The 57671-nt window shown below is 33.1% G+C and carries 51 protein-coding genes (2 of these 51 running past the window's edge); 7 read left to right on the plus strand and 44 right to left on the minus strand.

Annotated elements, in window-relative coordinates; translation table 11 throughout:
* The 8 genes from pepF to opp3b all read right to left on the minus strand — a co-directional run.
* Positions 1-1800: the 5' portion of an oligoendopeptidase F gene (gene pepF / locus BR44_RS03965; protein ID WP_034550769.1), read on the minus strand. 27 nt of this gene lie to the left of the window's left edge; 1800 of the gene's 1827 nt are visible here — the first part of the coding sequence; the start codon lies at positions 1798-1800; its stop codon lies beyond the left edge, outside the window.
* 56 nt (positions 1801-1856) lie between these two features.
* Positions 1857-3023, minus strand: coding sequence for a competence protein CoiA (locus BR44_RS03970; protein WP_034550770.1), 1167 nt, complete (start codon positions 3021-3023; stop codon positions 1857-1859).
* A gap of 122 nt (positions 3024-3145) precedes the next feature.
* Positions 3146-3820 carry an adaptor protein MecA gene (locus BR44_RS03975; protein WP_034550771.1) on the minus strand — a complete coding sequence of 225 codons (675 nt, stop codon included), beginning with the start codon at positions 3818-3820 and terminating at the stop codon, positions 3146-3148.
* A 208-nt stretch (positions 3821-4028) separates the two neighbouring features.
* Complete coding sequence (gene spxA, locus BR44_RS03980; protein ID WP_034550772.1) at positions 4029-4427, minus strand: transcriptional regulator SpxA; 399 nt, start codon at positions 4425-4427, stop codon at positions 4029-4031.
* A 347-nt stretch (positions 4428-4774) separates the two neighbouring features.
* On the minus strand, positions 4775-5716 hold the full coding sequence (locus BR44_RS03985) for an ABC transporter ATP-binding protein (protein WP_034550774.1): 942 nt from the start codon (positions 5714-5716) through the stop codon (positions 4775-4777).
* Between the two features lie 2 nt (positions 5717-5718).
* Positions 5719-6813: an ABC transporter ATP-binding protein gene (locus BR44_RS03990; RefSeq protein WP_034550776.1), complete on the minus strand. Its 1095-nt coding sequence runs from the start codon at positions 6811-6813 to the stop codon at positions 5719-5721.
* A 14-nt stretch (positions 6814-6827) separates the two neighbouring features.
* On the minus strand, positions 6828-7874 hold the full coding sequence (gene opp3C, locus BR44_RS03995) for an oligopeptide ABC transporter permease (protein WP_034550778.1): 1047 nt from the start codon (positions 7872-7874) through the stop codon (positions 6828-6830).
* Positions 7875-8822, minus strand: a complete 948-nt coding sequence (gene opp3b / locus BR44_RS04000; protein WP_034550779.1) for an oligopeptide ABC transporter permease — start codon at positions 8820-8822, stop codon at positions 7875-7877. It abuts the gene before it with no gap.
* Between the two features lie 255 nt (positions 8823-9077).
* On the opposite strand from opp3b, the gene BR44_RS04005 reads away from it, so the two are divergent.
* Entirely contained in the window at positions 9078-9440 is a 363-nt protein-coding gene (locus BR44_RS04005; RefSeq protein WP_034550780.1) for a DUF3899 domain-containing protein, read from the plus strand.
* 75 nt (positions 9441-9515) lie between these two features.
* Here BR44_RS04005 and lplA read toward each other — a convergent pair whose 3' ends face one another.
* From lplA to pepA, 22 genes are all read right to left on the minus strand, one after another.
* On the minus strand, positions 9516-10535 hold the full coding sequence (gene lplA, locus BR44_RS04010; RefSeq protein ID WP_034550781.1) for a lipoate--protein ligase: 1020 nt from the start codon (positions 10533-10535) through the stop codon (positions 9516-9518).
* 58 nt (positions 10536-10593) lie between these two features.
* Complete coding sequence (locus BR44_RS04015; protein ID WP_034550783.1) at positions 10594-11340, minus strand: MBL fold metallo-hydrolase; 747 nt, start codon at positions 11338-11340, stop codon at positions 10594-10596.
* Between the two features lie 128 nt (positions 11341-11468).
* On the minus strand, positions 11469-12872 hold the full coding sequence (hemG, locus tag BR44_RS04020; protein ID WP_034550784.1) for a protoporphyrinogen oxidase: 1404 nt from the start codon (positions 12870-12872) through the stop codon (positions 11469-11471).
* A 93-nt stretch (positions 12873-12965) separates the two neighbouring features.
* Complete coding sequence (locus BR44_RS04025) at positions 12966-14048, minus strand: M42 family metallopeptidase (protein ID WP_034550785.1); 1083 nt, start codon at positions 14046-14048, stop codon at positions 12966-12968.
* 157 nt (positions 14049-14205) lie between these two features.
* A complete protein-coding gene (locus tag BR44_RS04030; RefSeq protein ID WP_034550786.1) occupies positions 14206-15858 on the minus strand; it encodes a peptide ABC transporter substrate-binding protein in 1653 nt (550 codons plus the stop codon).
* Positions 15859-16046: 188 nt separating this feature from the next.
* Positions 16047-17726, minus strand: a complete 1680-nt coding sequence (locus tag BR44_RS04035; RefSeq protein ID WP_034550787.1) for a peptide ABC transporter substrate-binding protein — start codon at positions 17724-17726, stop codon at positions 16047-16049.
* Between the two features lie 318 nt (positions 17727-18044).
* Positions 18045-18407 carry a 50S ribosomal protein L20 gene (rplT, locus tag BR44_RS04040; RefSeq protein WP_034550788.1) on the minus strand — a complete coding sequence of 121 codons (363 nt, stop codon included), beginning with the start codon at positions 18405-18407 and terminating at the stop codon, positions 18045-18047.
* Positions 18408-18499: 92 nt separating this feature from the next.
* Positions 18500-18697: a 50S ribosomal protein L35 gene (gene rpmI / locus BR44_RS04045; protein WP_034550789.1), complete on the minus strand. Its 198-nt coding sequence runs from the start codon at positions 18695-18697 to the stop codon at positions 18500-18502.
* Positions 18698-18721: 24 nt separating this feature from the next.
* Positions 18722-19243, minus strand: coding sequence for a translation initiation factor IF-3 (gene infC, locus BR44_RS04050; protein ID WP_034550790.1), 522 nt, complete (start codon positions 19241-19243; stop codon positions 18722-18724).
* Positions 19244-19456: 213 nt separating this feature from the next.
* Entirely contained in the window at positions 19457-21394 is a 1938-nt protein-coding gene (gene thrS / locus BR44_RS04055) for a threonine--tRNA ligase (RefSeq protein ID WP_034550791.1), read from the minus strand.
* A 419-nt stretch (positions 21395-21813) separates the two neighbouring features.
* Positions 21814-22740, minus strand: coding sequence for a primosomal protein DnaI (gene dnaI, locus BR44_RS04060; protein ID WP_034550792.1), 927 nt, complete (start codon positions 22738-22740; stop codon positions 21814-21816).
* Positions 22741-22743: 3 nt separating this feature from the next.
* Positions 22744-24186: a replication initiation and membrane attachment family protein gene (locus BR44_RS04065; protein ID WP_034550793.1), complete on the minus strand. Its 1443-nt coding sequence runs from the start codon at positions 24184-24186 to the stop codon at positions 22744-22746.
* Positions 24187-24211: 25 nt separating this feature from the next.
* Complete coding sequence (nrdR, locus tag BR44_RS04070; RefSeq protein WP_034550795.1) at positions 24212-24691, minus strand: transcriptional regulator NrdR; 480 nt, start codon at positions 24689-24691, stop codon at positions 24212-24214.
* Positions 24692-24881: 190 nt separating this feature from the next.
* A complete protein-coding gene (gene coaE, locus BR44_RS04075; protein WP_034550796.1) occupies positions 24882-25475 on the minus strand; it encodes a dephospho-CoA kinase in 594 nt (197 codons plus the stop codon).
* A 16-nt stretch (positions 25476-25491) separates the two neighbouring features.
* A complete protein-coding gene (gene mutM / locus BR44_RS04080) occupies positions 25492-26346 on the minus strand; it encodes a DNA-formamidopyrimidine glycosylase (protein ID WP_034550797.1) in 855 nt (284 codons plus the stop codon).
* Positions 26347-26379: 33 nt separating this feature from the next.
* Positions 26380-29040: a DNA polymerase I gene (gene polA / locus BR44_RS04085; protein ID WP_034550799.1), complete on the minus strand. Its 2661-nt coding sequence runs from the start codon at positions 29038-29040 to the stop codon at positions 26380-26382.
* Between the two features lie 211 nt (positions 29041-29251).
* The gene (gene murC / locus BR44_RS04090) at positions 29252-30580 is read right to left on the minus strand and encodes a UDP-N-acetylmuramate--L-alanine ligase (RefSeq protein ID WP_034550800.1); all 1329 of its coding nucleotides are present in this window, start codon (positions 30578-30580) and stop codon (positions 29252-29254) included.
* A gap of 342 nt (positions 30581-30922) precedes the next feature.
* A complete protein-coding gene (locus tag BR44_RS04095) occupies positions 30923-33835 on the minus strand; it encodes a DNA translocase FtsK (RefSeq protein WP_034550801.1) in 2913 nt (970 codons plus the stop codon).
* Between the two features lie 169 nt (positions 33836-34004).
* On the minus strand, positions 34005-34613 hold the full coding sequence (gene ytpR / locus BR44_RS04100) for a YtpR family tRNA-binding protein (RefSeq protein WP_034552892.1): 609 nt from the start codon (positions 34611-34613) through the stop codon (positions 34005-34007).
* Positions 34613-35089 carry a universal stress protein gene (locus tag BR44_RS04105; protein ID WP_034550802.1) on the minus strand — a complete coding sequence of 159 codons (477 nt, stop codon included), beginning with the start codon at positions 35087-35089 and terminating at the stop codon, positions 34613-34615. The genes ytpR and BR44_RS04105 overlap by 1 nt, the downstream gene beginning before the upstream one ends.
* Positions 35090-35126: 37 nt before the next feature.
* Positions 35127-35444 carry a thioredoxin family protein gene (locus BR44_RS04110; protein WP_034550803.1) on the minus strand — a complete coding sequence of 106 codons (318 nt, stop codon included), beginning with the start codon at positions 35442-35444 and terminating at the stop codon, positions 35127-35129.
* A gap of 23 nt (positions 35445-35467) precedes the next feature.
* On the minus strand, positions 35468-36547 hold the full coding sequence (gene pepA, locus BR44_RS04115) for a glutamyl aminopeptidase (RefSeq protein ID WP_034550804.1): 1080 nt from the start codon (positions 36545-36547) through the stop codon (positions 35468-35470).
* A gap of 182 nt (positions 36548-36729) precedes the next feature.
* On the opposite strand from pepA, the gene BR44_RS04120 reads away from it, so the two are divergent.
* Positions 36730-37068, plus strand: a complete 339-nt coding sequence (locus BR44_RS04120) for a PepSY domain-containing protein (protein WP_034550805.1) — start codon at positions 36730-36732, stop codon at positions 37066-37068.
* Positions 37069-37125: 57 nt separating this feature from the next.
* On the opposite strand, the gene trmB is transcribed toward BR44_RS04120, so the two are convergent.
* From trmB to dat, 4 genes are all read right to left on the minus strand, one after another.
* Positions 37126-37773: a tRNA (guanosine(46)-N7)-methyltransferase TrmB gene (trmB, locus tag BR44_RS04125; RefSeq protein WP_034550806.1), complete on the minus strand. Its 648-nt coding sequence runs from the start codon at positions 37771-37773 to the stop codon at positions 37126-37128.
* Positions 37774-37855: 82 nt separating this feature from the next.
* Complete coding sequence (locus BR44_RS04130) at positions 37856-38653, minus strand: phosphotransferase family protein (protein WP_034550807.1); 798 nt, start codon at positions 38651-38653, stop codon at positions 37856-37858.
* 280 nt (positions 38654-38933) lie between these two features.
* Positions 38934-40355 carry an MDR family MFS transporter gene (locus tag BR44_RS04135; protein ID WP_051912499.1) on the minus strand — a complete coding sequence of 474 codons (1422 nt, stop codon included), beginning with the start codon at positions 40353-40355 and terminating at the stop codon, positions 38934-38936.
* Positions 40356-40442: 87 nt separating this feature from the next.
* Positions 40443-41303 (minus strand): D-amino-acid transaminase, encoded by an 861-nt coding sequence (dat, locus tag BR44_RS04140; RefSeq protein WP_034550808.1) that lies wholly within the window; start codon positions 41301-41303, stop codon positions 40443-40445.
* A gap of 190 nt (positions 41304-41493) precedes the next feature.
* Between dat and BR44_RS04145 the strand changes: the two genes are divergently transcribed.
* Positions 41494-42453 (plus strand): IS30 family transposase, encoded by a 960-nt coding sequence (locus BR44_RS04145; protein WP_034546336.1) that lies wholly within the window; start codon positions 41494-41496, stop codon positions 42451-42453.
* A gap of 34 nt (positions 42454-42487) precedes the next feature.
* Here the strand turns inward: BR44_RS04145 and BR44_RS04150 are convergent, their stop codons facing one another.
* Both BR44_RS04150 and BR44_RS04155 read right to left on the minus strand, forming a co-directional pair.
* The gene (locus BR44_RS04150; RefSeq protein ID WP_051912501.1) at positions 42488-43708 is read right to left on the minus strand and encodes an ABC transporter permease; all 1221 of its coding nucleotides are present in this window, start codon (positions 43706-43708) and stop codon (positions 42488-42490) included.
* Positions 43705-44445 (minus strand): ABC transporter ATP-binding protein, encoded by a 741-nt coding sequence (locus BR44_RS04155; RefSeq protein WP_034550809.1) that lies wholly within the window; start codon positions 44443-44445, stop codon positions 43705-43707. Before BR44_RS04155 ends, BR44_RS04150 begins: the two co-directional genes overlap by 4 nt.
* A gap of 195 nt (positions 44446-44640) precedes the next feature.
* Here BR44_RS04155 and BR44_RS04160 point away from each other — a divergent pair, with 195 nt between their 5' ends.
* The 3 genes from BR44_RS04160 (at position 44641) to BR44_RS04170 (ending at position 46591) form a co-directional block, all read left to right on the plus strand.
* Complete coding sequence (locus tag BR44_RS04160) at positions 44641-45069, plus strand: HIT family protein (protein WP_034550810.1); 429 nt, start codon at positions 44641-44643, stop codon at positions 45067-45069.
* 2 nt (positions 45070-45071) lie between these two features.
* Entirely contained in the window at positions 45072-45425 is a 354-nt protein-coding gene (locus tag BR44_RS04165; protein ID WP_034550811.1) for a YtxH domain-containing protein, read from the plus strand.
* Positions 45426-45667: 242 nt separating this feature from the next.
* Positions 45668-46591, plus strand: coding sequence for a peptidylprolyl isomerase (locus BR44_RS04170; RefSeq protein WP_034550812.1), 924 nt, complete (start codon positions 45668-45670; stop codon positions 46589-46591).
* A 187-nt stretch (positions 46592-46778) separates the two neighbouring features.
* Here BR44_RS04170 and BR44_RS04175 read toward each other — a convergent pair whose 3' ends face one another.
* From BR44_RS04175 to BR44_RS04195, 6 genes are all read right to left on the minus strand, one after another.
* Complete coding sequence (locus BR44_RS04175) at positions 46779-47750, minus strand: 3'-5' exoribonuclease YhaM family protein (protein WP_034550814.1); 972 nt, start codon at positions 47748-47750, stop codon at positions 46779-46781.
* 32 nt (positions 47751-47782) lie between these two features.
* Positions 47783-50641, minus strand: coding sequence for an ATP-binding protein (locus BR44_RS04180; RefSeq protein WP_034552900.1), 2859 nt, complete (start codon positions 50639-50641; stop codon positions 47783-47785).
* The gene (locus tag BR44_RS11810; RefSeq protein WP_245592916.1) at positions 50631-51386 is read right to left on the minus strand and encodes a metallophosphoesterase family protein; all 756 of its coding nucleotides are present in this window, start codon (positions 51384-51386) and stop codon (positions 50631-50633) included. The genes BR44_RS04180 and BR44_RS11810 overlap by 11 nt, the downstream gene beginning before the upstream one ends.
* Complete coding sequence (locus BR44_RS11815) at positions 51359-51871, minus strand: metallophosphoesterase family protein (protein ID WP_245592917.1); 513 nt, start codon at positions 51869-51871, stop codon at positions 51359-51361. The genes BR44_RS11810 and BR44_RS11815 overlap by 28 nt, the downstream gene beginning before the upstream one ends.
* Before the next feature lie 121 nt (positions 51872-51992).
* On the minus strand, positions 51993-52334 hold the full coding sequence (locus BR44_RS04190) for a YlbF family regulator (RefSeq protein ID WP_034550815.1): 342 nt from the start codon (positions 52332-52334) through the stop codon (positions 51993-51995).
* A 98-nt stretch (positions 52335-52432) separates the two neighbouring features.
* A complete protein-coding gene (locus BR44_RS04195) occupies positions 52433-54553 on the minus strand; it encodes a PBP1A family penicillin-binding protein (protein ID WP_034550816.1) in 2121 nt (706 codons plus the stop codon).
* A gap of 523 nt (positions 54554-55076) precedes the next feature.
* Here BR44_RS04195 and BR44_RS04200 point away from each other — a divergent pair.
* Complete coding sequence (locus tag BR44_RS04200; RefSeq protein WP_281173147.1) at positions 55077-56408, plus strand: hemolysin family protein; 1332 nt, start codon at positions 55077-55079, stop codon at positions 56406-56408.
* A gap of 140 nt (positions 56409-56548) precedes the next feature.
* Here the strand turns inward: BR44_RS04200 and BR44_RS04205 are convergent, their stop codons facing one another.
* A complete protein-coding gene (locus tag BR44_RS04205; RefSeq protein WP_034550817.1) occupies positions 56549-57508 on the minus strand; it encodes a DHH family phosphoesterase in 960 nt (319 codons plus the stop codon).
* 16 nt (positions 57509-57524) lie between these two features.
* Positions 57525-57671: the 3' portion of a DRTGG domain-containing protein gene (locus BR44_RS04210; RefSeq protein WP_034550818.1), read on the minus strand. It continues 1185 nt past the right edge of the window; only the last 147 of its 1332 coding nucleotides appear in the window; its start codon lies off the right edge, out of view; the stop codon is at positions 57525-57527.

The raw sequence follows: 57671 nt of genomic DNA on the forward strand, positions 1-57671 counted from the left end.
AATAACTTCTAATTCATCTAGTCTTAATTTGAATACCTCCATAGCTTCTTTGATATAAGTTTTTTTAGTCATATCTACCCCAGCTTTTTTCATCACATCGATTGGATAATCACTGCTTCCAGACTTCAAATAAGTTAAATAATTTTCTAAAGATTTACCTGAATCATCTTTTAAAATTTTACCAGCAAGTGCAGTGGCTGCTGAAAATCCTGTAGAATACTGATAGACATAATAATTATAATAAAAATGAGGTATTCTAGACCATTCATAAACGATTTCTAGATCTTCTGAAACAGATGGTCCATAATAGCGGTCGTTCAATTTTTTATAGGCCTGATTTAAAAAGTCTGCAGTTAAGGGTGTACCTTTTGCTGATTCTTCATGTATAAAATGCTCAAATTCAGCAAACTGTGTTTGCCTGAAGATGGTTCCTTTAAAACCATCTAAATAATGGTTTAAAATGTACGCACGTACCTCAGGTTTTGTTTGAGTTCTCAACAAGTATTCCGTTAAAAGATTTTCATTCGTTGTCGAAGCTATTTCTGCTAGAAATATAGAATAATCACCATAAACGTACGGTTGATTTTTTCGTGTGAAATAACTATGAACACTATGACCTAGTTCATGAACTAATGTGTAGAGATGATTTAATGAATCATGCCAATTTAATAAAATATAAGGATTTGTATCATAAGCACCAGATGAATAAGCTCCACTTCTTTTTCCTTCGTTTTCTATTACATCAATCCAACGATCATTAAAAGCTTTTTCTAACACAGACTGATACTCTTTACCTAATGGCTTTAAGGCTTCTAAAACTGTTTCTTTTGCCTCGTCATAAGTAAATTTAATACTAGCTTCTCCCATAATAGGTGTATACATATCATACATGTGTAATTCGCTAACCGAAAGAAGCCTTTTTCTTAATGTTACATAACGATGGAGTAAATCAAGGTTATCATCAACTACCGTTAACAACGTATCATATACGGCTTCGGGTATGTGTCCAACAGACAGTGCTGCTTCACGTGCCGAGCGATAATGATGGACAGATGCATTATAATTATGATACTTAACATGAGAGGATAATGTACTTGCAAACGTATTATTTAGTCCTTGATAAACGTTATATAATGCTTTGAAACCTGCCTCTCTTAATGAACGATCTGTACTTTCCATTACTTGGCCATATACACCATGAGATAGTTGAATCGTATTTCCGTTCTTATCATTTATAACTGGAAACTGAAGATCGGCATTATTTAAAACATTAAACGTCCGACTTGAAGCTCCAAATATTTCTCCCGCTCCAGCTAACAAAGATTCTGCCTCGGCTGTCAAAACATGTTTTCTAGTAGCTGTCAACTGATCAATAAAATGTTGATACATAGCTAAATCATTATTTTCTTTTAAAAATTCTGTTAGCTTTTCTTCTGGAATTTCTATTACTTCTGGTTCAAACCAAGATATAGACTCATTAATTTTTGTAGCTAGTGTAGATGCTTGGTCATACATTGCTTGGTATATGGTATTTGTTGTATCTTGATCATTTTTTAAATGAGCATACACATAAATAGTTTCCAATTGATTAGAAACATCTAAGATATATTGGATACTATTTAAAAAAAGCTCAGAACTTTTACTCAACTTCCCTTTAAAATCTGAAATACCGACTATTTTATTTTCTAATTCTTGATAAGATATAAAAAAATCTTCATCTGATTTAAAAATAACCTTTAAATTCCAACTCAACATTTCAGGTACTTCTTCACGTTTTGGTATTTTTTTAAATTCACTCATAGTATTGTCCTCCCTCAATTTAAATCCTTTTTAATCTTACCACATTATTCAATTAATTAAAGAGAGTCCTTTTGGAAAGCTGCTAATTTTTCTTGTTCATTTTTATAACAATATGGCTTTTTTATCAAAACCCATTGGTTAGATTTATTTTTCTCTAAGATAGCTGATTCTATTAAGAGTTGAACGTAGAAATAAATAGGCTTTTTCTGTACTTCTAATGAAATCAAAGGCATCGGATGAAAGACTAGTGATTTATTTTTTATCATTTCATCTATTTGATTATCCAGTTCATTTAAAGTAATTACCGAATTAATTTTATTTGCAGTTAACCATTTAAGTAAGATATATTTCCAAAAATGAGGCAGTGTTTTAATCGTTATTTGTCCTGGCACCTTGAAATAGACTTCTTTCGGAATAGAAATTAAAGAATCACCATTTTGATAAATATATTTTTGAAAAGACACAATTTCAGGAGTTTGATACATTCGCCCTTGATTGAGAAAAAGATGACTTTGTATTAAATCTTTTGGCTGATAAAGATATTTTGTTTTTTTTGAATTTCTTTTAATTTTATCTATCATCATTAAAACCTCACTTAATTTAAAGTAATCTAAATTTATTAAGTAGCTATCATATACTATTCTTTGGGTTATATTTTTTTGTTGAATATTTGAATATAGATATATATTTTTTTTTGAGACATCTAAGAAAAACAGACTAGATGTTAGTTGGTTATCACTATATATAAAAAGACGTTGAAAAGCGGTTATCTTATCAGTAAGCTTAAATTGAGAACCAAGTATCCAAAAAACATCATAACCATTTTTTTTATACCCAGCTGTTCTCTTTTCCATTCTTTTTAGAGGCATTGAACTACATTGAAATTCGATAGCTATTATTCTTGTTTGATTTACCCAAACAAGTATATCGGGTCGCTGATTTAAATTCGGTAGATAGGCTTCTAATTCGCATCTAAGCCCTTGTTTTATAAACCAATCATACAATATTTGCTTTCCTTGTAAGTGTTCTTTTGTTTCACCTTCTGAAAATAACCTGCAGTTAGTTTGATTGAAATGTGAAAAATGAGCTACCTTTAATACACCTTTTTTTAAAAATACACATTCTTTACAATCAGGGCAATAATAAAGATTTCTTCCTCTTATTTCTTCATTCACTTTATTAGCATGGATAGTCTGGTTTTTACCATTTAAAGCTATTAACATGTAGTCACTTCCATTCATACGGTTTTACATAGTATCCGCAAAAAATGCTACATTTATAAACAAAAAACAAAAAAAGCAATTTCCAGAAATTTAAATTTCTGGAAATTGCTTTTTTATAGGTTTTATTTAAAATAAAAACGACTTAATTCTAAAGCATTATTTTCCATTATCGCTTTACCGTGCTCTGCTAAAATCCCTTGAGTAATAGGGGTTCTCTGCGCAAACTCTAGAGCTACTGTGATTTGATCTTCTACACTTCGTTCAGTCGTCTCTTCTGTAAAGAAGATTAAATAAAGAAAATAACTATTTTTATACCAATAAAGTTTGGAAGTAGCATTGTCTAAATATAATTGTTTAGATAATGAGACCATATCTTCAAATTCATTAAATCTCAAAACCACTTCTTGAGTTTGTCTACTTGAATCATTTAGATATTCTTGATCAATATCTTGATCTTGATCATCATCATCATCTATTAATTGGTTTTTTATAAGTTGAGAAAATTCATTTGCTTCAAAATTACCGGATGCTGAAGAAAAATCAATATCTTCATTTAACGGACCACCCTTACTGATAAATAACTCTAATCCATTTCCATTTGGTAAAACTTGAAATGTAATAGCATCAGATTCCTGGAACTTTTCGTCTACATCCACTTCTTCTAAAATACTGTAAAAGAAATCTTCAATCTGTTTATGATTCCCTAAAAGATCTAAAAAGGTTATCCCTCTTTCTTCTAAATCAGTACTTTCAATAAGCACACGGATTGTATTCTCATTTATATGTTCCATCTCCATAGTCCTACACCTCGCTTCTTAACTCCCTACTCACCTTGGTGATAATAAAGAATATTCATACTAACTATTTTAAAGCAAATATATAAAATGTAAAGATAAATGTATTGAAAATAGTAATCTAATAGCAAAGTTTTGAAAAAATTTACAAAAAAAGAGATTGTCATAAAATAAATTTTAAGTGACAAACTCTCTTTGATTAAATTAATTTTTAGTAACCCACGATTCTTTGAGCTCGTAACAATTCGATTGCACGTACTTCTCTTGGCAAGAAACGACGAATTTCATCTTCATTATATCCTACTTGCAATCTCTTTTCATCTACCATAATCGGACGACGCAACAATCCAGGATTTTCTTGAATCAGAGCAAAAAGTTCTTGAAGTGGTAATTCTTCCAAATCAATATTTAACTCTTGAAAAGCCTTCGATCTTGTAGAAATAATCTCTTCAGTTCCATCTTCTGTCATTCGTAAAATAGATTTAATCTCAGGAATATCCAACGGCTCTGAAAAAATATTTCGTTCTTTGTAAGTAATGTTGTTTTCTTCTAGCCAAGCACGAGCCTTTCGACATGAAGTACAACTTGGTGATGTATAAATTGTAACCATATGTTATTCTCCCCTTTTTATTCGGATTGATCTAGTCAATAAATAGTAACTATTAATGGCACCTTTAACTTGCTAGCTTACTCTATTTATTATATATCATATTCCAAGAAATTACTACACTTTTCGTCATTTTTCCGTCACTTTTAAAAAATAAATAGACCTTTAAACTTGATTTTTTTTGTTTATTCGCATTAATAACCAAAAAAACGTTATATGATTAGCACTTACTATTTAAATGCAGATATTTATAATCATTATAATAAGATATTTTATAAAATGTAATAATAAAAAAATACACCTTAAAATGAGACTTTCGTCTTCAAATTAACATGTATTTTGATATTTTTTCATTTCGTGTAATTCGCCTTTTTTTCTTGTAGTGCAGGAATATCTGATTCGCGACAGTAAACGAAATGACCAGGAGTTATTTCTCTTAAAGCTTCTGGTTCGCTATTTACTTCTCTACGAATATAGGGTGTACGAATACGGTTACGTTCATATTCTGGATCGGGTAACGGAACAGCAGAAAGTAGACTTTCAGTATAAGGATGCAAAGGTTTATTATATACCTCATCAGCAGCCGCTAATTCAAGTAATTTCCCACTATTCATTACACCTATACGATCACTAATGTATTTTACCATTGATAAATCATGAGCGATGAATAAAAAAGTTAAATCTTTTGTTTTTTGTAACTCCATTAATAAATTCACTACTTGTGCTTGAATAGAGACGTCTAGTGCCGAAATAGGTTCATCTGCAATAATAAATTTAGGCTTAACTGCTAATGCTCTTGCAATCCCAATTCTTTGACGTTGGCCGCCTGAAAATTCGTGCGGATAACGTGATGCATGATCCGGATTCAACCCAACCGTTTTAAGCAATTCATCAACTTGTTGATTGCGATCTTCTTTTGATGAAGCCAAACCATGTATATCGATACCTTCAGCAATAATATCACGAATTTTCATTTTAGGATTTAAAGAGGCATAGGGATCTTGAAAGATCATCTGCATATCTCTTCTAAATTTCAACATATCTTTTTTGCCTTTTATGCTATGGACTTTCGTACCTTCAAAATCAATCTCTCCATCAGTTGGATTGTACAGTCTAATAATAGAACGTCCTGTTGTTGATTTTCCAGAACCAGATTCACCAACTAAACCAAAAGTTTCTCCTTTGAAAATATTGAAAGTTATGTCATCTACAGCACGCACTTCATTTTTTGTGCCTTCATTGAAGTATTGTTTTAAATTTTTAACTTCTAAAATCTTCTCTTTTTGCTCCATTTTTAAACGCCTCCCTTTACTTCATTTTCAGAATCAAAAATGGAGGTTTCGTTCTTGCTATAATGATTAGCAAATTTTTCTTCATAAACTGCTTGTCTTGCTCTAATTTCAGCAGGTGGATTGGCCTTTGGAGAATCAGGATGCAATAACCACGTAGCTGCATAATGGGTATCAGATACTTTAAATAAAGGCGGTTCAAGTTCAGTATCAATCTTCATGGCAAATTCATTCCGAGGAGCAAATGCATCTCCTACTGGCGGATCCAATAAATCTGGTGGTGTTCCTGGAATAGCATACAGCGCCTCTTTAACTTCTAGTGTTGGCATAGAACTAATTAATCCCCATGTATAAGGATGCTGTGGATTGTAAAAAATCTCATCAACTGTTCCTATCTCTACAATTTTTCCTGCGTACATCACGGCTACTCGATCAGCAACACTTGCAACTACTCCTAAATCGTGAGTAATAAAAATAATTGAAGTCGATATTTTCTTTTGTAGCTCTCTCATTAAATCAAGAATTTGAGCTTGAATGGTAACATCCAAAGCCGTTGTCGGTTCATCTGCAATTAATATTTCCGGATTACAAGCTAAAGCTATTGCGATAACGATTCTTTGGCGTTGTCCCCCTGAAAATTGATGTGGATATTGTTTCATACGCTTTTCAGCTTCTGGCAACCCTACTAAGTTTAATAATTCAAGAGCTCTTTTAAAAGAGTCTTGCTTACTTAATTTTTGATGAAGACGAATCGGTTCCGATACTTGTTTCCCAATTGTCATTGTAGGATTAAGTGACGTCATTGGATCTTGAAAAATCATAGCGATATCTTTACCACGAATTTGTTGCATCTCTTTTTCAGACTTTTTGATTAAATCTTCACCATTAAAAAGAATTGATCCATCTTCGACATTCGCATTCTGAGAAAGTAAACGCATAATACTACGAGTCGTAACTGATTTCCCAGATCCTGACTCACCTACGATTGCCAATGTTTCACCTTTTTTTAAGTTAAAACTGACACCACGGATAGCTTTTACTTTACCAGCGTAGGTGTCGAATGTGATATTTAAATTTTTGATTTCCAATACATTAGTCATTCGTTTTCACCTCGCTAATCTTTCATTTTTGGATCAAATGCATCTCGTAAACCATCAGCTAACAAGTTAAATGAAATCATCAAGATACAAATAACTGCTGCTGGATACCACATTAAATGAGGCAAGAAGCGGAAAGTTTTATATCCATCGTTAATTAACGTTCCAAGTGATGCTGTAGGCGCCGGGATACCTATACCGATGAAACTTAAGAAAGCTTCAAAGAAAATGGCAGCCGGAATCGAAAACATCGTTTGAATGATGATGATACCTGATAGATTTGGTATTAAGTGTTTAAATGCAATTTTGATGGGTGATTCACCCAAGGTTTGAGCTGCTAAAATATATTCTTGATTTTTCAATTTTAATGTTTGAGCTCTAACGACACGTGCCATTGAAATCCAACCGGTAATGGCTAGTGCGATGATGATTGATTGAATACCTGGATTTAAAATAAGCAACATTAGAATAACAACAACTAAATTTGGTACACCTGATAATATTTCTAATAAACGTTGCATTCCGTTGTCAACTCTTCCACCAACCCAGCCAGAAACTAGACCGTAGACGACGCCTATCGTTAAATCAAATAATGCTGCTACAAAAGCAATTAATAAAGAAACGCGAGTCCCATGTAAAATACGAGAAAGTAAATCTCGTCCTAAACCATCTGTTCCTAGATAATAATTCACGTCTTCAGCTACATTTTTTTGTTCATACTTGTCAACTCTCGTGTCTCCAACAACTTGTGTACCATTTAATCCATTAATATTGATACCTGGAATTCTAGGTGGCAAGTTTGCGTGCGAAACTACTTGAATATCAGGATTATGAGGCGAAACTATTGGTGCTGAAACACTTAAAAGGATAAAGATAATTAATACGAACAAGCTAATAACCGCAGCTTTATTCTTTTTTAGTCGTCTCCAAGAATCTTCTAAGAAGCTCAATGACGGTGCTGTTATTTTTTCATTGTCTCCTTTATCTGAGCTACCAGCTGGATTAAACATTTCAGGAGACAGTTTAGTTGTTTCATCAACAACTGTTTGTTTTGATTTATTCATTTAATTGTCTCCTCCTTCAGTTGCAACACGAATACGCGGATCGATTACACCGTATAAAACATCGACTACTAAAATAATACCCACTAACATTGCTGAGTATAAAATGGTTACACCCATAATTGTTGGATAATCATTTGTCAAAATTGATTTTACGAATTGCTCGCCAATTCCTGGTATTGCAAAAATGTTTTCTACTACCATTGACCCAGTCATTAAAGCAACTGCCATGGGGCCTAAAATTGTTACTAAAGGTATTAATGCATTACGAACACCGTGCTTGAACGCTACTGTCCAACGACTTAGTCCCTTAGCACGTGCTAATTCAACGTAGTCACTGCCCAGTACTTCTACCATCTCAGTACGAATAAAACGAGCTGAATCAGCAAGTGGCGAAATAGCTAGGGCAAGGGTTGGCAATACTGATGATTGGAATCCATCGTTCCAAAGAGCAATAGGGAACCACTTCAGGTAAACACCAAAAATTAACTGTAGCAATACCGCTATAACAAAGTTAGGTATTGATCGACCAAGTATTGCCGTAAAGGTCGCTGTAGTGTCTATCCATGTATTTTGGTTCATGGCCGCTATAACACCTAGAATAATTCCTAGGGTGGTTCCTAACACAACAGCTTGAATTCCTAGCTGTAAGGAGGGTCCTACTCTGGTTGATAATAATTCAGTTACAGGAGTATTATTAAATTGGAAAGAGGTCCCTAAATCTCCTTGTAACAAACCTGTCATATAGACTAAGTATTGAATCGGAAGTGGCTCGTTTAATCCATACTTTTCGTTCATGATGAAAATTTGTTCTTCTGATAGCTTGTCCTGGTTACTATATGGAGTTCCCGGTAAAAGCTTCATTAAGAAGAACGTGATCGATGCAATTAAGAATAATGTCAACAACATATATAAGAAACGTTTACCAAGATATTTAGCATAATTTTTCATCGATTTAAGCACCTCCAGTAATTCATTTTTTTTATTCAAAAAGAGAATATACTATATAGAATAGCGTGTTACAGGGATAAATGCAAAAGTTTTTTTAAAAAAATTATATTTTAAAAAAACAAGATTAAAAAGAAATGGCGGAATCACTGGTTTTCTAGCCATTTTATCATTAAATTTTTACTTTAATTTTATTATTGTATTTTATTTGAATATACTGTAAATTGAAACTTATCACTCACTACTAGGAGGTCTAAAATGAAAATCAAATTTACTGTTATTAAATTGACTAGTATTATTTTCATCTTATGTTTAGTTTTAGAATTAATTATTTACCGAAATATTAGTTTTTTGCAGACCACAAATATTACTTTTGTCGCTGCTAGTCTTTTTTTAATCATTAGTCTTTTTTGGGCGGTATTATATTCAGGTGCATTTGATTTCTTTCATTATAGTATGAAAAAAGTAACAGCAAAAATGCGTCGAGAAGAAAACTCAGAAGAACTTGAGGATATTCCATTATCTAAGTCTGTCGGGCAAGGATATAAATTCCCTTTAAAAATTGGAATATCCCTACTATTCATTAGCTTAATAGCTTTGCTTTTTTACTACTTTACTTAAAAATTATTAAACTGTTCAAAAAAAGTTAGGAATAGACGCACCCTCAGTGGAGGTATTCCTAACTTCTTTATGTGCTTAATAAATCAAGTTGATCAATTCTTCTTTAGTAATATTCCCAAAATATTTTTGAATATCAATTTCACTAAATATTTCTTCGATAGCATCCTGTTCATATTTTATGTTTTTTAGTTTTTCTTCAACGTCTGAAATTTCACCTAATCCAAAAAAGTCTCCGTATATTCGTACATTTTGTATTCTGCCTTTTTCAACATTCAATTGAAATTCAACTGATCCGATAGGAAAACGGTAACGGCGAATTAATTCAAACTTAGGAGACTTCCCATAATTCCAATCCCAATTTCTAAAATAGTCATTAGAAATTTTTTCAATTTCTTTCCAGTCTTGCTCCGTTAGTTTATATTCTTTGATATCTTTTTTAGAATCAACATCAAAGATATTTATTAACAATTTATCACGAAATTCTTTGGTTGTCATATATTGATACTCTTCAGACAAATAAGGCCGGATATTTGTTACACGGCTTCTGATTGATTTTATTCCTTTAGATTCAATTTTGTCTTTCCTAACCTTCAACGCTCCTACAACTGCTTCTATATCACTATCAAACATTAATGTGCCATGAGCAGTCATACGCCCATTTGTCGAATACATAGCATTCCCGGAAAATTTTTGACCATCAATTACTAAGTCATTCCGTCCGATTAAAGCCGCTCCCTCGACCCCCATTTTGTGTAAGGATTGTATCACTGGTTCCGTAAATTTCCCGAAATCTCTAAAGGAATTCCCATCATCTTTTTTGATAAAACAAAATGAAAGATTTCCAAAATCATGATAAACTGCTCCTCCACCTGATAAACGTCTTACAACGTGAATATTATTTTTTTCAACATATTCCATATTTATTTCTTCAATAGTATTTTGATTACGTCCTATTATAATAGACGGTTCATTAATATAAAAAAGTAAAACGGGTTCCTCTAACAAAACATTTTTTAATAAGAATGTTTCTATTGCTAAATTAATCCTTGGATCAGTAATTTCTTTTCCATTACGCTCATTTGCTACATAATACATCTTTTGTTCCTCTTTTCTTTAGTACGCAATTCATCCGTACTTATATTTTACATATCCCTTAGATGTGTATAATCAAATCTTTTTTGGCTAAAATAACTTCAGTCTTAGGGGACTCATTAATTGCTTGTGCTTTCAGCAAATCTAAATCTGCTTCTTGAGGCAAATGGGTTAAAATTAGTTTTGGAATTTTTGCTTCTTTTGCAATTCTAGCCACTTCGATTGAAGTCATATGAACACGATGATTTTCCATTCCTTTAAAAAAGTTAGTATCTGCTAATAAAACATCCGCATCTTGGCTAAATGGGATAAACTGTGGTAAATATCCTGAATCAGCAGTAAAGACCAATACTCTTCCAGTATTTATTTCTTTAACTCTTATAGCATAACAAGGAACTGGATGTAAGGTCTTCATAAACGTAATCTCGAAAGGTCCAACAGTTAGTACATCATCTTTTGAGTATCCTACTCCTTTTGTTATCCGGTCCATTGTTAGCCGACTAAAGTTCTCTATATCCTCTTGATGACCATAGATAGGTAGAACTGATGCTCTTCTTTCGTTATTATCTAATCTTTTTAATTGTCTCGTATATTGTAAAACTCCTACATCTGCAATGTGATCCGCATGATAATGTGTCAAAAGCAAAGCATCCAGTTCTAAAGGATCAAGATGTTTTTCAAGTGCAATTAACGAAGCACTACCAGCATCAACCAATAGATGATAGTCGCCTGACTCTAATAAATAAGAACTTGTTCCTTCATTTCTTGTAGGATAGCCACCCCAGTAACCTAAAATAGTTAATTTCATCATTACATTCTCCTTTTCCAACTTATTTTATTACCTTACAACACTCTGAACTTATTTAAAATAAAAAAGCCTTTTAAACGTAAAAAAGACTTTTTATTTCAGGTTATTTCATTATTAAATCTACTATCTTATAAACAATTTTGTTTTTTTGCATACTCAATAATTTGAGTTCCGACATCATTAGCTTGTTGAATACAGTGGTTAATACTAAATCCGGCTAAACCTTGACCTGCAATATAGACTCCTGGGTATTCATCAGACAAAATCTTTTTAGCGTGTTGAATATCTTCTTCTTGAGTGATTGTAAATTGAGGAATAGCATTAGCCCATCGTTTGATAATTCTAAACAAAGGCTTTTCAGTAATTCCTAATATAATACCTAAATCCTTTAAAATAGACTGTTCAATTTCTTTATTGCTCAAAGATACTAAGGCATCTTCTCCATCGCGACCAAAATTGACTCCGATTAAAACTTCCTCATTTCTTTTTAAAGTTGGCCATTTTTTGTCTAAGAAAACAACTGATGTAACAAAAGAATCACTTCTTCTTGGTGTTACAATTCCGAAGCCTGCTGGCATATTTTTAATGGCTTCTTTTGAAAATGCAAAAATAATGTAACCTACTGATGCTGTTTCTATTTTACTAAAAATTTTATATATTTCGGGATGATCAATCAATTTAAAATATTCGGTTATCGGAGTTGCTATACAAATTGCACTCACTCTAACTTGCTCTGTATGATTTATATCTAAGATATACATATCTTCATCATTCTTTTTAATTTCAAAAACTTTTTTTCTATACTGAATATGAGGTTTCAATATTTTTTCCAGAGCATTAGTTAATACAGATAATCCATTTTTGAAAGTCATATAGTTACCAGAACCATCTAATAGTTCTGGATGAGCAGCTAAACCTTTTTGTAAACTGCCATACTTCATTTCAATTTCATAGATTAATTCTTTTGACGCTTTAATCCCAATTTTGTCTAAATCACTAGCGTAAATTTTGGTGAAGAACGGTTCTACAATATGTTCAACCATCTCATCTCCTAGAAGCCGTTTTAAGTAAGCACTAGTTTCTATATCTTTTTCTAACTTTTTAAAGGTATTAAAGTAACTTTTATACGTTACTATTTTCCCGCATATACTTAATAAATTCCCTTTCCATATATCTTTTCTTCTAACCGGAATGCCATTATAGGTTGGATAATTTAGTTGATATAAGCGATTATAGAAAAAGACATCTGGTTTGTTTCCTTCACTGTAGATTAGTTGATCATCTAATCCCAATTCTTTAATCAATTCTAAAGCTTCTGGATATCTTGTATCAATGGATTCAGCTCCAAGATCGATGGAACGCGTTTTCGTTTTCATGGTGTAGATTTTTCCGCCTACTTTTAAAGATCCTTCCAATATGATTAATTCAAAAGGTAAATTTTCTTTTTCAATTATTTTTTTAACACGGTACGCTGTAGTCAGACCAGTAATACCCCCACCAATAATAGCAATTCTTTTTTTTGCCCTTTTCATATTTCTTCTTCCCCTTTAAACAGTCGAACTAATCATTGAACGTTTTCGTTAGATAATCGAGGGCATACCATCATTAATGAATCTTTAATTGCCTTATCCAAATTTTATTTTTTCAATAGTTTTACTGTCCAATCTTTTTATAACCTCTGTCATCAAAGTAACTGTATTTAAATAATCATCTTCATGTATAACAGATGTGTGTGAATGGAGATACCTTGTAGCCACTGTGATTGCCAATGAAGGTATTCCATTTCTCGTCACATGTTGACTTCCTGCATCTGTTCCACCACTTGCAATTACCGTATATTGAAACGGTATATTCAACTCTTCTGCTACCCCTACGACAAAATCACGCAATCCTTTATGAGCGACCATGGAAGCATCATAAATAATAATCTGAGGACCCTTTCCTAACTTAGAATCTGCTTCTTTATCAGTCATCCCCGGCGTATCTCCAGCAGTACCAGTATCTAGTGCAAATGCAATATCAGGATCGACTAAGTACGTTGAAGTTTTTGCTCCACGTAGCCCCACTTCTTCTTGCACGTTCCCAACAGCAAATGCCTCATTTGGATGTCCTTCACGTGCAATATTTTCCAACACTTTTAGAGTTACTGCAGTACCAATGCGATTGTCCCAGGCTTTTGCTAATAAAAATTTAGATTGATTCAATCGTTTAAATTCAATATACGGAGTTACCATATCTCCTGGTTTCACACCCCAAGATAATGCTTCTTCTTTATTTGTTGCACCTATGTCAATAAACATGTCTTTAATATCATATGCTTTATTTCTTACTTCTGTCGTCAATACATGAGGTGGCTTACATCCAATAACTCCATGTAACGTTTTTTCTTTTGAAGTCGTTATCTGAACTTGTTGAGCTAACATCACTTGAGACCACCATCCACCAAGTGTTTGAAATTTTATAAACCCTTCTTCAGTAATCGCTGTAACCATAAAACCGACTTCGTCTAAATGGCTTGCAAACAATACTTTAGGACCAGTTTCATCCCCAATATGTTTGGCAATGACGCTTCCTAACCCGTCATACGATATTGAAGAAGTTGATTTTTCAGCATATTTGACAAATACCTCTCGTACTTCTTTTTCGTTTCCAGGTACACCTCTAGCATCTGTTAACTCTTGTAACATTATTAGTTCTTTATCGTTCATATAAAATGACCTCCAGTATATAATAGTTATATATACTATATCATTTTAAATCATAAAAGAGGAACCCTTTTTCATACAATGAACTTAAAAAAGCAAGAAGAAAGTTTTACCACTCTTCTTGCTTCTTTATTCATTTATTTTATCTTAAAACAAACTATTATTCTGCGATTGAAGCCCATTTAAATGAATACTCAGGCCCTACTAAGTGTGTCCCTACATCTTTAACGTATGGTTTTCTCAATATTGCATTATAACGTTGGTAGATTGGTCCGATAGCCGCTTCTTCTAATAATATTTTTTCAGCACTAAGCATATCAGCCCATCTTTTTTCTGGATCATCAAGATCTGTGGTTCCGATTTTTTCAATTAATGCATCATATTCTGGGATAGAAATACTAGCTTTGTTATTTGAGTTTCCTGTTTTGAATAATTCAAGGAAGTTAATTGGATCAGCATAGTCTGCTCCCCATCCTGCCATTTGAATATCATAATCTTGACGCTGATTTACATCGAGTCGAACATTAAACGGAACTGAACGAATGTTTATTTTTAAACCAGGAAGATTTTGCATTAATTGACCTTGCATGAATTCTGAAGATTTTTTTGCATTCTCAGAATCATCTGAAAGTAATTCTAATTCTACTGAATCCATTCCTAATTCTGCAAGGCCTTTTTTCATATAATCTTGTGCTGCTTTGATATCATAGCTTAATAAATCCCCATTTTCTTCACGGTAGTCTTCGTCTGTTGAAGGATTTTTAGCTAGCCCTTCTGGAACTAATCCGTTAGCAGGTAACGATCCATTTTGTAGAACTGTATTAGCATAAGATTCTTTGTCAAATCCTATTGAGATAGCTTTACGAATGTTTTCATTCGCTAAAGCTGTTGGCTCTCCATTGCGCTCTTGGTTGTATTTAAAATAGAAAACAGAAGATGTTGGAACAGACTCCAAATCAGGATCTCCTTTTTTTGTTTGTACATATTCACCAGATAATTTAATTGTATCTACTTCACCTGCATCGTATAAATTAATAGCAGTAGAGGTTTCTTTTACAACATCCACATTAATTCCTTCTAATTCAACAGTATCTGCATCCCAATAATCAGCATTTTTTTCGTAAGACCAGCTTAAGCCAGTACCATCCCAGTCTGTTAAAACGAATGGTCCATTATAAATTGCATTATCGCTATCTGATGCATATTTATTTCCTTTATCTGTTACGTACGTTTCATTTTGAGGTAAGAACATGGATAATGATAGCAAGTCTTTAAAATAAGGTACTTTAGATTCTAATTGTATTTCCAATGTTTTTTCATCAATTGCTTTTACTCCTAGTTCTTCTGGTTCCATTTCTCCTTTATTAACTTCAGAAGCGTTTTTAACGATTCCTCCCATCATATAAGCAGACTGAGACCCAGTACTTGGATTAACTAATCGACGCCATGAAAAAACAAAGTCATTAGCAGTAACAGGATCTCCGTTAGACCATTGTGCGTCTTCTCTTATTTTAAAAGTATACGTTAAACCGTCTTCACTAATAGTAGGCTCTTCGGAAGCCATAGCAAGTTCAGGTTTGTTATCTAAATTCAATCGATACAATCCTTCCATTACATTGTTCATAACTGTAGAACCCACTGTATCGGTGTTTAAAACTGAATCCATTGTTGGTATTTCAGCTGTTTCAACTAAATTCAATTCTTTAGTTGTTTTTCCATCGTCAGAACTTGAATTATTTGATCCACAAGCAACTAAAACAGTTGTAGATAATAATGTAATACCCAATAAACTTAATAATTTCATATTTTTCATATTTGTTTCCCCCTGATTCATCGATTGTTTCATACTTACTTTTTACATAAGAATAATACACTTGATTCTATCATCATGAGGAAAATGGCGCAAATCATCATCATGTATTTTTAATGAATATATTAGTGTTTTCACATAAAAAAAAGAAGCAAGTAAACCTGCTTCTTTTTTATCTATACATTTACTTATTATTTTCCGTCTACATAAGCCCATTTGTATGAGTATTCTGCTCCAACTAAGTGAGCAGCGATATCTTTTACGTATGGTTTTTCTAAAACAGAGTTATAACGTTGATAAATTGGTGCGATCCCAGCTGTATCCATCAGAATTTTTTCAGCATCTAACATGCCAACCCAACGCTCTTCTAAATTTTCTACTTCGCTTAGAGAACTCTTAATTAAAGCATCGTATTCATCATTAGCATAACTCGATTTATTGTTCCCATTATCTGAAGCAAATAATTCTAAGAAATTAATTGGGTCCGCGTAGTCTGCACCCCATCCAGACATTTGGATATCATAATCTTGTTTTGAATCTGCTTCTAAACGAACCTTGAAAGGTACATTACGTAATGTAATTTCTAAATTAGGTAAATTTTGAGTTAATTGACCTTGCATATATTCTAGAGATTTTTTAGCATTTTCTCCATCATCTCCAAGAATTTCTAACGTAATGCTATCTTTACCAATTTCTTCTAAACCTTTTTCAAAGTATTTTTGCGCTTCTTCTACATTAAATTCTAATAAGTCTCCATTTTGATCACGGAAATCTTCACCGGTATCTGGATCAACCGCTAGTCCTTGAGGAACTAAACCATTAGCTGGTAAAGAACCATTTTGTAAAACAGTTTTAGCATAAGCCTCTTTATCAAAAGCCATTGCAAGTCCTTTACGGATATTTTCGTTAGCTAAATCCGTTTCTTCACCATTTCTTTCTTGATTAAATTTGAAATAGAAAACAGATGATGTTGGTTCAACCAGTAAATCTTCATTATCTTTTTGAGTCTGTACGTATTCTCCTGTCAACTTCATCCGGTCAATCCCGCCAGTATCATATAAATTCAAAGCTGTTGAAGTTTCTTTTACTACGTCAAAATTGATTGTATCTAATTTAACGCTTTCTGCATCCCAGTAGTCTTCATTCTTTTGATAGACCCAGCTCAAGCCTGTTCCGTCCCATTCTGTTAAAGTAAATGGACCGTTATAGATTAAATTATCACTATTTGACGCAAAATCATCACCTAACTCTTCAACATAAGCTTGATTTTGTGGGTAATACATTGGTAATGTCAACAAGTCCTTAAAGTAAGGAACAGCACGAACTAATTTAACTTCAAGTGTTTTTTCATCTATCGCTTTAGCTCCAAGCTCACTTGGTTCTTTTTCTCCATTGATAATTTCAGTTGCATTTTCAACAACATCTTGGATCATATAATTATAAGCAGCGGCAACCGTTGGGTCAGATAATCTTTGCCATGCATAGACAAAATCACCTGCAGTAACTGGGTCGCCATTTGACCAATTTGCATCTTCTCTAATTTTAAATGTATATGTTAAATTATCTTCACTAACTTCTGGTTCTGCTTCAAGCATTCCTAAAACAAGCTTACCATCTAGTCCTTGACGATAAAGTCCTTCAAAAACGTTATTCATCACATTCCCGCCGACTACGTCTGTATTTAAGACAGAATCCATTGTTGGAATTTCGCCACTTTCTATCAAATTAAGTACTTGTTCGCTATCCATACCATTATTATTTGACTTTGAAGAAGAAGTATCTTCACTATCCGTTCCGCCGCCGCAAGCTGCCAACAACAAGGCAGAAGTTGCAGTAATACCAAGCAAACTCAACATTTTATTTCTTTTCATATTGTTTTCCCCCTGTTTTTATATTATAAAAATTTCTTTATGAGATAAATATTAGTTTACTCAAATAATTCTATCATCTTATTATCATTTAAGCAACACGTTTATTCATTATTTATTACATTTGTTTTTGAAAAAATATTTGAATTCTACTATTTCGAAGAATAATCAATAATAGTACTTCAATCTTCTTGAGATGTGGGACCTCTTACCTCCTCCATGGTGAATGAGGGTGATTCATTTAACAGTTGCATTTTTTTCTGGTCTACTTTAACAAAAAGAGGTTAGGACAATTTATTGTCCTAACCTCTTACTTATCATTTATTTATTTTCTAGAGCTGTTTTTGCTTGTTCAGTTAGTGCTGTAAAAACTGCTGCATCTGTAACAGCAATATCCGCTAACATTTTACGGTTGATATCAATTTCAGCTAACTTAAGACCGTGCATGAATGTGCTATAGCTCATGTTATTTAGACGAGCTGCTGCATTAATACGAGCAATCCATAATTTACGGAAATCACGTTTCTTTTGACGGCGATCTCTATATGCATATTGATAAGACTTCATTACTGCTTGCTTAGATACTTTAAATAAAGTATGTTTTGAACCATAATAACCTTTTGCTAATTTTAATATTCTTTTGTGACGTTTACGAGTAACCGTCCCACCTTTAACACGTGGCATATTAATTTCCTCCTCGAAGATGTTTCCTTTTTAGAAAACTCTTATACATAATTGTCTTTATTATTTTATTGTTCTTAAAAACTATTCAATAATTACCAGTTAGCTAATTGTTGACGAATACGTTTCATATCGCTTGATGAAACCATAGTTGCTTTACGTAATTTACGTTTTTGTTTTTGAGATTTATTTGCGAACATATGGCTTGTTTTTGCGTGATGACGTTTTAATCCACCATTACCTGTTCTTTTGAATCGTTTAGCTGATCCACGGTGTGTTTTTTGTTTTGGCATTATTTTTTCCTCCTTAAAATACTCTTACTTTTCAGTTTTTGGTGCTAAAATCAAGAACATACTACGTCCGTCCATTTTAGCAGCTGATTCAATACTAGCAATGTCAGCTGTTTCTAACGCTAATCGATCTAAAACTTTTTTACCAATCTCTTTATGAGTTATGGCACGACCTTTAAAGCGAATAGATGCCTTAACTTTGTCTCCTTTTTCAAGGAACTTACGCGCATTGCGTAATTTCGTATTAAAGTCATTTAAATCAATTGTTGGACTTAAACGTACTTCTTTAAGACTGACTATTTTTTGGTTTTTACGGGCTTCACGTTCTTTTTTCTGTTGTTCAAAACGGAACTTACCATAATCCATAATACGTGCTACGGGTGGTTTTGCTGTTGGAGCTACTAGAACTAAGTCTAAGTTTTCTGCTTCTGCAATTGACAATGCTTCACTCTTGGTTTTAAGTCCAAGTTGGTCACCATTACTACCTATAACGCGCAATTCACGTGCACGAATGCCGTCATTTACCATCATATCTTTTGCTATGGTCATACACCTCCATTAGATTTGAGAGAAAGAACAGCAGAAAAATAGGCGAATTCACAATGAACTCGCCTATAAATAATTTCCAACTTACGCCATGCGTAAGCTATCATCGTTTATATCTAGCCCAGAGACTTTTAGTCAACTCAGGCGAGAAGCGAGGGCTCCTGCTTTATTTTCTCAACTTTCTAATTATATCACGAATTTTTTTTTTGTAAACCATTAACGACTAAAATTTTTAATTTCTATTTTTGTTTTTTCTAAATACTCTTCTAAATCAATTACTTGAGTTGTTTTTTCACCATATTTACGAACGGCTACTGTTGAGTTCGTTACCTCATCATCCCCTACAACTAATTGATAAGGAATTTTTTGTGTCTGCGAAGCGCGAATTTTGTAACCCATTTTTTCATTCCGATCATCGACCTCGACACGCATACCTAATAAATTCATTTTATTTTTTATATCATAAGCATAATCAGAGTGAAGTTCTAAATTAACTGGAATAATCGTTGCTTGTACAGGAGCTAGCCATGTGGGAAATGCTCCTTTATATTCTTCTATTAAATAAGCTACAAAACGTTCCATTGTTGAAACAATCCCGCGATGAATAACAACAGGACGATGTGTGTTCTCGCCATCTTCTCCAACATAAGTTAAATCAAATCTTTCAGGCAACAAGAAGTCTAACTGGATAGTAGACAGTGTTTCTTCAACCCCAATAGCTGTCTTAACTAATACATCTAGTTTTGGACCATAAAAAGCTGCTTCTCCCTCAGCTTCAAAATAATCTAGTTGTTTTTCATCCATTGCATCTTTAATCATTTTTTGAGCTTTTTCCCACATTGCATCATCATCAAAATATTTATCTGTATTTTCAGGATCCCTATAACTTAAACGGAAACGGTAATCCGTAATATTAAAATCTTCGTACACAGCTAACATTAATTCAATCGTACGCAAGAATTCTTCTTGAATTTGATCAGGGCGTACAAACGTGTGCCCGTCATTTAAAGTCATCTCGCGCACGCGTTGTAAACCTGAAAGTGCGCCACTTTTTTCATAACGGTGCATTTGTCCTAATTCAGCAATTCTAATTGGCAACTCACGGTAACTATGAATGTCGTTCTTATAAACCATCATATGATGTGGACAGTTCATTGGACGCAATACCAACATCTCGCCATCACCCATATCCATTGGTGGGAACATATCATCATGGTAGTGATCCCAATGACCAGAAGTTTTATACAAGTTTACATCAGCTAAAACTGGTGTATAAACATGTTGATACCCTAAACTAATTTCACGATCTGTAATGTAGCGTTCAACTACTCGTCGAATCGTTGCACCTTTTGGAAGCCAAAAAGGCAATCCAGAACCTACTTCAGGTGAAATCATAAATAAATCTAATTCTTTACCTAATTTACGGTGATCGCGTAATTTCGCTTCCTCACGCATTTGTAAAAATTCTTTTAAAGCTTTTTTATCAAAAAAAGCTGTCCCATAAATACGTTGCATCATTTTATTATCTGAATTACCTCTCCAGTAAGCTCCAGCAAGGGATAACAGTTTGAAAACTTGAATTCTACCTGTAGTTGGAACGTGGACGCCACGACATAAATCAACAAAGTCACCTTGACTATACACGGTAATTTTTTCGTCTTCAGGTAAGGCTGTAATCAATTCCACTTTATAAGAATCATCTTTAAAAACATCCAATGCTTCTGCGCGAGTTAATTCTTTGCGAACAATTGGGTTATTTTCTTTAACAATTGCCATCATTTCTGCTTCAATTTTTGGTAAATCATCTTCTGTAATTGGTGTTTGAGTATCTGAATCATAATAAAAACCTGTATCGATTGCTGGTCCTACACCAAATTTAATATCAGGATACAATCTTCTCAAAGCATTTGCCATTAAATGAGCGCTTGAGTGACGGATTATCTGTAAAGCATCTTCATGGTCTGGCGTAATGATTTCTAATGTGCCGTTTTCTTCTAATGGTCGACTGTAATCCACAAGTTTGCCATTAAATTTTCCTGCTAACCCTTTTTTCGCTAATCCTTTACTGATGCTTTCAGCCACATCTTTTGTTGAAACACCTTCTGGCATTACCTTTTCTGCACCATCAGGCAAAATAATTTTAATATCTGACATAATCATATTCCTCCATTTCATTCATTTATATTAAAAATAGTGTTTTTTTTAGATAATAAAAACAAAAAAGTCCCTTTTATGTTAATTACTTAACATAAAAGGGACGACAAAGTCGTGGTTCCACCCAAGTTTAGAATCCTAATTTGGTATAAATACTCGTTTATCCCATAGAATTCACTCTTAGCTGATAACATTAGCTAAATGACCTCTGCTATTAAAAACTAGTTCACAGCGGTACTCAAAAGGGGTAAAAATAAGGACTATTCAGGAAACTTTCAGCCATGTTTTCCTTCTCTTGTGGAATGTTTTCTTATTTCATTGTCTTTTTCAAAGATTTAATCTATTGCTATAATTAAACCAGATTTCACACATTAAATCAAGTTAATATTTGGTTTCTCTTGTAACTAGAATAAAAAAATTCAAGATAGTCTACGGTTTTTCCCAGTCATTTCTAATTCTTTAGACAAATATCTTATTCGTTCCATGATACGTTGTGCTTTTAACGGCTCATCTTCCCCTCTTTGAGTCACTCTTAGGTGCTCTTCTCCTAAGTGTTTCATATCAAGATTTGAAGAAAAAAATGTTGGGAGTTGTTCTTGCATTCGGTATTGTAGAATAACTCCTAAGACATCATCACGTATCCAGCTAGACATTGAATCTGCCCCAACGTCATCTAACATTAGAATCGGAGCTTTTTTTACAACTTCCAGTTTTTCACCAGTAGTGTTCTGTCCAATAGCTTGTTTCATTTCAACTGCAAAAGAAGGGAAATGCATCAAGGTTGTCGGGTACCCTTTTTCTGCCAGTTCATGAGCAATTGCTCCTAACAAAAAAGATTTTCCAACACCAAATGCTCCATATAAGTAGAGTCCCTGATGGAAGCCTTTAGGATTTTCTAAATAATCCCCAATGAAGTCATAGGCAGCATTAATTGCTTTTGCACGCATGTCCGTTATATGAAATTGTTCAAATGTTGCTGTTCTAACATCTTTAGGCATATCCATTGAATGAATACGGCTCTTAATCGCTTGTTCTTTTTGCTTAGCGATTAGTTCAGCTGTAGGAATATATGAAACATCTATAAAATGATAGTTCATAATCAGTTGCGGTTTATACCCTGGAGCCATCATTCCTATTTTTTCTTGATATTTTTTCTTTTCATTAACGAACTCATACAGCTTTGCATAACTCTTCATTATCGATTCTTGAGTTAGTACTTCTTCATTTTGTTTAATAAAATACTGAACATCTGAGTCATTTAAAACTTCTTGAATAAGTTTTTCATATTGTTCAGACAGATTTCGATCCTTCAACATCTTTGTCAGACTTTTACCCATATCTTCCATATATTAGTCACCTTCTTTTCCAAAGCTTTGAATTTTTTTCAATCTATCCATAAAAGCTTGTTTTTCAGTTTCACTCATTGGTTTTTCAGTCTTCGCTACACTACCATCTTTAGCCCATTCTGGTAGTGTTTCTGTTCTTATTTTATTGTTTTTTCCGTAATTGGATGATGCAGTATTTGAATACTGTTTTTTTTGTGATTGTTGTTTTTTTTCAGCATTATCCTGATACATCGTTTTTACTTTTTGAAGAGCCATTTCAGGAGATACAACCTTATTTTGAGCCCAATCATTTGAAATTTTATACGCTAAGGCTTTTTCAAAAATCGGATTATCTCTAATTACCAATATATAATGAATCAATATATTAATAACCGCTGATGGTAGATTAGCTTTACTAAGTATTTCTTGTAAAGTCCACTCTTCATTTTTTGTTACGTAACCGCCCTTTTGTTCTTTTATAGAAGTCATAAAATCATAGGGACTAATTTCTTCACTTGCCTCAATTAAATTTATTTCGTTATCTGTTAAACCTTGTTGTCGTAGATAGCCTTTGCGATTTTTGTTTTGATTTTGATTAGCCTGTATATCTTTTTCAACTACATCTTCTAGCTTGACCTTTTCTTGCTTATCATCATGGTAATGACGATAGACGATACTTTTAAATTTACGCTCATCAATATTACCTGTATCAATATCACTAGCTTCTAAAATATACTGTTGCATATCCAATTCATTAATACCATACATTGTGTGCAAAACTAGCATGGTAGATTCCAACTCTTTTGTAATAGCTGATCGATTAACATAGTGCTTGTTAAGCCCTGTATAAAAAAATTTAAAATCAAATGTTTGAGCGTCAACGGTTGGACCTTTAGCCGGATTTTCCCCTATCAATTCTACAGATTCTTTTAACAATTTTTCCTCTTGCTTTAATAAATTAGCATCAAAATGGTAAACGTCTAAAAATGATTTTGTAATTTCTTCGTATTTTTCTTTGTCAAATGAAGAAATTATAAAACGACTTCTTAAGACTTTAAACTTACGTTCACCAACAGTTTCGAAAAGAAGGAGACTTAATAAGTCATCTCTAAAGAAGGTTGCACTCGATTGAGGTGCAAGCAACTCATAGATGTATACTTTGTCTGATTGTGAACTCTTGAGGTAACTTTTTAATAGTCCAATCGCTTCTAGTTTAATTCTTGCTTGATATAATTCAGGAATTCCAATATTTAATAATGTTAATAATTCAGAGTGTAGAATACCGTTACTCCAATATGTTTCCTCTCCAACTTCTGTCCATAATGTCATATAAAGACTATATGCATTAGAGCCAATTAAAGGTTGGTATAAAAATGTAAGAACTTTTTGGTCTATATCCGAAAGTTGGGCATTTTGTCGGACCATGAATCCATCTTTTGGACTCATATTTTTCCATGGATAGTTCAAATGCCTTCACACCTTTCTAATTCTTTTAATGCTCGCCAGATTTTTTCTTAGATTTCTTTTTTTCAAGTTCTTGTAACTCAGTTAAAAAGACACTCATGTCTTTAAATTGGCGATAAACACTTGCAAAGCGAATGTAAGCTACATCATCAATTTCAACTAATTTTTCCATAATATACTCGCCAATTATGGCTGAAGAAATTTCATTCTCTCCCAAACTCCTAACTTTATTTTCTACTTCATCTACTATTTTTTCTACTTGTTCTATTGCGACCGGACGCTTTTCACACGAACGAATAATACCTCGTAATATTTTTCCACGGTTAAATTCTTCTCTTGTTCCATTTTTTTTGATAACGAGTAATGGCGCTTGTTCTACTCTTTCGAAAGTCGTAAACCGGAAACTACACGCTTCACATTCTCTTCTTCTACGAATAGCCCGCCCATCATCTGCAGGACGACTATCGACAACTCTGGAACCATTATTTTGACAGTGAGGACATTGCACTATTCATCATCCTTTTTTATAATTTTCTTTAAAAAATTATTATTCGATTTATTATAGTTTTATTATAACACAGCTCGTAAAGAGGTTAAATACAAGAAACATGTAGTGTTTCTTTCATAATCTATTCGCAGAAAATAAAAAGAATGAACAAGTTACGCTGTCCACTCTTTCTTTTCTTATACTTGTTCGATTAGGTTAATTTTTTTAACCAATAGCGAACTTGTTTTTGCGTTTCATTTTTTGTACCATTATTATCTATGACTACGTCTGCTCTTTTAATTTTAATCTTCATGGGCAGTTGCGTAGAGATTCTCATTTCAGCTGCCTTTTCAGTTAGCTTATCACGTTCCATTAATCGTTTTAACTGTACTTCTTTTGTCGTTGCAACTACCATTACTAAGTCAACTACTGATAAATAATCTTTTTCATATAATAATGGAATATCTAAAACAATCAACGGTAGATTTAGTTTAAGGTAATCAGCAATTTGTTCAGTAATCCATCTGCGTATATATTCTTCCAAAATAGAGTTCAATTCACTTAATTGTGCTTTGTCATTAAACACAATATCACCTAATCTTTTTCTATCCAAAGTACCATCCGACTTAAGAATCTTATCCCCAAAGTATGTCACAATATTTTTCAGCCCATCAGTTCCTGGCTCAACTATTATTCTTGAACCAATGTCTGCATCTATAATAGGAATACCCAGTTCTTTAAAATAATTGCTTACTGTGGATTTCCCTGTCGCTATCCCTCCTGTTAAACCTAGAATAACAGTCATAAAAGACTCCCTTTCTTTAAGATCGAGGCAAACTATTCTTTTTAGTTAGCTTTTGGCAGTTTACACAAATGTGAGTGCCTCTTTGAGCTACTTTTATTTTTTGTATCGGAGCACCACAATTTACACAGGGTTCACTTGTTTTGCCGTAAACATACAATTCCACTTGAAAATTCCCTGCTTCCCCCAGAGCATTTTTGTAGGTCCTAATAGTCGTTCCACCCGCTAGTACTGCTTTTCTAAGAACATCAATGATTGCTTGATGCAGTTGTTCTACTTCTTTAGATTTCAATGAATTAGCCGGTCTAAGAGGATGGATTTTAGCTTTAAATAAAGCCTCATCTACATAGATATTCCCTAACCCAGCAACAATTTTTTGTTCTAATAAAAGAGGTTTTATTGCTCTACTTTTTTGTTTCAATGTTTTATTGAAAACAGTTAAATTGAATGTTTCAGGAATCGGTTCAGGTCCAATTGTTTTCAAACCTGTTACGTTAAATTCTTCACCTTTTGGGACTAAAGTCATCCTCCCAAATTTACGAACATCTAAATAGCGCAAATCACGACCATCTGACAAATGAAACACGACATGAGTGTGTTTTTTTAGTGGTTCATTTGTATTAGAGACTTCATATTTACCTTCCATTCTCAAATGAGAAACCATGTTCCAATGGTCAAAATTAAATATTAAATATTTTCCTCTTCTATCAATATTTAATAGACGATTGCCTATTAATTGAGAAGAAAATTCTTCACTATGAATGTCTCCAGAAATAATTCGTTCCCAGTAAATGTCTACTCCTGTAACTGTGCTTCCTTGAACAAGCTTCAATAAACCTTGTCTAACTGTTTCTACTTCTGGTAACTCTGGCAATCTCTTCAACCTCTTCTTTCTAATGTATATTTCTTATTTTGATTCATACCAACTATCTCCGCTACTGCTATCTACTTTTAAAGGCACATTTAAAGCAACGGCATTTTCCATTACCTCAGCAACTAATTTTTCAAGAAAAGGAATCTCAGATTCTGGCGCTTCAAAAATTAGTTCATCATGAACTTGTAGCAACATGGTTGCCTTTAGCCCTTCAGTTCTTAGACGTTTTTCCATTTCAATCATAGCTACTTTAATAATATCAGCAGCACTTCCTTGAATAGGTGTATTCATAGCCGTTCTTTCTGCAAACGAGCGTAAATTGAAATTGCGCGAATTTATATCGGGCAAGTAACGTCTTCTATGAAATAATGTTTCAACATATCCTTTTTCTTTAGCTTCACGAACGATGTCTTCCATATAAATTTTTACACCTGGATACTTAATAAAGTAAGTATCAATAAATGTTTGAGCTTCTTTACGGCTAATATCCAAGTTTTTTGATAATCCATAATCGCTAATTCCATAAACTATTCCGAAGTTAACGGCTTTGGCTCGTCGACGCATTTCTGGTGTTACATCTTCTTGTTTTTCAATGCCAAATACTCTCATTGCTGTACTGGCATGGATATCTTGTCCTTCAATGAAAGCTTCTTTTAAATGATCATCATCTGAAATATGTGCTAATACACGCAATTCTATTTGTGAGTAATCGGAAGCAAATATCTTCCAACCTTCATGACTAGGTACAAAAGCTTGTCTTACCTTGCGTCCTTCTTCTAATCTAACAGGAATATTTTGTAGATTAGGATCTATAGAACTTAAACGTCCAGTTTGGGCAATAGTCTGCATATATCGAGTATGAATTTTTCCGTTCTTGCCGTGAATAACTTTCAACAATCCTTCTATATAAGTAGATTGTAATTTCGCAATTTGTCTATATTCTAAAATATCCTCAACGATTGGAGCCTGATCTCTTAATTGTTCTAATACATCCACAGCTGTTGAGTAACCGGTTTTTGTTTTTTTAATTACTGGGTAGCCCATTTTTTCAAATAAAACAACTCCCAGTTGTTTAGGTGAATTCAAATTAAACGTTTCTCCAGCTAGCTTATAAACGCGATTTTCAATTCCAGATAATCTTTGTGCAAATTCTACTTTCATTTTTCTTAAGCGCTGTGCATCAACTTTTATTCCACTTATTTCCATTTTTGCTAAAACCATTGCTAAAGGTAATTCCATATCATAAAAAAGCTCTGTTTGATTATTTTGTGCTAAATGTTGTTCAAGTTGGTCACTTAATAAGATAATCGCTCTCAGCTTACGAGCAATATGCTCTTGCATAACAGATTGATCTTCCGGGATATGAATTTTAGCACCTTTCCCATAAATTGCTTCATCTGGTGAGACATTAAAATAATCATGTTCTATAGCGACTTCTGATAAATCCTTACTATTATCTTTAGTGTTTAAAATGTAAGAAGCTAAAAGTATATCAAATTGAATGTTTTTTAATTCTATCCCATATCGTTCTAGAGCAACATAAGTTCGCTTTGCATCAAAAACTTGTTTGGATAAAGCGGAGTTTTGTGCCCAATCCTGAAAATAGTTTGATTTTAAAACTACTTCAGGATTTCCGACGTAAATATGGTTTTTATCCCCCCAACCAACACTTATAATTTCTGAAGTATGGTAGTTATCTGTTAACATTTCGAGGTAAAGCCCCATTTTATCCGTAAATAAATCAGGAGTAATCTCTGTTACTAATTCGTAAGAGACTTCTTCCCTTTTTTCTTCATTCGCAGCATCGTATTCTGTTGTATCTAATTTACTTAGATGTGTTTTAAAATCCATCTCTTTATAAAACTGAATTAACCTTTCTATATTTGGTCCATCATATGCTAAATCATTGACATCAATTGTTATCGGAGTATCAAGCATAATTGTTGCTAGACGTTTACTTAAAAAAGCCGTTTCTTTTTCATTAATCAAGTTTTCTTTCATTTTACTCTTTTTTAATTGAGCGATATTTTCATATATCCCTTCAACAGAATGGTATTCTTTTAAAAGCTTCAAAGCCGTTTTTTCTCCAATTTTAGTTACACCTGGAATATTATCTGAAGCATCTCCAGCAAGTCCTTTCAAATCAATGATTTGTTTTGGTTTAATCCCCATTTCATTTACAATTGATTCGATTGTATATTCTTTAAGTTCGCTAACTCCTTTTACAGTGATGTCGACTCTCACATTTCCCTTGGCCAACTGTGTCAAATCTCGATCTCCAGAAATAATCACCACATCAAAAATAGCAGGATCAACTTTATCAGATAGCGTGCCAATAATGTCATCTGCTTCATAATTACTTAATTCATAATGCTTGATACCAAATCCTTCTAGGAGCTCTCTTAAATAAGGCATTTGCTCCGTAAATTCATTCGGTGTTTTAGAACGTCCGCCTTTATATTCTTCGAAAAATTGATTCCGGAAAGTTGTTTTTCCAGCGTCAAAAGCAACTAAAACGTGTGATGGCTTTTCTTTTGTTAAAACACTCTCAATCATACTATGAAAGCCATACAATGCATTTGTATGAAGTCCATTTTTATTTTTAAATCGCTCTAATTGTTGATGCAATGCAAAAAATGCCCGAAAAGCAACGCTGTTTCCATCAATCAACAATAATTTGTTTTTTTGAGTCATAAAAAAGCTCCTTCTTGTCTGCCCTATAAGATTGATGATTTAACTTTTTAACTATCATTAGTTAATCCAACTATCTTTTTCTATATTATTTTAACAAATAATATATGAGATAGCTAATATCTAAAAGTCATTCTTTCTTTTAAAATAAGAATTTTTATTTCTTAATGCTAAAAACGATACCTATTCAAAAAAAATGAATAGGTATCGTTTTTTATTTACTCAATGCTGAATGACTTAATATTGTTTCATAAGCAATTTCAAATTTCTGAACATCTCCAGCACCCATAAAGATAGCTACTCCATCATGGTGTTTTAATAATGGAGACATATTTTCTTCTTTTAATATGACAGCGCCCTTATCAATTTTTTCAGCTAAGTCTTCAATTGTAACATCCCCACGTTGCTCACGAGCAGAACCAAAAATGTCACAAAGATAAATGGTATCTGCTAAGTTCAAAGAAGTAGCAAACTCACTTAGCATAGCCACTGTACGAGTAAATGTATGCGGCTGAAAAATGGCAATAATTTCTTTAGTTGGGTATTTTTGACGGGCAGCATCAACTGTTGCTCGTATTTCTGATGGATGATGGGCATAGTCATCAATAATAATCATATCTTCCACTACTTTTTCAGTAAAACGGCGTTTAACTCCTGCAAATGTTGTGAAATTATCCATTACTTTTTCTTTATCTAATTTTTCATAGTAAGTGATAGCAATCACGGCTAATGCATTTAGAATATTGTGTTTTCCGAAGATAGGAATAACATAGTGACCATAAAACTCATTTTTAATGTATACATCAAAAGCAGAACCTGTGATTGAGCGACTTAAGTTTTTAGCTTGGAAGTCATTATTATCACCAAATCCATAATAAACAATTGGCACTTCGGTCTTAAGTTTCACTAATTGCTCATCATCACCACACGCGATAATAGCTTTTTTAACTAATTTAGACATCTCTTCAAAGGCACTGACGACATCGTCTAGACTAGTAAAGTAATCAGGATGATCATAGTCAATATTTGTAATAATAGCATAGTCAGGATGGTACGCTAAAAAATGTCGTCTATACTCACAAGCTTCGAGTACAAAGTAATCTGCATCTGGGACTCCATGTCCAGTCCCATCACCAATCAAATAGCTGGTATCAGCAATTGTGCTCATTACATGAGCCAACAATCCCGTGGTGCTTGTTTTCCCATGAGAACCCGTAACCGTAATACTTGTGTACAGCTTTAAGAATTCACCAAGGAAGTCATGGTAACGTATGATTGGTAAATTCATTTTTTTAGCCGCAACGATTTCTTTATGTGTATCCGAAAATGCATTACCTGCAATAATTGTTAAACCTTCATGAATATTTTTCTCATCAAAAGTTAAAATTGGAATTTCTGCGTCTTCAATATTTTTTTGCGTAAAAAAATATTTATCTACATCAGAACCTTGAACTTTAAAACCCTTATCATGAAGGATCAATGCTAGTGCACTCATACCAGAACCTTTAATTCCAACAAAATGATAGACTGTTTCATTATTCATTTTTATAAATCCTCCATTATTTCTATTACATTTTTTATTTGTCTTTAAATCTACTAACTAAACTTAATATTCATGATTTTTATAGATAATTTAGTTCTCAAAAATAATTGTTTTTCAAAAAATAATAAAGAACGAGTACAGTATACCATGGTTTTTTTTTTTCGACCACAAATAATCTTTTTCAACTTTTCTTTTAATTATATAACGTTAATAATAATTAGTCATAAAAAAGAAGGCTGAGATTCATCCTCTCCAAAAAATGTTTATTTTTGAGAGATTGTATAATCTATGCCTTCTTTTTATTTATTAGGGTATTTAGAATCCTACTGAATAAACCGATGATTAGTTATGCTTTTTGCACCGTTCTTCATAGTCAGTTTTTGTTATAAAAACATCCCGTGGTTTCGATCCTTTATTGGGTGAAATCAAATTTTCATTTTCTAGCGCCTCAATTAAATTAGAGGCTCTATTAAATCCTATTTTAAACTTACGTTGTAATGAGGAAGCTGAAACTTGACCTTCTTCAATTATGAAAAGCAAAATTTCTTCATATAATTCATCTTTTCCCTCAACAGCTTCTACTCTAGCCAATAAGCTTTCAGGTTCAAACAAATAATTTGTTTTCCGTTGTTCTTTTACATGTTTTACAATGTTGTCTATTTCTTTTTCGACATATGTTCCTTGAATACGGATAGGCTGACTTGCGCCATTTTCTAAAAATAGCATATCTCCCTTACCAAGCAATTTTTCAGCTCCGCCTGAATCCATAATTGTTCGTGAATCTACTTGGCTGGACACCATGAAAGCTATACGAGTAGGAATATTATTTTTAATCGTTCCAGTAATAACATCCACACTTGGACGTTGAGTCGCTACTAACAAATGAATTCCAGCAGCACGTGCTTTTTGAGTTATACGCACAATTGAATCTTGAACATCACTGCTAGCTACCATCATTAAATCAGCTAATTCATCGATAACAATGACAATATAGGGCAATATTAGCCCATAATCTCCATGCTCGTGAGCTTTTTCGTTAAATCTTTGAATATTTCTTACACCAGCTAAGGCCAATTTTTGGTAGCGTTCTTCCATTTCATTGACAGCCCACTTTAAGGCTTCACTTGCAGCTTTTGGTTCAGAAATAACGGGTGACAATAAATGTGGAATGGCATTGTACGGTGCTAGTTCAACTGCTTTAGGATCAATCAAAATAAGTTTCACTTCATTCGGCTTAGCTTTATATAATAAACTAACTAAAATAGAATTAATAAAGACACTTTTACCTGATCCTGTTGCGCCAGCGATTAGACCATGAGGCATTTTATCAAGTGTCGACACTATAGCATCTCCTGCTAAATTCACACCAAGTGCAACCGTTAATGGTGAATGACTATTTTTAAATTTCTCGCTAGCCATTACCTCAGAAAGCATAACGGGTCTTGAAATTCTATTTGGTATTTCAACACCTACAGTATTTTTCCCTGGAATTGGCGCTTCAATTCTAATATCTTTAGCTGCTAAAGCCAGTTTTAAATCATCTGATAAATTAGTGATCTTATTTACTTTGACACCACGACCTAATTGCAACTCAAACTGTGTAACCGCAGGACCGACAGTCCATCCCACTACTTGAGCAAGAATATTAAAAGCATCTAACGTTTCATTTAATAATTCAGCTTGTCCTAAAACCCAATCATCAATAGCATTGCTTGGAAAATCAACTGGTGGATTCAATAATTCTAACGATGGAAAGTTGTATTCTCTCAGATGTTCTTTTTCATCACTAATCCATTCATCAGGACTATTATTTAATAAATTCTTGTTTCTTTCTTCATTATCTGGTTCTGGTTCTGGTTCTGGTTCTGGTTCTGGTTCTGGTTCTGGTTCTGGTTCTGGTTCTGGTTCTGGTTCTGGTTCTGGTTCTGGTTCTGGTTCTGGTTCTGGTTCTGGTTCTGGTTCTGGTTCTGGTTCTGGTTCTGGTTCTGGTTCTGGTTCTGGTTCTGGTTCTGGTTCTGGTTCTGGTTCTGGTTCTGGTTCTGGTTCTGGTTCTGGTTCTGGTTCTGGTTCTGGTTCTGGTTCTGGTTTTGGTTCTGGTTCTGGTTCTGTGATTGTTCTGTCATTTTTCAGAGCCTCATCTTCTTGATACTCTTTTTCTATACTTAAGGTTTCTTCTTTGCTACTTTTATCAACTTCTACTGGTTGATCAGTTTCTGTTAGTTGACTAATATCTGTGTCTTTTGATACACTTTTATTTTCTTTTTCTTTAATTACAGACTGTTGTTTTTCTTTTTCAGCCTTTTTTTCAATGTACTTAAACCGACTAAGTGCTGCTTTAAGTTCTAACATTTCGATTTCTTCATCTGTCATCGTATCTTTTTTTCCCAAAGTAATTGGTTTCGATTTCACTTCTTTATCTATCATTTGCTTATTAGTTACTATTGGATTAATTAATTTTTCGTTTGAATTCAAACGAATAGATTTATTAGCTGGTGTAACTTCTGGGTTTGTTATTTTTTTTGTCTCTTGGACAATATTTATAGTATTAAAATAACTCGTTCCTTTATTCTGGCGATTGATTTGATTATCTCGCTCTTCTTCTATCATTGCTGATAACGAACGGCTCAGTTTTTTCTTTGGCTGTTCTAAAAGACTAGGTTGTTGAAGAACTTTTTGATTCTCTTGATTAGTCTTATTTTCATCATCATCTAGATTGATGATGGGTTCACAGAGATGATCAATAGATAAAATAAAATCATCTTCTTTTTTTTCGAGAGTTCTCAATATTTTTTTATAATTTACTTTTGCTGTTTCTATTTTTAAATTTTTATTAAAACCATAGTACGGAGAAGGAATTTTTTGAACTTTAAATGGGGTTGAACTCCGTCTTTTCTGATAAGTTGCTTCATCCCTTTTAAACATTTCCGCTGATTTACTGTCTTCTTTTGATTTATTTGAGTTACTTTTTTTATAGGACGATAATTGTGCTGTTTTACTGTCATCCTTATTTTCATTTGACAACCATTTTTTTCGTTCATCATTACTTTTATTTATCTCTTCAGAAAACAACTTTTCTGTAACATCAACGTTAATTTCTCGAGTTATTTTTATAGGCTTTTCAAATTTTGATGTTTTAGACCTATCAAAAAGGTTGTCTTTCTTCGTAGCCTGTGCAGAGTCACGATAGAAAGGAAACTCAGATTTCTTCAACCGTTTCTGGTCTTTTTTATAACTTGGTCCATCATATTTTGACATGATGACGCTCCTTCCCTCTCCGATGTTCGTGTATTAGTTTAACACAAATCTCATAGAGGTTGTAGAATTAATCTAGTACCTTAGTTGGGAGTTTTTCAAAACAAAAAAGAAGTAGAAAATAGTACTATAATAGACTATTTTCTACTTCTTAATTCCCTATTCTTTTACGTTATATTAGGAATTCAGTACCCGTTATGCTAGAATCTGACAAGATTAAAATACCTTTTTTAGCCGTAGTTTCTTTTATCCCTAATTCTCTGGCAGAACAGACCATACCGTGACTTGATTCTCCTCTTAGTTCTCCATCCCAGATAGTCGTTCCATCGGTCATCATTGCCCCAACTTTAGCCACTACAACTTTTTGTCCAATTGCAATGTTAGAGGCCCCGCATACAATCTGAACAACTTCTTGATTATCTATTTCTATTTGAGTGATAGATAAGTGATCAGAATTAGGATGTAAGACACATTCTTTTACATATCCAACGACAAATTTAGGTGCTTTATCTATTTTCAGTTGGTCAGTAAACCCTTCTTTTGAAAGAAGGGTATTGACAACTCTAATTTGCTCAGCGTCTAATGTTAGTGGTCCATTTCCGTTTATTTGTATATGATTAGAAACATCAAAAAAATTATACCCTACTGTTTCTTTTGTTACGTTATTAAAAATACGCGTGATTTTCTCTTTTGTCTCAAAATCTTGATCTTTGGGTATACTATTTTTGGTCATAACCAAAAGCACATCTCCAATACCATCTTTATTGTAACAGCTAATTATCATATTCTAAACTCATCCTCTTTTTTTGTATCTCTTACTATCAAAACGTCACAACTCGCTTCTCGAATAATATATTCACTAACACTGCCAACCATCCAACGCTCAATCATATTAAGACCCGTACTGCCTACAACAATTAAATCTGTCTGGAATTTTTTTGGAATTTCGAAAGATAATAATCGCTTAGGAGATCCTTTAGTCAATTCGGTCTTAACCGATTTTATTCCAGCTTCTTTAGCTTCGTTGCTGTACTCTTCTAATAGTGCTTCCATCTCTGTTGCATCAATCTCGATAGCATTGAAGGTAGAATTTTGGACTCCCATATTATAAAAACTTGAGTCAATTACATGTACAATGATTAATTCAGAATCATTACGTTTAGCAATTAGAATAGCTTTTTCAAAAGCTCTTCTCGCGGAATCACTTCCATCAATAGCAATTAAAATACGAGCGTATTGTTGTTTCTCATGTTCCATGTCTCCATCTCCTAATTCACATTATTTTCTAATCAAATCATCTTATTAAGGTTTGAATAAATGCCTCTATTTCTTCTTTTGTTTTACGATTTTTGCTAACAAACCTTCCCGTTTCCTCACCATTCTCATAAGCAAGAAAACTTGGTATGCCGACAATGGATAATTCTTCGCATAAATCGATAAACTCATCACGATCTACTTTAACAAATTGAATTTCTGGATGAGCTTTTAAAATTTCTGGCATTTTTGGTTTAATAAAGATGCAATCACCACACCAATCTGTTTTAAAATAGAAAATGACTTTTTTACTTTTACTTAATTGTTGAAACTCTTCTACTGAAGTTAAGTTTTGCATACCTAAACTCCTTTCCAAATTATTTAATTATTTCTTTTGATTGTTTCAAGCGTGCTTCGGTCTAATGTACGTGAAATTTGTACGACCATTTCTTTAGCTGCCGCATAATCGTCAATATGAAAGACGGTTTGATGGGTATGGATGTAACGTGCACATACACCAATAACTGCACTTGGGATACCATTATTCATAACTTGAGCTGCTCCAGCATCTGTCCCACCTTTAGAAACAAAATACTGATATGGTATATGATTGCTTTCAGCCGTGTCCAGTAAAAATTCACGCATCCCTTTTAATGTAATCATACCTGGATCTTGAATTCTAAGTAAGAATCCTTCACCTAAGTGTCCAAAATTAGATTTATCTCCGGTTAAATCATCGGCAGCAGAACAATCTACAGCAAAAAATAAATCTGGCTTAAATTGATGAACTGCTCCTTTAGTACCTCGTAATCCAACTTCTTCCTGTACATTGGCACCTGCAATTAGCGTATTTGGTAACTCTTCATTGGCCAATTCTTTTAAAGCCTCAATTACTACTGTTGTACCATAGCGATTATCCCAAGATTTCCCCAAGATTTTTTTGCCATTTGCCATCTTTATCGTTTCTACATCCGGTACAATTGTATCTCCTGGACGGACTCCAAAAGACTCTGCCTCTTCTTTTGAATCAAAACCGGCATCAAAAAGAATGTCACTAATTTCAAGTTTTGTATTGCTCCCATCTTTGCCCCTTAAAAGATGTGGAGGTACAGATGACGAAACACAAGGATAATCACCTTTAGCTGTTTGCAAGGTAAATCGTTGTGCTGAAACAACGTAGGGGTTCCATCCTCCTAAAGGTACAACGTTGAATAGTCCTTGTTTTGTTATACGAGCAAGCATAAAACCAACTTCGTCCATATGAGCAGCTACCATAATTTTAGGGGCATCTTTAATTTTGCTTTTGCGAATACCAAAAATCCCTCCTAAACCATCTTGCCTGACTTCATCTACTAAAGGAGTCAATTGTTTTCTCATCTCTTCTCTTACCTTATGTTCAAACCCGCTAGTTCCTTGTAATTCTGTCATTTTCTTAATTAATTCAAATGTTTTTTCTTCCATAATTTATGTATACATAAAAGTCCTATTTACTTTTATGTTCTCCTTTCTATTTTTTATAACTTTTTTATAACTTTCCTTTACATTATACCTTACTTATACACTAAATTTAAGTTAGAAGACTTTTTTTTCAATAAGTAGTATACTTAATAAAAGATATGAACTGTTGAAAGGTTGGGATACTCGTGCAAAACAAAAAAAACGAAGCAGTAACGATTAAAGTAGCTGCCGGTTTTCTCTTTGGAGCAGGTGTAGTATGTGGCTATTTCTTGCGTCGTTATTTACAAAAAAATGTGGCTATCCATGGTGATACTATTTTATCATCCGTAAAAAAACAATTTTTAGCTGAAGGTCCTATTGAAGGATCATGGATTGAATTAAAAAAAATACCTTTACGAAAATTCACACTTAAGACAGATGTTTACTATGGCGGAATATCACGAATAGAAGAAGCAAAACTCGTTCAATATGAGTTTATTGCAGATGCTTACTCTGGCACTATCTTAGATATTTATCGTATTTAATTTCATAAAAACCAAAAATTGTGATCCACTCAGTTATAAATGAGCGGACCACATTTTTTATTTTCTTTTAGGAAATTTTGCTACAGTTCGGTAAATTCGTTGTCCGCGATTTGAAAATTTCTCTTCATACTCAGTCATAATATTATCTTCAAAACTACTTTCATGTAAGTTTAGCCAAACTTGATCTAAAATCATTCCATATTTAGAAAAACTACTTAATGAATATTCAAAGAGTCCTTGATTATCCGTTTTGAAATGGATCTCACCTTCTGGAATCAACACTTCTTCATAGTTTTTTAAAAAACTAGAAAAAGTTAACCGTCTTTTTTCATGGCGGCTTTTCGGCCATGGATCAGAAAAGTTCAAATAGACTCTATCGACTTCTCCCTTAGCAAAATATTGTGTTAATGATCCACCGTTAACATGGAGTAGTTGCAAATTAGGTAATTTTTCTTCGATTAGTTTATCCAAAGCGACCACTATGACACTTTCTTGTAATTCTATCCCTATGTAATTGATTTCAGGATGAATTTTGGCCATTTCAGTAATAAAACGACCTTTTCCAGTTCCAACTTCAATATGAATGGGGTAATCGTTTTTAAAGCGATCATACCACTTACCAATCCATTCCTCAGGAGTGTTAGCAATATATTGTGAGTATTCAGCTATTTTAGCCGGTGCTCCCGGTTTCTTTCTTAAACGCATATTCATTCTCCTTTTTATAACATTTTCCTACTATCAGCAAAAACATAAAATTAAAACCCTCTTCGAAACGTCGAAGAAGATTCTACTCTCTTCCATCTGGTGCTACTGAGTGAATAGTTTGTAATTTCAAGATATCTTTGTTCATTTCGTAAAACCTAGACTCATGATGATGACGTTTTGTCTGTGTCAAATAATTCATTGAGGCATACCATAATATACGTTCAATCAATTCGTTTGTAGCAACAACTCCATAGTATTCAAGCCAATCAATCCAATTTTCGCGTTGTACATATTGAAAGAGCAACATACTTAAATCCATTGCTGGATCTGCCAACATGGCAGAGTCCCAATCAACCAAGTATAAACGATTTTGATCTGATAATAACCAATTTTTTTGATAGATATCTCCATGACAAACTTTAGGAGTAACAGATTTCATAGTGGCTGCTTCTATCTTCAAGTTTGTAAATATGCTATTCAATAATGGATGATTTTGTAAATCATTTGGTAACTCCTTTTCATAATTTTGAAGTAATATTTCAGGGGTTATTTCTTTTCCACCCACTCGTGATAACATACTTCTCAATGGCTCTGAAGTGTGAATACGACTCAGCAACTGAGCAACTGCAGAGGAGGACATTTCCTTCCCCTCAAGGGTACGACCATTTAACCATTCTTGGGCTGTCAACACATCTCCATTTCCGATGCGCTTTGTCCAGACTAGCCTTGGGGTAATACCTTCAACTGAAAGTGCAGCTAAAAAAGGCGAAGAATTTCGCTTTAAAAAAAGCTTTTCTTCTGCTCTGATTCCCATATAAGCTTGACCTGTGTCACCACCGACTGGATGTAACTTCCATCCAGAATCTATTTCAAAATTCATACCCTATCATTCCTTGTTTTATATTAACTTACTTTTCTACGTAGACAAAAAATGACAGATATCACAAATGACATCTATCATTCTATTCATTCCTATTTTAGATAGAAATTGTAATTACGTCAAGCGCATATACGTTCTTTTTTCTAATATTTTTTTTTTACTTATTTATTCTAGCTTTTAAAGTAAAATAGCATTTTTTTTCCTAATAAAAAACTGGCCAATCATTACATATTGGCCAGTCACTTTAATTCTATCTAATTTATTATTTTTAAAGAGTTATTTATTCTCGTATCATTGTATCATCTTTCATGAAAACGGTCATGACTAAAGCTACAAATGAAAAACCTCCCACAAGTAAAAATACTGCCTGAAAACCAGCTAGATTAGCTAACTGAACTGAGTTTAAAGCTTTTACAGCGACTGTATTGGAGGCTAAAGTCATAACAACTACAAATAAAGCAGTTCCCATTGACCCAGCTAGTTGACGTTGAGTATTAAACATTGCTGAAGCGTCTGGCGCCATTGATAATGGTACAGCATTGTACGCTCCTGTTTGTAGTGGCATCAATGTCAATGAAAATCCTAATGAACGAATCATTTGTAAAATCACAATCGTTCTAATGGGCGTTTCCAAATCGATAAAACCAATCATCACTGTCATTGTTGTAATAAGAATCAAACCTATTATAGCCAATTTTTTACCGCCATATTTATCAAAAAGACGCCCGGTTATTGGACTCATGACCGCAAGTACCAGTGCTCCTGGTAACAATATCATCCCTGATTGCATCGGAGATAAACCGCGAATAGTCTGGAAGTATATAGGCAACAATATAATTGCACCGTATAAACCAGCAGTAATAATAAAAGAAATCATTAAATTCAGACGATATCCTTGGTATTTAAATACCCTGAAATCTAATAGCGGGTTTTTTAATTGTTTGCTTCGCTTTACTAACAATATGATAGATGAAATACCCACGAAAATTGATAAGGCAACGTTTATACTGAAGAACGGATGTGATGATGCATTACTAAAACCAAATAATAAACCTCCAAATCCTATGGTTGAATAAATAACACTAAGCCAATCTAGTTTCGGGCGGCCAATTTCTCCTACATTTTTTAAAACAAAAAAAGCAACGAGTACATCTAACACTGCGAAAGGTAAAACGAAATAAAATATCCTGTTCCATTCATAGTTTTGTACAACCCATCCTGAAAATGTTGGTCCTATCGCTGGCGCAAAATTCATAGCTAACCCTATCAACCCCATTGCCGCTCCCCTTTTTTCAATCGGAAACAAAAATAATATAACAATCATTTGAAGTGGCAAGACAATTCCAGCACCGATTGCTTGAATCATTCGACCAACAATAAGAAGACTATAAATTTTAGAAGTAGCTGCAACTAGAGTCCCAACTGAAAAAGTTGACATAGCAAATAAATAAAGTTGTCTTGTTGTAAACCTGTTTACTAAATAGGCAGTAATAGGTACCATAATTCCGTTAATTAACATATAAGCCGTTGTCAACCATTGTCCTTGAGTTGTTGTAATCGAAAACTCTTTCATAATGCTAGGAAGAGCTGTACTCATTAACGTTTGATTTAGTATCGTAACGAAAGTTCCCATAATAATAACACCTAAAATAGATGCTATTTGTTTTGTTTCTTTCGGTTCCCTCCTTAACTGATCGTCCATAAAATGACCCCTTCTTAATAAACATCTAAAAGACGCAACTTTTTTTAGAAGTTGCGTCTCACTTAAATTATTCATCTTTATTTAATTTCAGCTAATTATACCACACTCTGTTTCAATTTCGGTAACATAAAGGCTCTGTAACAGCTTAACAACTGGCCCACAGTTGCCACCGCCAACAAGCTCACCATCAATCTCTATAACAGGCATTGCCTCCATTGTCGTACTAGATGCAAATACTTCATCTGCTTCTTTTAATTCTTTGAGTGTAAAGGTTTCTTCTTTAACTGTTATTCCAGCTTGTCTAGCAACTTTAAACAGTACTGATTTTGTTATCCCAGGTAAAATTAAATTACCATCAGGATGAGTATAAATAATGTTGTCCTTTATTATTGAAATGTTAGATGTAGAGCATTCTGTGACACGATTATCACGATACAAGATTGCTTCATCTTTACCTTTTTTGTGTGCTTCATGCTTAGCCATAATATTTCCTAAAAGACTGATGGATTTAATATCACAATGTAGCCATCTCATATCTGGTAACGTAATAACCTTTATACCATCGTTCATCATTTTCAAATTACGTGGAACACTTGTTGTTGAAGCTGTGAAAACAGTTGAAGTACATTCAGTTTCTGGGTAAGCATGATTTCTTGGGCTTGAAACTCCTCTGGTCACTTGTAAATAAATATTACCAGTTTCAATTTGATTCCCCTCAATTAATTCACTTAACAGCTTTATTAATTTTTCTCTTGTAAATGGTAAAATTAAATCTATCTTTTTAGCACCTGTGAATAAACGTTCAATATGTTGCTTTGCAGTAAACAATACACCATTATAAACACGTATAACTTCATAAAGACCATCAGCGAATTGATACCCTCTATCTTCCATATCGATTTTAACATCTTCCCGTTCAACAAGTTGATTATTCCAAATAACTTTCATTCTTTTCTCCTCTTTCAAATAGATTCGTTAAGTTGAATACTTGGTTCACATAACTATTCAACTTCTATATTTAAAAATTACTGAGATTTTATGATTCGTGGATTGTAAGATTAAGCTATACAAATAAAAAAGCCATTCGTGATAAACTCTAATTGTATTTCCAACCATAGAAAACAAGGAGTGATCACAAATGACCTATACCCATATTACCATGGATGAACTAGTGATGATAGAAGCTTATTACCATCAAGGTATTCCAGTTGCTAAAATAGCTGCTTACTTGAATCGTACTCGAACACCGATTAATAATGTTATCAGGTTCTTCAGAGCAGGACATACAGCTTTCGAGTATTACCTACGGTATAAGAAAAACAAGAAGCAGTGTGGACGCGAAAAAGTTGTTTTACCAGAAGAACAACATCTTTATATCAAGGAAAAAGTAGCTGAAGGCTGGACGCCTGATGTCATTATTGGCCGTAAAGAAATGACAATAGACTGTTCCGTACGAACACTTTATAGACAATTTAAAGAAAAAACATTCGATGAAGCTACCCTTCCAATGAAAGGGAAAAGAAAGCCTAACGGACATCAAGAACGTAGAGGTAGACAAGCTTATAAACGAAATATCTCTGAAAGAATAATAGATTATCCAACATTTAAAGAAGAATTTGGTCATATCGAAGGAGATACCATTGTAGGTGTCCGCCACAAAAGTGCGGTCATTACTCTAGTAGAGATTTTATCGAAAGCTATCATTACCTTAAAGCCCAAAGGGCGTAAAGCCTGCGACATTGAGAGTGCTATGAATCAATGGTTCCAATCCATACCAAAAAAATTATTCAAATCAATTACTTTTGATTGCGGTAAGGAGTTCTCCAACTGGAAATCTTTGTGCAACCAGCATGATGTCGCTATCTACTTCGCTGACCCTGGAACGCCTTCACAACGAGCTTTAAACGAGAATTCTAATGGGCTTCTTCGAAAAGATGGATTGCCAAAAGAAATGGATTTCAACGAAGTTGATCAGGCTTTCGTATCGTCTGTTGCACACAAACGGAATATAATTCCAAGAAAGTCATTAAATTACCAAACACCGCTGGAAGTTTTTATGAGTTACATGGATGAAGATATTTTGTATAGCTTAATTTGACAAATCAGAATTCATTATTCTTACTAACAAATCATTAATATCGTTGCATTTTTTTAATTCTAGTTGGCAAATAAAAATAACTGAATAACAGACTAAATACCATTAAAGTAGCCATCAATAATAGAGCTTCAAATAAAGATAAAACAACTAATGACACAAGGAGTATTCCAAAACTTTGTATTAGAAGTATTTTAAATAAAATTGCTTTTATCGCTTTTAGTTTTTGTTGATGATTAATTGGATATAAAACGGCCATCGCCATATTATCAAAATGAAAATATAGTGGAATTAACTGAAATCCCGTCAAATACAAAAAAAGCAATGCTACTAACAAATGAAGCAAAAATGGTTCTACAACTAACATAAGTCCCATGGCAATCAAAGACAAGCGGATAAATAGACCACTATACTCAGTACCTCTGAGAAACGCTCGTGTATATAAATAATTAAATGTTTTTTCATGATCTTTTTTATTTTTATTTAAGAAAACATCTAAGTACTTACGTCTTCTGACCGTACTTTTTAAAATAGGTACATCTGTAAATAAATTGATAAATTGATAAATGCGTTGTACACGATTCCGTTCTTGTTTTATCATATCTTGCCATTGATATTGAAGATTATAGCGATACTTAACTCCATACTTTAACCATAATCCGTTCATTATAAAAGCATACGCAATTCCTACCAGCGGTGACAAAAATACTAATAAACTACTTCCAGCAAATATTGTAACTAAAAATATAAGTCTAATTTTATTTCTTTTATGTGAGGAGAAAACTTTCATACAAAGATGTTGTATCTCAAATTCTAAATTTTTTATCATTATTAAGTATACTACAAAAAAGAACATATCGGTAAATTTAAACGAAGACGTTGCGACCAATAATGGCATAATTATACTTGTCCCTAGTGTAATTATAACAGCTGGCAAAATAATACTCCGTTTTTTGGCTAATTGAAGATAATTTTTTAATTCTTTTTCTTTTGGTAATAAAAAAACAATATCTGCTTCTTTCAAAAAAGTTGCTAGTTTTCCGATTAAGATTAAACCTGTAAAAACAACAACCGCTATTACGCGTCCATAGTTAAACGAATCTGTTAAACTTTTAAGTAGTTCTGAATAAGCATACCCTAAGGCTCCAAAAAGAAATAAACATACAATAACAAAATGATCATTCAATACATATTTTAAATAGTGCATCATTTTTTTCTGATGTTGAGCAGATCTTTTTTTCCAAATATCATTCATCATCTTTGCTCATCCTCTTCTTTAGTCAGTTGAAGATAAATCTCATCTAATGTTGCAGATGGCATACCGAATGTTTCTCTTAGATCAGCCAAAGTTCCATCTGCTCGTACTTTTCCTTCATGGAGTAAAACAAAACGGTCACATTCTCTTTCTGCTGTAGCTAATATATGAGTGGACATCAAAATAGAAGCTCCTTGTTGCTTCATTTCATTCATCAAATCTAATAATGCATTAATTCCTAATGGATCTAAACCAACAAATGGTTCATCAATAATATATAAACTAGGTTCAATTAAAAACGCACAGAGAATCATAACTTTTTGTTTCATCCCTTTAGAAAAATATGCAGGGAACCAATCAAGTTTATTTTCTAATCGAAAAGTTTTAAGTAATTTCCCAGCTCTTTTAAATGCAATTTCAGAGGGGATATCATAAGCCATTCCAGTAATTTCAATATGCTCACGCAATGTTAATTCTTCATATAAAACTGGCATTTCAGGAACATAACCAATCTTTTTGCGATAACTAGTGATTTCTTGTTTTAATGTCTGGCCATCTAGTATTATTTCTCCTTTTATCGGCTCCATCAAACCGATAATATGCTTAATAATTGTACTTTTCCCAGCTCCATTAAGGCCAATTAACCCAATTAATTCTCCATCATTTACTTCAAAGGATACATCTTTTAATACAGGAACTTGAGTATAGCCGCCTGTAACATTTAATACTTTTAGACTCATTTTTTTGTTCCTCTCTTTTCTTAAAATTTTTTTAATTGTACCATAAGATACTCAAAGTTGCTTTACTCAGTTTATTTTAGTTAGCGTTTCACTTTATTTAAATTTTGTGCTACATTTAAGATGAAGATGACTACTTATGTTATCTTTTATAGTTATTGTCTCGTAAAGTCAAACTATGAGAAAGAAGGTTATCTTGTGTCAGAGTGTGTTTTTTGCAAAATCATTAACAATGAAATTCCAAGCAGAAAGATTTATGAGGATGAAGATATCATTGCATTCCTTGATTTAACTCAAGTTACACCCGGTCACACATTAGTTCTTCCAAAAAAACACGTAGTTGATATTTTTGATTATGATAAAGAATTAGCTGCGACTGTATTTTCGCGTATTCCAAAAATCGCGCGTGCGATTAAACAATCGGATTTAACTATAACTGGTATGAATATTGTAAATAATAATGGCTCTGTTGCTTATCAATCTGTATTTCATAGTCATGTTCATCTGATTCCTCGCTACACGAAACAGGATGATTTCAGTATGTCGTTTGGTGATAACTCAAATAGCTATACTGCTGAAGAATTAGATAAGATTGTCACATCAATTAAAGAAAAAATGGAGGTATAATCATGGCAAACGAATTTTTTAAAGGACTTATTTTTGGCTCTTTAGCAGGAGGTATTTATACACTATTAAAAACTCCAAGATCAGGTGAAGAGAATCGTGAATTTTTACTCGATTATATAGATGATACCACTCTTTTAGTAGATGATGTAACTAAAAGTATGAATGAACTAAAAGAAGCTTTTTCAACACTTTCAAATGAAGGAAAAGCTTTAGCAGATGAATTCACTCAAGAGATAACTGTATCAATCGAAGACTTTACAAATCAAACAGAACCACGTATGCGAAGAATTCAAGAACAAACCGAAAAACTTTCAAAAGATGTTGAAGGTTTAAATCAGCAAGTTCAACCGGCATAAAAAATAAACAAATATGAGAAGGAAGGTCCCAAAAAAAAGTGATGCGCAATAAACATTGTGTTTTTACTTTTTTGGAACCTTTTTTATTTTTATTCCTATTTGTGTTCTTTTTGTGAGTTTTAGTAGACTTTATTTATGTTTGCCCGATTTTGTTTTTTTATTTAAGTGAATGTGGTATATTATTACTTGTGACTGGAAATGTTAAGTATGTAAATTAAAAGAAATGGATGTGTCTACTTATAATGAAAAAAATTATTTTAACAACTGCAACTATTTTAGCTGGTTTAACTATTGCCGGATGTGCAGACAATACAGTTGCCTCTTCAACTGCTGGTAAAATTTCACAAGATGAACTTTATGAAGCCATGAAAACAAATGTTGGATCTTCTACTCTACAACAACTAATTATTAAAGATGTTTTAACAGAAAAATATGGTGAAACAATCACAGACAAAAAAGTAAATGATGAGTATACAACTCAAGAAGAATCTTATGGTGGCTCTGACGCATTTAAAAATGTTCTTGCTTCTTCAGGATTTACAGATGCTTCATACAAAGATACTATACGTTTAAACTTGCTAATTGAAGAAGCCGTAAAAGGAAATTCTGAATTTACTGATAAAGAAGTGAAAGCAGCATATGATGCTTTTACGCCTCCAATGACTGTTTCTCATATTCTTGTTGAAGATGAAGCAAAAGCAAAAGAATTGATTACTGAATTAAATGATGGTGCTGATTTTGCTACTCTTGCAAAAGAAAACTCTACAGATACAAATACTGCTGAAAAGGGTGGAGAATTAACTTTTTCAACAGGAGAAATGGTTCCAGAATTTGAAGAAGCAGCTAACAAGCTAGAAGAAGGTAAAATGACTACTGAACCGGTAAAATCTGAATATGGTTACCATATCATAAAAATGGATAAAAAATCTGAAAAAGGTTCATTAGAAGAAGAACGTAAAACAATAGAAGAACAATTGTTACAAGATAAATTAGCAGACAGTGCTGCTGTCCAATCTATTCTTTCTAAAATCATGCAAGATGCTAATGTCGTAATTAATGATTCTGATTTATCTACTGCAATGGACAGCTATCTTAAAAAAGCTGACACATCTGCTAAGGAATCAGAAAAGACAGAACCTGCAGCTGATTCTGAAAGTGCTAAATAATCATTAGTTTAACTTTTTATCTTTTTAATTTTTTTGCTACTATCAAAAAATAACTCGCTAAACAAAAAAAAGACGCTATTTTCTTTTCCATAAGAAAAATAGCGTCTTTTTTTAGATTCTTAAAACTTTATTCAATAAGATAATCAAAAAATAGTGTAGCTGAGAAAAATTCAGCTACACCATAAAATTATTCTTCTTCAATCTTCTCATTATCACTACCTAGTGGTTTGTAAAAGACCCGATTATCTAATCCGAATAGTCGTTCAGTAAATTCTCCGGGTTCTGTTCTACTTAAACTGCTATTCAACATAGTGATTGTAGCATCTAGGTTATCTATCATAAATAGAATTTCTGATTCCCTCAATTTAGGTCTTACAGGCGATCCGTAGTCTAATTTTCCGTGATGAGACAAGACCATATGTTTTAATAAAAGAACATCTTCACTTTTATCGTCTATTTTTAATGATTGACAAGCTTTAGTGATAAGCTCATCAACAATAACGATATGGCCTAATAAATTTCCTTCTAATGTATATTCTGTTGAGATAGGTCCGGATAATTCAATAACTTTTCCTAAATCATGTAAAATAATTCCTGAATACAATAATGGTTTATTGATTTCCTCATATTGATCCGCAATTGTTTTAGCCATCCTTAACATTGATATGGTGTGGAAAGCTAGTCCTCCAACAAAAGCATGGTGAAATCTTTTAGCTGCTGGAAATTGAAAGAAGTCTTTTTGATAGTGGTTCAACAAATAACGAACAATTCTATTCATATTAGCATTTGTTATTTCAAAAAGAGTTTCGTTTAGTTCTTCCATCATGACTTCTTTCTTTAAGGGCGCCCGCTCAATAAATAATTCAGGACTATTGGGTTCTCCACCTTTTGTCGCTCTTAATTTAAAAATTTTTATTTGAGGATTACCTTGATACAACTCTCTTTTTCCAGATATATTGATTACTTTTCCAGCAGTCAATGAAGCAATCTCTGCTTCTGATGCATCCCAAAATTTCCCATCCATTTGTCCGCTTGTGTCTTGAAAAGTAAATGCAATAAATTTTTTGCCGTTTTTTGCTACACGTATATCTGCGGATTTAATTAATAAGTATAGTTCAAAAGCTTCATCTACACTATATTCAAATAATTTCTTTTCCATCATACTCCCCCGCTCTATATAAACTATCTCTATTATAACATCTCTATCTGTTCTTTTCGAAATTTAGTTAAGAATTGTTGATCAAATGTGAAATAAAAAACTTGGGTCGTTTTGCTCATCTGCTGAATCAATTCTATCATTTGCAATCTGCGCGATTGATCAAAATTTACAAATCCATCATCAATCATAATCGGTAATGGTACAATGTCATTCGCATTTTTAACAAAAGCAAATCTTAGAGCCACATACAACTGTTCAGCTGTACCTTGAGATAGCTCTGAAGTATCAAAAATGGCTCCGTCCTGTCTTTGAACTTCTATTTTTTCTTCTTTTAATAGGACTTTTTTATATTGACCTTTAGTTAACAGTTCAAAAAATTTTGTTGTATCTTGGATTGTTTCAGGAAATCGATTTTTACGTGCATGTGTCATCGCACGCTCAATTAATTCAGCGGCAACTTTGTACGTACTCCATTTATCTACTAATTCTTGTAACTCACTTTTGAGATTTGCATACTCCTGTAGCAAGATAGAATACTCTCCACCTTTTTCTAGTTCTTTCAAAGCCAATTCTTTCTTAATTCTTTTATTAATTAGCTGTTCTTCACTTACTCTATGAAGTTGAATAGCTTTTTTTATTTTTTCAATTTGTCCCAATAGATCTTCTTGGTCTCGGAACTGTTCTAATAACTTAATATCTTCTGAAACTTGTTGTTCCAATAACTGCAAACGAGCCTTTTTCCGCTTCCATTCATCAAAAAGAACAAATTTTTTGCGAAAATCCTCTTCATTTTTTGCCTCAACAGATTCGAATAACACTACTCTTTGCTTTTCAAAATTTCTCTGTTCGTATACTATTTTTTTCATTTGCTCTTGTCTAGCTTCTTCTTCTTTTTGTATGACTAAAAAGGTCTGTTCATCCACTAGAGAATCTTGGTAAAATTGATTAATACCTGATAGAACAGATGGAAAGTGTTCCCAATCAACTAAAATTACCGACTCCAGAAATTGCACCTGTTTTTTCCATTGTGACAACTGTTCAGATATTTTTTCTAACAATTCCTCTTTTTCATCCACAGCTTGGACTCGCTCACGTAAAGAATCAAAAAGATCTTCTTGATTCACTAAACTTTCTATCGTCATATTTTCAGGGTAACCATTATTCACTATGATTTGGCTCAACTTGTTCGTTAATTCTTTATTTTGATTTGTATATTTTTCTATCGTTTCTTGTGTTTGCTTGGACTCCATTACCACTTGATCATATTCAGCTAACTGAGCACGCCATTGCTTACGTAATTCAATTTGTTTAATATAATCTGCATAAGTGTTTTTCAAGATATCGTTATCTTTTTTGTCACTTGTTTCTTTTTTAGATTTTTTTATAAAATACAGTAAGTTTGTTACTCCAACGATTGCTATCCCTATCAAGGCAACGAAAGAACCAATCTGTCCTTCAGTTATAAAACCTGAAATTCCTAGTACTACTCCTAATAATCCAGTTAAGCTAGTTTTCAAACGTTTATTTTTCTCTTTAGACTTAATTTTTTTGTTCATCAAGAACTGATCTCGATTATATTCCTGATTTTCTGACTGTTGATATCTTTTTTCCGTTTCTTGAAATAATTGATTGTCCCATATCTCAGGTTCAATCTTATCTAATTGCTCTGATAACGAATTTTGCTGATAGATCAGAAAGGTCTTTTTTTCTATTGCTTCCTTTAATTTACGTTCCTTTTCCAAAACAGATTGATAGAGGTTTTGATAATTTTCTTTTTGCGTTGTTGTCTGACGTAATGGAATCCGTTGTCCAATATTCAAACCTAGTTGAAGTTTACCACGCATCACTTGCTCGGATTCTTTTTTTACTTCTCGTTCAAGAAATTCTTTTTCTTGTAAAATAGATTTTGTACTATCTATTGAAGATACTATTCTTTGGATATCATTTTTTCGTTCTATAAATAAAGATTGCGCTTTCGTCAAGTGACTTTTTTCCATGGCTTGTTTAGAACGTTCTTTTTCTTGCATCATTGTTGCTCTAAGTTGATCAATTGATTGATTTAAATGATTAAGTTGAAACAAACCATCTTGAGGCATGTTTTTGATATTATTTTTCCTTATATCTTCTTGAATCGCTAGTATTTCTGAAAAATGGTTCCAGTTAACGGCTAGGCGACTTAGTTGCTCTAAGTGAGTTTCGTTTTCACTTCGTGCATCTTTTATTTTTTCTATTTCTTGTTCATATTTTTCTTTTTCAGAATATATGTGTGTGTATTGATTATTTTTCCCTTTTGCTATTCGAAGTTGTTGTTTTTTGTTTTCAACTTCTCTAATTTTTTTATTTATTTCAGGGACTCGTCCAGTCTGCTTGTAAAGCTTACCAGCTTCTGTTTGAAATTTATCCGCTAGTTTTAAAAGATGCTCATTACCTAAACTTCCCACACTTAAAAAATAGCGATTTAATTTAGCTTTATTCATTCGTTGAATCTTTTGTATCCCAAAAAGATTGAATGAAAATAAAGCCTGATAAGTCGTTTTATCTATACCATAAACTAACTTTTCTAATAATTTATCTGAACCTGTTTCACCACTTGGTAATGTAACGGTCACTTTTCCATTTGCCTTACCTTTTATTCGCTCAATACTGATTTCTCCGTATAAGTCGTCTTCTATTAGTAGCTTTCCTCCATATTGACTAGTAGTTTTAGGTTCATAGCGCAAATCTGAATTTTGTTTCGAGGGAAAACCAAATAGTATACTATGAATAAAAGCCATTAAAGTTGTTTTACCTGCTTCATTCTCGCCATAAAATAACTGGACTTGTTCTATGTTTTCAATTTTTTTATCAATCCACTTGCCAAATCCGTAAATTTCTATTGATTTAATTTTCAATTTCATCACTTCCTTCAATAGTTAACACAGATTTAACTTGATTTTTTGCACGTTCAATTATCTTATACCTGTATGAGGAGTCTCTTGAACTAAGCAAATCTGATATTTCTGTGTAGTCAAAAAAAGAGTTTGTTAATTCATTAAACGTTGTTTCTTCTTCCATTTCTAAAAGTGCTTTTTGCCATTCTTCTGAAAAAAGCCGCGTATACTGTTCATTTTCTTTTTTTTCAGCTACCATCTCGATTTGATATATCCAAACAAAATGATCGTCTTGTGCAATTTGCTGTAGAGCTTCTAGCAACTCTCCTTGAGTAATCTTTTTTCTAATACCCTCTAATAACGTTTCTGCGTCTTTTAAATCAATCGAAACAAATAAATTATACGCTGTACTTTTTTTGCACATGACAGCTTGTTGAATAGCAGTATAAACATTATCTAAACTTACTAACCCTTTAATAGATAGTTCAAATTTTTCCCAGCGAATAGTTGCTGTTGGATAAAAATCAATCTGTTCTTTAGTATCTGTTAACGTAACTAACTCACAACCTTTTGGTCCACTTTCTTTACTATTTCGCCCTTGAGTATTGCCTGAATAAATGATTGGAGGATGGGTTGCTAATTGCTGCCGTTTATGAATGTGACCTAAAGCCCAGTAATCATATTGTTTGCTTCTTAACTCTCTTAAAGTAAAAGGGGCATAATTACCATGTTCTGATTCTAACCCTTCTGAAAAACCATGAAGCATACCGATTTGAAAGTCCGCTTCATTATTTTTTTAGGGTAGTCTTTTATTTTTCTTTCTTTTATCCAACGTTTCATATAACTAAAACCTGTTATAGCAACTTTTTCATTTTTTTTTGTCGTTACCCAATAGGTTTCAGGATTTTCACCAAAAATAATTACATTCTTTGGCATTTCCAAGTGTAACCCCTGGTTTCCTATGTAATCATGGTTACCATGTGATAAATAAACTGGAATCTCTTTTTCATTTAATCGCTCCATTTCATTTCTAAAAAAAGCTTGAGCTTTGACACTACGATCATCACTATCATAAATATCACCAACGAGGCATACAAAATCAACCTTCTTTTCAATAGCTACATTTACTAATTGAGATAGTGACTCAAAGGTCGAACGATAAATTGCTTGCCAAACAAATTCGGGCATTGATTTCAAACCAATAAAAGGACTATCTAAGTGCAAATCAGCACCGTGAATGAATTGAACCATGATTATCCTTCCTTTCTACTAATAAATTACATACTGTTTAATGGGCACATATGTTCCAATATATGTACAAAAAAAGAGCTCACCACTCTTAATTAAAACTAGTGAACTCTTTTTTGTAAAATTAACCCTGGTAGATATCTTGTACTGGTTTCATAATAATACGGTTTAAGTCATCAACTAATGTACTTAATTTTTGTTCTGCATCCATTAAATCTTTAATCAGATTATTTTCACCTGATTTTAAAGCCATTTCTTGTGCTTCATTAATTTCTTCTTCTAAAATTTCTTCACCAGACATTTGTTTTTGTTGTAATTTCATTTGAACCTCTTGAAATTTTTGAAAAACTTCGTTGGCTTCAGAATCAGCTTTCACAGTTGAAAAGGCTACTTTCAAGTCTGAATAAGCTTCCGTTTCTCTTAATTCTTGTTCAAGTTTGTTTGCTGTATCATAAATGTTGTTCATAATCCATACCACTCTCCTGATTTTATTTTCTTGACCGTTATACTATACCATCTCTCACTATTTTTTTCCAATATTCTCATTTTATTCTTAGGAAACTATCAACGATTGTTAAAACGCTCTAACAAATTACCTGTTTTATCTTTCAACTGATTTAGTCCTTCTTTGAATTGTTCTCCCCATTGACCAATATTTTCTTGGAGATTCTCTTGCCATTGAGAAGAGTCGTTTTCTTTTTGTGAATCTACAATTGTTTCGGCACTTGTCGTACCAAATGCAGTTTCAGGTGTTTTTGGGAGGATGTTTTGCATTTGTAATTGAAACAACGGACCTACTCCTGTTGAGCTACCTGTTCCCATATAATGGTTTTCATCGGTTTCATCAAAGCCAATCCACGTAGCAACCACGATATCTGGAGTATATCCTACTGTCCATTGGTCTGTAGTCCCACCAGAATCATTAAAGGTTACTTCTGTACTACCTGTTTTTCCAGCTATCTCATAGCCCTCTGGTGCGTTATTACTAGCTGTTCCATTTGTAAATACACCCAATAGCATACTCGTCATCTTCTCAGCTATTTCAGGCGAAGTGACTTTTTTTGTTTTATGCTCCGTATTATCGACAATTATCGCTCCTGTTGCATCGACAATTTTAGTAATAAAGAACCCTTCGCTACGTAATCCAGCATTTGAAAAAACCGTGTATGCACTAGCCATCTGAAGAGGGGATACTCCTCCTGTTGTGCCACCAAGAGCTAATCCAAGGTACTTGTCTTTTTCTTGAACTGGTATACCGAAATCTTCTACTTTTTTTATTCCTTTTTCCAAACCTATTTGATCTAAAAGCCAAACGGCAGGTGCATTTAAACTTTGAGCTAAAGCTTGATACATTGGAACTTCTCCAGCATAGTTAAGATTATAATTCTCTGGTGTATAATCATCTGAGCCATAAGATTTTTTTTCATCTTTTAAGATAGAATCGATTTCATAACCAGATTCTAAGGCAGGAGTATAAACGGCCAATGGTTTCATAATTGAACCGGGTTGTCGTTTGATTTGAGTCGCTCGATTGAACCCTCTAAAGGTATGTTCACCTCGTCCCCCTATAATAGCATAAATACCGCCAGTTTTAGGGTTCATTGCAACAGAGCCACTTTGTACTAACGTTCCGTCTGAAGCATCAGAAAAAAGCCAATCATTTTCATAGGTTTGATCCATTCTTGATTGATAATTTTGATTTAGTGAGGTATATATTTTATAGCCTTTGTTTAATATCTCCTCTTCATTTAAACCATATTTATTTATGGCTTCTTCAATGACTGCATCAAAATAATAAGGGTACTGATAACCATTATTTTGTTGATAATCGTCCATTAGTTGCAAGGTTTCATTTTTTGCTGCTTCACCTTTTTTTTGTGAAACGCCTTTATTTTTTATTAATAAATCTATGACGATATTACGTCTTGATAGTGCATTATCTAGGTTGTCTCGTGGATTATAGGTAGTTGGTGCTTTTAGCATTCCGGCTATTGTAGCCGCTTCAGTCAAAGAAACATCGCTAGCATTTTTCCCGAAGTATTTATGCGAAGCATCTTCTACTCCCCAAACACCATTGCCAAAATAAGCGTTATTCAAATACATTTCTAATATTTCATTCTTTGTATATTGTTTTTCAATTTCAATCGCTAAAAATAATTCTTTTAGTTTTCTTATTAACGTTTGATCTAGTGTTAAATAAGCATTTTTTGCTAGTTGTTGGCTTATGGTACTGCCGCCACCACTTATCTTTCCTCCATTTAGTACAAAACCTACTGCTGAACGAGCTATCCCGATAACATCAAAGCCTTTATGGTCATAGAATCGTTTATCTTCAGTTGAGATTACCGTTGCCTGGATTGAAGGTGAAATATCATCTAGCGGTATAAATGACCCTTTATGTGAATAAAGCGTACCCGCTTCATCTCCGTCGATATCATATACCGTTGTTGTTTGTTCAAGTCCAGCTTTTAATGTCGAAACGTTTGAGGTTTTTGCTAAATACAATAAATAACTACTACTAAATAAAGAAGCTAATAAAATCATAAGAATGAGGATTTTAGTTGCATGAAACTTTTTCCATATTTTTTTAAAGCTTTTCAGAAATTTTTTAATTTGAGGTTTTAACTTTTGCCATATCGCAGTTAGATAAAATCCAACTTTTTTGAAAAAATCTTTTGCTTTCATTTTTTTAACATCCTTCGTTTTTACTTTTTGATGTTCTTTCAATTTTTCATAGTTGAAGTATATCAACTGTTTTTACGCTTTGAATCCTTCTTAAGTAGGAGATAATTGCGTTATAGCCTTATTATCTCTTTTATTACAAAAAACAGAAGATAAATATGTTTTTTACTTTAACATTTTATCATATTAAGGTAAAGTAAACATATAAGACTTTTTTAAAATTAAATATCCATATCTTTAATAATTAATTTAAAATCAATTAATATTAAGTACTTATTAAATTAAAGTGAGGCGAGGAACTCGGGGAGAAAAAACAAGAAATCATGATTAACTGATCAAAACGACATACATTTAGGCTACAGCTTACTATTGATCCTTATTTATTTTATGGTTTTTTATTCTAAAAGACTTTCTTCAATCCTTAACACATACAGAATAACATTAGTTGAATAATAGTGATAAATTAACAAGGAGGTGAAGCTTGCGTTAGTGTAACGTAAGCATCCATTTGTCAATAACTACTGGTATGATTTTGTTCTTTTTCATTTTATTAATTGCATCTTTATTTGTAATGTCCGAATTTGTGTTAGTCCGTATACGCCCTTCAAGATTGGATTTTCTTATTGAAGATGGCAATAAAAAAGCACAGTTGCTAAAAAACATGACTCAAAAACTTGATACTTATCTATCTGCTACTCAATTGGGTGTCACGGTTACTTCTCTAGCCATTGGTTGGTTAGGCAGTCCAACTTTCGGTCGTTTGTTTGATATGTTATTTACAAATCTTCAATTACCATCTTCTATTTCGAAACTATCTTCTATCATTCTTTCATTTACAGTATTAACTTTTCTTCAAGTAATTATCGGTGAACTTGTTCCAAAAAATATAGCCATCAATCATACTGAAAAAATAGGGTTAATCCTTGCTCGGCCGTTACAATTTTGGTTCAAACTAATGTATCCTATCGTTTTCATTTTGAATAAATTAGCAAATAAAATTTCTCAAGCCATTGGTGTTGCTAATAAAAATGAATTTGGTGAAGGCGTTTCGGAAGAAGAGCTTCGAATTATTATGGGAGAAAGTCTAAAAAGCGGCGAGATAAATAGAGATGAATATCAATTTGTTGAAAACGTCTTTGCTTTTGATGATCGAATGAGTCGTGAAATTATGGTACCAAGAACTGAAATGATCACTGTTTCCACAGACATGTCATTAAAAGAGATTAGTCAACTAGTTAGTGTAAAAGGTTATACTCGATATCCAGTGATTCAAGATGGTGATAAAGATATCGTCATTGGAATATTAAATACGAAAGAAATTTTCGCAGCTTATGTTAATGCTGTTGAAGAAAATAAACCAGATGATTTTAATTTTTCTCACTATATCCGACCTATTATTCGTGTAATTGAAACGGTTCCTATTAAAGAATTATTGGTTAAGATGCAAAAAGAACGCAATCAGATTGCTATTTTGGTCGATGAATACGGTGGTACTAGTGGAATGCTTTCAATGGAAGATATCGTAGAAGAAATAGTAGGAGATATCAGTGATGATTATGAAAGTGTCGAAGAACCTAAGATAAAAAAAGTTGGCGATAACCATTATCGCGTTAGTGCAAGAATGCTTGTTGATGAGATTAATGAACTTTTTGGTTTATCTATTGAAGAGGAAAACGTAGATACTTTGGGCGGTTGGATGTTAAATCAAAAATATGATATTACTGAAGGGGAATCTCTTGTAGAAGGCGCTTATTCCTTTAAAGTAATCAAATCCGGCAGTAGCACCATCGAGACAATCGATATTATTAAAAATAGTAATAACAGTAATAATTACTCAGAATCAGATACTATCCATTAAAAAAGAATTAACCATAAGTTTTATTAGTGCAATTAAAAAGCCTCAGAATCACTATATGAGTGATTCTAAGGCTTTTATTGGTTACAATTGATGCTTAGTGTTTTCACCGACATTCGGCTAATGAGCGCAAGATTTCCTCCTTATTCATTCAGCCATTTACTAGCAAGATCTGTTAGCTCCTCTACAATTTGATCAATTTCTTCTTTGTTTCTTGCATTTGCACCACTTGCTAAAGGATGTCCTCCCCCATGGTGACGTTTAGCAACTTCATTGATAATTGGTCCTTTTGATCGTAAACGACATCTAAAATGCCCTTCTGTTTGCTCAACAAAGATTCCCCAGACTAAAACTCCATCAATCGTTCCAGGAATAGATACAATAGAAGATGTTTCCATATCTGTTACATTAAATGTGTTCAATATCTCTTGAGTTAACAAAATTTTTGCTACCCCAACTTCAGAAATAGTGAGATTTTGCAATATGTAGCCAGTTAATTTAGCTACTTTTTGGGAAACAACATTCATTTGGTTATTTACTTCATTAGGAATAAAATCATTCTCCATTAATTTAGCTGCTATTCTCATTGTATGCGGGGTGGTTGAAGGATATAAGAAGCGTCCAGTATCGCCGACAATGCCTGCATATAATAATCGTGCAGCCTCTTTAGGTAAGGTTAGTTCATCTTGATTCGCTAAATAAAAATCAGCTATTATCTCACTACAACTACTAGCATTGATATTTACTAACTGTACATCTCCATAGATATCATCATTAGGATGATGATCTATTTTAATTAGCATCGAACCGAGTTTATATCTCTCGTCACTAATCCTTGGTGTGTTAGCAGTATCTGTTACGATAACTAGAGATCCTTTATAATCGTCATCGTTAACTTCATCCATCGTTATCAAAAAATCTAAGTCTCCTACTGGTCCCCCAGCTTTAATTATTCTTTTTTTCGGAAAACTCTCTTTTAATATCTCAACAAGTCCGCCTTGTGATCCTAAAGCATCAGGATCTGGACGCATATGGCGGTGTACAATAATCGTATCGTATTTTTTTATCATTTCTAGTATTTCTTTATATGGAAATAATGACATTTGGGCTGACTCCTTTCTAATTTCTTTGCATCATTTGGCAAATCACAATAGCTTTAGCAACTAACACATTTTCAACATACACTTCAATATCAAATTTCGACGAACGTCTACCGATTTCAAAAACTTTGGGTCTAATCTCTAACGTGCTCTCCAATTGAATCAT

The organism is Carnobacterium funditum DSM 5970 (assembly GCF_000744185.1).
Lineage (GTDB): Bacteria > Bacillota > Bacilli > Lactobacillales > Carnobacteriaceae > Carnobacterium_A > Carnobacterium_A funditum.

Coding starts and splice junctions, on each gene's coding strand:
- BR44_RS04130 (WP_034550807.1), bottom strand. CDS start 38,653: ATGAATTTTGAAATAGATTCTGGATGGAAGTTACATCCAGTCGGTGGT.
- rpmI (WP_034550789.1), bottom strand. CDS start 18,697: ATGCCAAAACAAAAAACACACCGTGGATCAGCTAAACGATTCAAAAGA.
- opp3b (WP_034550779.1), bottom strand. CDS start 8,822: ATGAAAAATTATGCTAAATATCTTGGTAAACGTTTCTTATATATGTTG.
- BR44_RS04165 (WP_034550811.1), top strand. CDS start 45,072: ATGGCAAACGAATTTTTTAAAGGACTTATTTTTGGCTCTTTAGCAGGA.
- opp3C (WP_034550778.1), bottom strand. CDS start 7,874: ATGAATAAATCAAAACAAACAGTTGTTGATGAAACAACTAAACTGTCT.
- BR44_RS04135 (WP_051912499.1), bottom strand. CDS start 40,355: ATGGACGATCAGTTAAGGAGGGAACCGAAAGAAACAAAACAAATAGCA.
- BR44_RS04145 (WP_034546336.1), top strand. CDS start 41,494: ATGACCTATACCCATATTACCATGGATGAACTAGTGATGATAGAAGCT.
- BR44_RS04200 (WP_281173147.1), top strand. CDS start 55,077: ATGATTTTGTTCTTTTTCATTTTATTAATTGCATCTTTATTTGTAATG.
- coaE (WP_034550796.1), bottom strand. CDS start 25,475: ATGACTGTTATTCTAGGTTTAACAGGAGGGATAGCGACAGGGAAATCC.
- BR44_RS04025 (WP_034550785.1), bottom strand. CDS start 14,048: ATGAACGATAAAGAACTAATAATGTTACAAGAGTTAACAGATGCTAGA.
- BR44_RS04195 (WP_034550816.1), bottom strand. CDS start 54,553: ATGAAAGCAAAAGATTTTTTCAAAAAAGTTGGATTTTATCTAACTGCG.
- BR44_RS04015 (WP_034550783.1), bottom strand. CDS start 11,340: ATGAAATTAACTATTTTAGGTTACTGGGGTGGCTATCCTACAAGAAAT.
- hemG (WP_034550784.1), bottom strand. CDS start 12,872: ATGAAAAGGGCAAAAAAAAGAATTGCTATTATTGGTGGGGGTATTACT.
- BR44_RS04155 (WP_034550809.1), bottom strand. CDS start 44,445: ATGAGTCTAAAAGTATTAAATGTTACAGGCGGCTATACTCAAGTTCCT.
- BR44_RS04150 (WP_051912501.1), bottom strand. CDS start 43,708: ATGATGAATGATATTTGGAAAAAAAGATCTGCTCAACATCAGAAAAAA.
- BR44_RS11810 (WP_245592916.1), bottom strand. CDS start 51,386: ATGCTTCATGGTTTTTCAGAAGGGTTAGAATCAGAACATGGTAATTAT.
- dnaI (WP_034550792.1), bottom strand. CDS start 22,740: ATGGAAGATATGGGTAAAAGTCTGACAAAGATGTTGAAGGATCGAAAT.
- BR44_RS04205 (WP_034550817.1), bottom strand. CDS start 57,508: ATGTCATTATTTCCATATAAAGAAATACTAGAAATGATAAAAAAATAC.
- infC (WP_034550790.1), bottom strand. CDS start 19,243: ATGACCATAGCAAAAGATATGATGGTAAATGACGGCATTCGTGCACGT.
- lplA (WP_034550781.1), bottom strand. CDS start 10,535: ATGTATTATGTAGCAAATGAGCGTAATGGAAAAGAAATTACTGATCCA.
- spxA (WP_034550772.1), bottom strand. CDS start 4,427: ATGGTTACAATTTATACATCACCAAGTTGTACTTCATGTCGAAAGGCT.
- pepA (WP_034550804.1), bottom strand. CDS start 36,547: ATGGAAGAAAAAACATTTGAATTAATTAAGAAAATGACAGAATTACAA.
- murC (WP_034550800.1), bottom strand. CDS start 30,580: ATGAATAATGAAACAGTCTATCATTTTGTTGGAATTAAAGGTTCTGGT.
- BR44_RS04170 (WP_034550812.1), top strand. CDS start 45,668: ATGAAAAAAATTATTTTAACAACTGCAACTATTTTAGCTGGTTTAACT.
- BR44_RS04105 (WP_034550802.1), bottom strand. CDS start 35,089: ATGGAACATGAGAAACAACAATACGCTCGTATTTTAATTGCTATTGAT.
- BR44_RS03985 (WP_034550774.1), bottom strand. CDS start 5,716: ATGGAGCAAAAAGAGAAGATTTTAGAAGTTAAAAATTTAAAACAATAC.
- BR44_RS03975 (WP_034550771.1), bottom strand. CDS start 3,820: ATGGAGATGGAACATATAAATGAGAATACAATCCGTGTGCTTATTGAA.
- BR44_RS03990 (WP_034550776.1), bottom strand. CDS start 6,813: ATGACTAATGTATTGGAAATCAAAAATTTAAATATCACATTCGACACC.
- polA (WP_034550799.1), bottom strand. CDS start 29,040: ATGACTCAAAAAAACAAATTATTGTTGATTGATGGAAACAGCGTTGCT.
- BR44_RS04035 (WP_034550787.1), bottom strand. CDS start 17,726: ATGAAAAGAAATAAAATGTTGAGTTTGCTTGGTATTACTGCAACTTCT.
- BR44_RS04110 (WP_034550803.1), bottom strand. CDS start 35,444: ATGCAAAACTTAACTTCAGTAGAAGAGTTTCAACAATTAAGTAAAAGT.
- thrS (WP_034550791.1), bottom strand. CDS start 21,394: ATGTCAGATATTAAAATTATTTTGCCTGATGGTGCAGAAAAGGTAATG.
- BR44_RS04190 (WP_034550815.1), bottom strand. CDS start 52,334: ATGAACAACATTTATGATACAGCAAACAAACTTGAACAAGAATTAAGA.
- BR44_RS04175 (WP_034550814.1), bottom strand. CDS start 47,750: ATGGAAAAGAAATTATTTGAATATAGTGTAGATGAAGCTTTTGAACTA.
- BR44_RS11815 (WP_245592917.1), bottom strand. CDS start 51,871: ATGGTTCAATTCATTCACGGTGCTGATTTGCACTTAGATAGTCCTTTT.
- rplT (WP_034550788.1), bottom strand. CDS start 18,407: ATGCCACGTGTTAAAGGTGGGACGGTTACTCGTAAACGTCACAAAAGA.
- dat (WP_034550808.1), bottom strand. CDS start 41,303: ATGAAAGTTATTTGGAATAATCAACTTGTTGAACGGGAAGATGTTAAA.
- BR44_RS04005 (WP_034550780.1), top strand. CDS start 9,078: ATGAAAATCAAATTTACTGTTATTAAATTGACTAGTATTATTTTCATC.
- trmB (WP_034550806.1), bottom strand. CDS start 37,773: ATGCGTTTAAGAAAGAAACCGGGAGCACCGGCTAAAATAGCTGAATAC.
- BR44_RS04030 (WP_034550786.1), bottom strand. CDS start 15,858: ATGAAAAATATGAAATTATTAAGTTTATTGGGTATTACATTATTATCT.
- BR44_RS03970 (WP_034550770.1), bottom strand. CDS start 3,023: ATGTTAATAGCTTTAAATGGTAAAAACCAGACTATCCATGCTAATAAA.
- BR44_RS04095 (WP_034550801.1), bottom strand. CDS start 33,835: ATGTCAAAATATGATGGACCAAGTTATAAAAAAGACCAGAAACGGTTG.